Consider the following 56,923-nt stretch of genomic DNA (forward strand, 5'->3'; position numbering starts at 1 on the left):
TACGACAACCTGTCGCGACTGCGTGGCAGACTGACCGGCGTGACTACGGAATCCGTGCGCAAGGCACCTCTGTTCGCACCCCTGGACGACGAGGCCGCCGAGGCGCTGCTCGCGTCGATGACACCCAGCAAGATCGAGCGCGGCCAAGAGCTCTTCCACGAGGGCGACCAGGGCGATCGGCTCTACGTCATCACGGAGGGCAAGATCAAGCTCGGTCGCCGCTCCCCCGACGGACGCGAGAACCTTCTGGCGATCCTCGGCCCGGGCGAGATGTTCGGCGAGCTGTCGCTGTTCGACCCGGGTCCCCGCACGGCGACCGCGACAGCCGTCGCTGAGACCGAGCTGGTGGCGCTGGGGCACAACGACCTGACCAGCTTCCTCAAGGACCGCCCCGAGGTCGCGATCACGATGCTCGGCGCGCTCGCTCGCCGCCTGCGCCGCACCAACGAGGCGCTCGGTGACCTGGTCTTCACCGACGTCCCCGGCCGCGTGGCCAAGGCGCTGCTCGACCTGTCCGCCCGCTTCGGTCGCCCGGCCGACGACGGTGTCCTGGTCGCTCACGACCTGACTCAGGAAGAGCTGGCGCAGCTGGTCGGCGCCTCCCGCGAGACCGTCAACAAGGCGCTGGCCGACTTCGCCTCACGTGGCTGGCTCAAGCTCGAGGCCCGCGCGGTCACACTGCTCGACGTCGAGCGCCTGCAACGCCGCGCCCGCTGACCCTCTTATGGGCCTGACTTAAGGTCCTGGGCGGCGCGCGCTCGACTGCGCTGTGATGTCTCAGGACATCGGTGACAGTTTGCGGTTCAGGACTTCGGTGACGCTTTGGCGATTCGTTGGTAGCCACCTTTGGCGACAGTGAGGGTGATCTCGCGTATGAGGTTGTTGCCGATGAAGATGGCCAGGTGGCGTCCGCGGTGGATCACGAGGACCTCCTGCGAGGCGACTTTCTTGCTGACGCCGACCAGGACGCCTTCGATCCCGATGGAGCCGTTCTTGGCCACGATGCGGCGGGTTACATAGACCGGTGCAGTCGTGGCTGGCCCGGGCTGGTCTTTGGGACCTAGCTCGTAGCGCTGGGCTGGTGTCAGGCCATCGAGATGTTGGTGACGCCGCCGATGGTTGTAGTGCTCGCGGTAGCGATCCAGCAGGTCTTGCAACTGTGCGAGGTCCTGGGCAGGCGGGCGTTTGCGGAGCCATTTCAAGCAGGTCTGATGGGCTCGTTCGACCTTGCCGCAGGTTTGCGGGTGTCCGACCGAGGAGGTGAAGTGGTGCACGCCGAGGACATTGGCGTTCGTTTCCAGGGTCGATGTCCAGCCTCGACGGCGACCTGAGAACGCGGTGCCGTTGTCGGTGAGCAGCTGTGCTGGCAGCCCGTACCTCTGGACTGCGCCGGCGAATGCCGCCCACACGTCCTGGGAGTTCTCGCTGCGAGCGGCGTGGCAAGCCAGGTCCATCCGTGAGCAGTCATCCACGAGGTGCAGCACGACAACGATGGCTCCGGAGGCCAGGGTGTACTCGAATCCGTCCATCTGCCAACGGGTGTTGGGGTGGGCGGCCTCGAACCGACGCCGATGCCGGCTGGGAGCCCGCCGTGGCACCAGGACCAGCAGACCGCGACGCTTAAGGACTCGGTTGATCGTCGACCGCGATGGGACACCGTGCATCGTGACCGGCCACTCAGCGGGGTGATCCAGCAGCCAGTACACGATCGAGTTCGCTCCGGCGTCCCAGCCCTGATCCTCTAAACGCTTGCGGGCCAACACAATCAGGTCCTCGACAACGGACGAGACGGCTGTCGGACAGGCGTGCGGGCGGCGCGAATCGGGGTAGAAGCCCGACACTCCTGAAGCGGCAAACCGGGCCAAGTACTTGTAGAACGACTTACGCGACAGGCCCTGCTGGGCACAAAATGCCGCCACGTTCACACAGTCGCCTCGATGCTTCGCAGCTACCGCCGCCGCTACTTCAGGACCGATCGGCTCAGCATCACTTCTACCCATAACTCATCATCCGGTCCAGGACACCGTCACCGATGTCCTGGACCGAAAGAGTGTTACCGATGTCCTGAGCCTTGACAGCGCGCTCGACTGCGCGCCGCCCAGGACCTTTGTTTGTTGTCCACAGGCGGTTCTGCACGCCGGGCCGCTCCCTGGGCACCATCACCAGGTGCCACCACTTCCGACCGGCCGCGGGCGACGTACCGCGTGCCATGCGATCGCACTCGAGCTGGCTGCTGATCAGTGCGGCGTCATCACGCGCGCCCAGCTCGGCGCGGCCGGTATCACTCGGCACGATGTCCGCAACGCGGTGGCAGCCGGTCGTTGGCACCTCCTTGGGCGCGAGACCGTTCTGGTCGACGGTTCCGTCCCCATCAGTGGCGACGCACAGCTGTGGTGGGCCGTCCTCGAGAGCGGGTCATCCGCGGCTCTGGACGGGGTCACGGCGCTGATCGCGGCCGGTATGACCGGGTTCACGCCTGTGGGCCTGCACATCAGCGTGCCCCGAGGCGCACCTCGCCGACCTCTGGACGGGACCATCACCCATCAACCGCGCGACATCGGACCGATAATTGGAGGCGGTATCCCGCGCGTTCAACCGGAGACGGCCTCCATCCGGGCCGCCCAGTGGGCGGTCAGTGATCGCCAGGCAGCGCTCATCTTGTGCATGGCGGTGCAGCAGCGACTGGTCGCGACCAAGCGTCTGCTCAAACGGTGGGAGAACGTGCAGCGCGCTGTGCGCCGGGCTCTCATCGACCAGGTCATCCGGGACCTCGTCGACGGCGCGCACTCCCTTGGCGAGCTGGATTTTGCTGCGGCGTGCCGCGCGCGCGGTCTGCCCGAGCCGACTCGTCAAGCTGTGCGGACAGGCCCGGACGGACGGGTCTACCTCGACGTCGCGTGGGAGGACATCGGGCTTGTCGTTGAGATCGACGGCAGCCATCACGCGCTAGTCGAGCACAGTCTGGGTGATGCCTTCCGGCAGAACGAAGTGGTCCTCAACGGCGAAACTGTGCTGCGAATACCGTTGGTAGCTATGCGCGTTCGAATGGAGGAGTTCATGGACCAGGTCGAGCGCGCCCACCAGAACCTGACCCGAGGTGCTGCTTAGTGTCCTGGGCGGCGCGCGGTGGAGCGCGCGCTGCCCATGACCTAGCTGCAAGCCCTAGGACGCGTGCAAATACTCCAGCTGCGCCTGGACTGTGAGCTTGGCCGCCGGCCATACGGCCCGGTCGACATCGGCGTACACCTGCTCGACGACCGCCTGCGCCACGTCATCAGCGTCGGCCGCTCCGTCGGCGAGCGCCGCGCGTACCTGCTCCAGCCGCGCGAGCCGGTGCTCGCGGTAATACGTCAGCACCGCCTCCGCATCCGGCAGCACCGGCCCGTGACCCGGAGCGATGGCGTCGACCTCGTCGCCGGCGAGGGCGATCATGCGGTCCAACGAGGTGAGGTACGACGACACGTCGCCGTCGGGGTACGCCACCACCGAGGTCCCTCGCCCCAGGACCATGTCGCCCGTCAGCAGAACCCGGTCAGACGGCAGCACGAACGAGACCGAGTCGCGCGTGTGTCCGGGCGTCAGGATCGCCCGAATATCGAGATCCCCCACCACGATTCGCTCGTCATCCGCAAACGGTTCACCGATGCCGGCGCCGCGCACCGGCGCGCCCGTGAGCTCCGCCCACCGGTCGGCCGACTCGGCGTGATCGAAGTGGTTGTGCGTCAGCAGAGTCAGGCCGACGCGCGCGTCCCGCTCCGCGACAAGCGCCAGCACGGCCGCGAGGTGCTCCTCGTCCAACGGCCCGGGGTCGACCACGACGACCTCGTCGTGTCCCGGCTCGGACAGCACCCACGTGTTGGTCCCGTCGAGCGTCATCGGCCCCGGATTGGGACAGAGCACGCACTCGGCGCGTTCACTGACCCTGCCGCCCAACCACGCCTGCTTCTCATCAGCCACACCTGAACGCTAGCAACGTCCTTGGCTTGTCATTCCTTGACCAACGGCCGGTACCTCGCTGACAGCGCTGTCCCTACCGTGGCAAACACTGTCCCCCCGCACCAAGGGAGTACCGCGATGAAGACCCGACCCATCGTCGTAGCCATCAGTGCCGCCGCCACCATCGGCCTGGCCGCCTCCACCGCCGCGCAGGCCGCGCCACAGCCCGGCCCCAACGACAGGGCTCGCGCACACGGGATCACCAAAGCCGGTGACGCCTGGATGGGCTGGGCGACGGACGACACGGCCGCCAAGAGCACACCGCCCCAGAGCATCGCCGCCACCGTCGGCGGTATCGACGTCAGCAAGTGGCAGGGCAACGTCGACTGGGCGTCCTGGTGGGGACAGGGCATGCGGTTCGCCTACGTCAAGGCCACCGAGGGTGACTACTACGTCAACCCCTACTTCAGCCAGCAGTACAACGGCTCCTACAACGTGGGCATGGTGCGAGGCGCGTACCACTTCGCGACGCCCAACGACAGCGGCGGCGCAGCGCAGGCCGACTACTTCCTGGCGCACGGCGGGGGCTGGTCCAGGGACGGCAAGACGCTGCCGGGCGTGCTCGACATCGAGTACAACCCGTACGGCGCGACCTGCTACGGGCTGTCGCAGAGCGCCATGGTCAGCTGGATCAAGGCGTTCACCGATCGCTACAAGGCCCGCACGAGCCGGGACGTCGTGATCTACACGACCACGGACTGGTGGACAAGCTGCACCGGCAACAGCGCGGCATTCAACACCACCAACCCACTCTGGGTGGCGCGCTACAACACCTCACCAGGCACGTTGCCCGGCGGATGGGGCTTCTACACGTTCTGGCAGTACACCGACTCGCCGCTGGACAAGGACTACTTCAACGGTGACCTGTCCCGCCTGACCGCGCTCGCCAACGGCTGACGGCGTCTAGCCCTGCGCGTCGGCCAGGTGGGCGCGCAGGACGACTTCGCCTGCCTCATTGCGGACGGCCTCGGGCATGACGCGTACGACGGCCGCTCGCGTCGCGACGTACGCCGCCGCTGACGTCGCGTCAGCCACGTGCTCGACATTGACAATGGTTGGCGGGAACATCCGCGCCTTGCCTGAATCGACTTGCGCCAGAAGGACTTTCGGCGTCACCCACACCGCGATGTCCGCCTCGGTTGTCGCATCGTCGGCGACCTGGCCATCGGGCATGAGCGCGGCGAAGAAGTAGGTGTCGTAGCGCTTCGGCTCGAACTCGGGCGTGAGCCAGTGGTCTCGCAGCGTCAGCAGGTCCGAACGCAGCACCAGGCTCCGCCGGACCAGCAGCTCGGCGAAGGACTGCTCCTTGGACAGCAGCGCGGCACGCTCGGCCTGCCACTGCTCTCCGGACACATCTCCGACGACGGTCGATGCGTCAGGGCCGGCGAGCAGGACGCCGCACTCCTCGAAAACCTCTCGTACTGCTGCGATCACGAGCTCTTGGGCCACAACCTCATCGGTGCCGAGCCGCTCGGCCCACGCGGACGGCGACGGACCGGCCCAGGGCAGATCAGGTGTGGCGTCCCGAGCATCGACCCCGCCGCCGGGGAAGACCCACATGGACGGCGCGAACTCCATCGTCGGTACCCGCCGAAGCATGAATACCTCGACAGGACAGTCGGATCCGTCGCGCACGAGCATGACGGTGGAGGCGAGGCGCGGCTCAGGTGGGGCGGTCGTACGACCCTCGAGCCCGGCCAGGGCCGACTCGCTGAGTCGGCCCCCGATCGCGAAGTCGCGCGGTGCGGTCGGGGGCTGACTCATCGTTGGATCAGTCCTCGACCGCGACGACGATCTCGACCTCGACCGGGACGTTCTTGGGCAGTACGGCGACGCCGACGGCCGAGCGCGCGTGAGCGCCCTTGTCTCCGAACGCTTTTCCGAGCAGGTCACTCGCTCCGTTGATCACTCCGGGCTGCCCGTCGAACGACGGGTCGGAGGCCACGAAGCCCAGCACCTTGACGACCTGGGTCACCTTGTCGAGGTCACCGACAACCGACTTCACGGCCGCGATCGCGTTGAGCACGCAGGTCTGCGCGCAGGCAGCGGCCTCCTCGGCCGACACCTCGGCGCCGACCTTGCCCACGGCCTGCAGCTCGCCGGCCACGGTCGGGATCTGGCCGGAGGTGTAGATGAGATTGCCGTTGCGCAGCGCGGGGACGTAAGACCCAGCGGGTGCGGCAACTTCGGGCACGGAAAGACCCAGGGCGGCGAGGTTGTCCTCGACGACAGACACGATTCAGCTCTCCTTCGGACGCTTCAGATAGGCCACCAGGCCGTTGCCGTCAGGGCCGGCGACGACCTGGACCAGCTCCCAGCCATCCTCGCCCCACTGGTCGAGGATCTGCTTGGTCGCGTGGATCATGAGCGGGACGGTGGCGTACTCCCACGGCGTAGTCATACGCCAGAGACTACGGCCCGCCCCGGAACCACTCAGCGGGTCGGATCGAACGGCTCGAGCTCGGCGGGTACGACGCCGCTCACCATCTGCTCCGCGAGCAGCTGACCGGTCAGTGGGCCGAGCGTGATGCCCCACATGCCGTGCCCGCCGTTGACGTAGACCCGCGGCACGTTGGTCGCGCCGACCAGCGGCAGACCGTCGACCGTGACCGGGCGGGACCCGACCCAGACGTCTTCGCGGTCGTCCCAGTCGACACCGGACAGCAACGGCCGCCCCGACCGGACGATGGCGTCGACCCGGCTCGGGTTGAGCGGCGCCTCGGTGTCGGCGAACTCCATCGTGCCGCCGACCCGCAAACGGTTGCCGTACGGCGTACACGCCACCCGCTCGTACGGGAAGTAGACCGGGCAGGGCACCGGCCCCGCGTCTCGGTCGCTGACCGCGACCGAGAAGGAGTAGCCGCGACCGGCTCGAAGCTGGGTCCGTACGCCGCAGCGCGCCGCGAGCGTCGGCAGCCAGGCTCCCGTGGCCAGGACCACGGCATCGCCGTGCACCGGCTCGCCCGACACCATCTCGACAGTCACACCGCGCGGACCGTGGCGCAGCGCGTGCACGTTGGAGCCGACGATGACCGTGCCGCCGCGCTCGCGGACCGAGTCGGCGAGCGCCTCGACGTAGGCACCGGGATCGATGTAGCGCTGGCCGTTGATGCGGATGGCGCGCTCGACCTGGTCAGACACGATCGGCAGCTCGGCCCGCAGGGTCGCGTTGTCGATGTCCTCGGTGTCGAGCTCGAGCCCGGCCTCGTGGATCAGCTTGATCTCGTGCTCCAGCCCGGCGGCGTCCTCACCCTTGAGGAAGGCCGCCATGATCGGCGCATCGTGCGAGATCGCTTTGACACCACCGGATTCCAGCGCATCGAAGGCGCCGATGGCACGGCGGTTGACCGGGACGTACGAATGCATCGTCCGCATCCACTGACCCGGCGTACAGCGGCGCGCGAACCCGAGCATGAACCGGGCGAGGTGGCGATCGGGCCGCAGCGGAACGTACAGCGGTGAATGAGGATCGAGGACGGCCTTCGCGCCGTACTTGATGATCGACGGGTCCGACAGCGGCACCGCCAGACCGGGCGAGATCCAGCCCGCGTTGCCCCAGGAGCTGCCAGCAGCGACGCCGCTGCGCTCGACGACCGTCACATCGACGTCGTGCTCCTGCAGGAACCAGGCGGTCGACAGGCCGACCATGCCGGCTCCGACGACGACGACATGCGCACGACCCGAACCCCGAACCGGGCTCAGACGCTCGACCTGCTTCATTCCGCTTGCCTCCTGACCGTGGCGATCTCCACCGATTGTCAAGGTGTCACGCTCCTCGGTTACGCGCGAGTAGCGTCAGGTCCGGTGTGAGACGCGCATCACGCGACCGCGGTGTCTAGGCTCGGTCCGTGACCGCTCCCCGACCCGACGCGCCTCCATGGCAGGGTGCCCGGCTGCACATCGTGACCGGCAAGGGCGGCACCGGCAAGACCACCGTCGCGGCGGCCCTGGCGATGGCCCTGGCCTCCGAAGGTCAGCGCGTGCTGCTCGCCGAGGTCGAGGGCCGGCAGGGCATCAGTCAGACCTTCGACGTGCCGCAGCTCGACATCAAGGAGACCCGCGTCGCCCGGGGACTGCGCGGCGGTGAGGTCGTCGGTCTGTCGATCGATGCCAAGGCCGCGCTGCTGGAGTACCTCCAGATGTTCTACAAGCTCGGCCGCGCGGGCGGCGTGCTCGAGAAGTTCGGCGTCATCGACTTCGCCACCACCATCGCGCCGGGCGTGCGCGACGTCCTGCTGATCGGCAAGGTCTACGAGGCCGTACGCCGTCGCGAGGGTGGGCGCCGCAAGGACGGGGCCTTGCTGTACGACGCCGTCGTGCTCGATGCCCCGCCCACCGGCCGTGTGGGCAGGTTCTTGAACGTCAACCACGAGGTGGCCGGTCTGGCGAAGGTAGGCCCGATCCGGCAGCAGGCCGACTCCATCACCGCGATGCTGCGGTCGTCCCAGACCGTCGTCCACCTCGTCACGCTGCTGGAGGAGATGCCGGTGCAGGAGACGATCGACGCGGCCGCCGAGCTGGACCGGATCGGCCTTCAGGTCGGCGGAGTCGTCATCAACCAGGAGCGTGAGCCGGCCCTGTCGCCCGCCGCGATCAAGGCCCTGCGCTCCGATCTCGATGCAACACCGCTCGAGAAGGACCTCGCCGAGGCTGGGCTGCGCGTCGGTCCAGTCCTGGTCGATGGCTTGATCCAGACCGGGCTCGACCTCGCGGACCGCCTCGACCTGGAGGTGCAAGAACGCGACGAGCTCACCGGGCTCAACCGGCCGACGTACCACCTGCCGTTGCTGCATGAGGGCCTGGACGCCGGCGGCCTGCGCGAGCTGGCCGGCTCACTGATCCAGCAGGGGATGGTCTGATGACCGCCGATACCGGTGCGCTGAGTGTCGATGACCTGATCGCCAACCGGGCCACGCGCACCATCGTGTGCTGCGGGTCTGGCGGCGTCGGCAAGACCACGACGGCTGCTGCGGTCGCGGTCCGCGCGGCCGAGGCGGGTCGTGCGGTGGCCGTGCTGACGATCGACCCGGCCAAGCGGCTCGCCCAGGCGCTCGGGCTCGAGGCGATGGGCAACGAGCCCGAACCTGTGCCCACCGTCGACACCTCCGCCGGCGGCTCGCTCGACGCGATGATGCTCGACATGAAGCGGACCTTCGATGAGGTCGTGCTCAACCACGCGGCTCCGGACAAGGCCGAGCAGATCCTGGCGAACCCGTTCTACCAAGCGGTGTCGAGCTCGTTCGCGGGCACGCAGGAGTACATGGCGATGGAGCGGCTGGGCCAGCTGATGAGCGAGGAGGTCGACGGTCGACCGCGCTGGGACCTGATCGTCGTCGACACCCCACCGTCACGGTCCGCGCTGGACTTCCTCGACGCACCGAAACGGCTCGGTTCGTTCTTGGACGGTCGTTTCATCCGGCTGCTGATGGCGCCGGCCAAGGTCGGCGGCCGCGCCTACCTCAAGGTCGTGTCCGTTGGGATGGGCGCCGTGAGCGGCGCGATCACCAAGATCCTGGGCGCACAGATGCTGTCGGACGTGCAGACGTTCGTGGCCGCGCTCGACACGATGTTCGGCGGATTCCGCGAGCGCGCGGAGGACACCTTCGCGCTGCTGCAGGACCCCGGCACGTCATTCCTCGTGGTCGCAACTCCTGAACGCGACGCACTGCGTGAGGCGTCGTACTTCGTCGACCGGCTCGCCGAGGAGGGCATGCCCCTGGCTGGACTCGTGGTCAACCGGGTGCAGATGACGTATGTCGGCTCCCTGTCCGCCGCGCGCGCCGTCGCCGCCGCCGAGGGCCTGGAGGGCGCACCGAACCGCGCGGGATGGTCAGCGGAAGACTCGGCCGCGCTGCTTCGCGTCCACGCGGATCTGGCTGAGCAGTCCGTGCGGCACGCGGCCGCGATCGGCCGATTCACGGCATCGCACCCGGACATCGCCCAGGTGCAGGTGCCGGCAGGCGCTCACGACGTCAACGACGTCGATGAGCTCAGGAGGATTGGTGACAGCCTCGCCGGTCTTTAACCGGCTCCGGCTACTCGGTGGTGGCCTCGTCAGCGCGTGCAGTCTTGAACAAGGAAGCCCAGGAACGGACCTCGGGGCGGCGACGGAGCAGAGCACGACGCTCACGCTCGGTCATTCCGCCCCACACGCCGTACTCAGTGCGGTTATCCAGTGCGTCGGCCAGGCATTCGGCGACGACAGGACAACGCTGGCAGACGATTTTGGCAGTCTGCTGCGCGGCGCCCTTGGCAAAGAGCTCATCAGGCGATCCAGTGCGACATACGGCCCTCGCGGCCCAGTTGTCGTCCCAGAGAGTAACTTCAGGAGCAATCGCTGTCATGAGGGTGCGGCCTTCCAGTAATTCTTGATTTACCCGCCCCCACGGGTGTGGAAAGGCTATGGACACCACTCGTTCGGCCGCCAGACCCCGTAAGGACTATTTGCGACTAGTCATTTAGCACTAGTCCGACCAGTTGAACCCTAGCCCGGACCCTCCTGAGGGCCCGGGGACGGCGATCTCAGAGCCGGCTCAGGCGTACGTCAGCACCCGCAACGCCCGCTGTTTTGCTGGCATGCGAGCGGTACGACGAGCGCGGGTTACCCTGGTGCCCATGCCACAAGGGACCCGCGTGACCAACGTGCTGAGCCTCCTCGGAGCACTCCTCGCCACCTCGCTGGTCATGGGTCTGCTCGCTGCCGGGCTGGTGCTGCCAGCGGTCGGCGCGACGGGCCAGGCCACCAAGAGCAGCATCAAGATGTTCAACGACCTGCCTGAGGACTTCCAGCTCAACCCGCTGAATCAGCAGTCGCGGATCCTGGCCTCCGACGGCTCGGTCATTGCCACGCCGTACGACGAGAACCGCATCGTGGTGCCGCTGAAGAAGATCGCGCCGATCATGCAGCAGGCGCAGGTGGCGATCGAGGACAAGCGTTTCTACGAGCACGGTGGCGCCGACCCCCAGGGTCTGGCCCGCGCGGTCGTCTCCAACTTCGTGAGCAGCGGCACCCAGGGTGGTTCGACGCTGACACAGCAGTACGTCAAGGTCGTCCAGCAGAGCCAGGCCCTGAAGAAGAACGACAAGAAAGCGGCCGAGGAGGCCACGTCTCGCTCTGGCACCGAGGGTTATCTGCGCAAGCTGCAGCAGCTGAAGTACGCCATCTCGCTCGAGCAGAAGATGACCAAGCCGCAGATCCTCGAGGGCTACCTCAACACCGTCTACTTCGGCGACCAGCAGTACGGCGTCGAGGCGGCGGCCAAGCACTACTTCGGCGTATCGGCGTCCAAGCTGAGCATCTCGCAGGCCGCGACCCTCGCCGGCACCGTGCAGCGCCCGGGTGCCACGGACCCGATCCACAACCCCGAGGCTTCGACCGCTCGGCGCAACACCGTGCTGGACCGGATGCTCGAGCAGAAATACATCACGCCCGAGCAGCACGCCCAGGCACGCGCCAAGCCGTTGAAGGATGACCTGCACGTCACCCACTTCGACCAGAGCTGCGCGTCCTCGAAGTACGCCTACTTCTGCTACTACGTCACGGACTGGCTGCTCCAGCAGCCGGCACTCGGTAAGACCGCCAAGGAACGTACGCAGTCGCTGCAGGCCGGCGGCCTGACCGTACAGACGTCGATGGATCCGAAGAAGATGGCCATCATCGACAGAACGCTGAAGTCGAGCGTGCCGGTCGGCAATGCGCAGGACGTCCAGACGGCCGCGGTGCAGATTCAGCCCGGCACCGGCCTGGTCGTGAGCATGGGCCAGAACACCAACTACAGCAACACGCGCACGGCGGGCAAAACCGGTTACAACTACGTGGTCCAGAAGACCACCAACGCGAACGCCGGCTTCTCGGTCGGATCGGCCGGCAAGATCTTCACGCTGATCGAAGCGATGAAGCAAGGCCACAAGGTGAATTCCAACGTCGAGGTGCCGGCGTACAACGAGTCTCGCGAGGGTGACCCGGCTCGCGCCTTCACCCACTCCGACTTTCCGGGCGCGTGCGGCCTGGGCCGTGGAGAGGTTTGGCACGTCCGCAATGACGCACCCTTCGACGCCGGCCCTCGAACACTCACCAATGTCACTGGGTACTCGATCAACACTGCGTTCGCCAAGCTGGTCAGTCAGCTCGGCGCCTGCAAGGTCGGCGATGACTACGCCACGCTCGGGGTCACCAAAGCCAACGGCAAGCCGCTGCAGCACACACCGTCGACCGTGACCCTCGGCGCATACAGCACGCCTCTCATGCTCGCCAACGCGTACGCCACCGTCGCCGCCGGCGGTAAGTACTGCGCCCCGCGCCCGGTCGTGGCCATCAAGAACGGCGCTGGCAAGGCCCTGCCGCTCAAGACCACACCGTGCAGGCAGGTCATCTCCAAGGAGGTCGCGTCCGGCGTCATCAAGCTGCTGCACGCTCCGTTGGAGATGAAGGGCGGAACGGCGACCGGCCCGCCGTCGCGACTGGCCGGCGGACGCGATGCTTTCGGCAAGACGGGCACGATGAACCAGGCCATCTCTACGTGGTTCGTCGGTTCGACGCCGCAGCTCACGACCGGCGTGTGGGTCGGTCGCGCGAATGACGGCCCCAACGGGGGTAAGGCCAATGGCCTCGCGCCGATGAAGAACATCCGTCTGCCTGGCATCGCGGGCGGTGGCACCAACAGCTACGTCTTCGGTGGCACGCTCGCCGCGCCCATGTGGAAGAAGATCATGGACGCCTCGCTCGCGGGTCAGCCCGAGCCGCGGTTCGCGCAGCCGCCGGCGAGCATCATGGGCGAGGCAGCGCCCCCGCCGACCACGCCGGTCAGCGCCACCGTGCCTCCGCCGACGGGTAAGAAGGAAACGCCGAAGCCGCCGCGCAAGCCCGACCCCACCAAGACGGTCAACCCGCCGTTCCCCTGGCCCACCAAGCCCGGCGGAGGTGGCCACAAGCCGCCGCCGACCTTCACGGTCCCGCCGCCACCGGACGAGCACTAGACGAAAAGGCCCGAGAGCGTTGCGCTCTCGGGCCTTTCGCGTTGGTCGGTCAGACGCTCAGGGCACGCTTCACAGCGGCGGCGACGCGGCCACCCTCGGCCTGGCCCGCGATCTTGGGCTGCACCACCTTCATGACCTGCCCCATCTGGCCCATCCCTGACGCACCGGTCTCGGCGACCGCGTCCGTCACGATGGCCTCGATCTCCTCGTCGCTGAGCTGCTTGGGCAGGTAGGTCTCGAGGATCTCCAGCTCGGCCCGCTCGGTGTCCGCAAGCTCCGTACGCCCGGCACCGTCGTACGCCTCCGCCGACTCGCGACGCTTCTTGGCCTCCTTGGTGATGACCTGGAGGACCTCGTCGTCGGTCAGCGTCTTGGCCTCCTTGCCGGCGACCTCCGCGTTGCCGATGGCGGCGATGGTCATGCGCAGCGTGTTGGAGCGCAGCTGGTCGCGGGCGCGGATGGCGTCAGTGAGGTTGGAGCGGAGGGTGGACTTCAGGTCGGTCATGGGCGTCAGTCTGGCACCCGGCGCAGTCGCTGCTCCATCGAAAAGGCACCGGTGCAACGATGGCCGCATGTCTGTCGTACGCCGCGCTGCCGCACTGACCGTCGGCGCCGGCGTCTCGTGCCTCGCCTGGGCGACTCTGGTCGAGCGTCATTGGTACGCCGTGCGCCGCGCCACCCTGCCTGTCCTGGCTCCCGGCAGCAAGCCGCTCCGGGTCCTCCACGTGTCCGATCTGCACCTCGTGCCACGGCAGGAGCACCGCATCCGGTGGGTGCAGGGGCTGGCCGGGCTGGAGCCGGACTACGTCGTCAACACCGGCGACAACTGCTCCGACCTCGACGCGATCCCTGCCGTGCTGCGCGCGTTCGAGCCGCTGCTGGAGACGCCCGGCTGCTTCGTGCTCGGGTCCAACGACTACTACGCGCCGAAGCTCAAGAATCCGATGCGCTACTTCAACGACTCGCACCGCCGCGGCGAGGAGCTGGGCGTGCCGACGCTGCCGGTCCGAGAGCTGGTCGATGGCTTCGAGTCGGGCGGCTGGACCAACCTCAACAACCGACGTACGAACACCGAGATCCGAGGCGTACCAGTCGAACTCGCGGGTGTCGACGATCCGCACCTCGACTACGACAGGTACGCCGACGTGGCGGCGCCCGCCGACCCGCAAGCCGGACTGACCCTGGGAGTCGTGCACGCGCCGTACACCCGCGTGCTCGACGCGATGGCCGCCGACGGCGCGCAGCTGATCCTCGCCGGGCACACGCACGGCGGACAGCTCGCGGTGCCGTTCTACGGCGCGCTGGTGACCAACTGCGACCTCGATCAGCGGCGCGCGCGGGGGGTCTCGCGGTGGTGGCCGGGGGCAGTCGGACAGCCTGACGGGATGGCTCCGCCCGGTGCGACGTGGCTCAATGTGTCGGCCGGGCTGGGCCACAGCAAGTACGCCCCGGCACGGTTCGCGTGCCGCCCTGAGGCGAGTCTGCTGACGCTCGTACCGCGACAGACAGAACCGATTTCCTGACAGGCAGGGGCACCGGGTATCGTGTGTCCTCGTGCCCGCACGGTTGTGCGGGCGCACCGGGGTGTGGCGCAGCTTGGTAGCGCGCTTCGTTCGGGACGAAGAGGTCGCAGGTTCAAATCCTGTCACCCCGACCACACGACAAGGCCCGGTCTGCACCACGCAGACCGGGCCTTGTGCTGTGCTGAGGCAGTGCAGCAGATCACCTACGAGGTCACCGACCACACCGCCCTGATCACCCTGAACCGTCCCGACGCGCGCAACGCTTACACCTCCCAGATGGCTGACGAGATCGTCGTCGCCCTGGCCGCCGCGGCGGGCGACGGCGATGTCCGGGTCGTCGTGCTCACCGGAGCCGGCGCGGACTTCTGCGTCGGCGCCGATCTCAGCGGCGGTCGCCTCAAGGTCGTCGAGAAGCAGGCCGATCAACCCTGGCTGGAGCCGGCCAGCCGGGTGACGCGACCGCTGTACGAGTTCGACAAGCCCGTGATCGCAGCCGTCACTGGCGCGGCGGTCGGCGTCGGCTCGACGATGATCTTGCCGGCCGACTTCCGAATCGCCGCTCAGGACAGCAGGTTCGGCTTCGTCTTCTCACGGCGCGGGCTGTATCCCGAAGGCGGCTCGACGTGGTTCCTTCCTCGGCTGGTCGGCCTCGGGCGTGCGTCCGACTGGATGATCAGCGGACGACTCATCCCGGCGACCGAGGCGTTGAACGCAGGTCTGGTCACCGAGCTCCGGCCCGCAGAGGACGTCCTCGACCGCGCGCTGGAGCTGGCGGAGGAGATCGCGACCACCACAGCACCCGTGTCGACGGCAGTCATCCGCAAGGCGTTGGCCCGGATGAGCACGCTGGAGTCGCCGGACGCGGTCTTCGGCCTCGACTCACGACTCATCGACAGCTGCAGCGACAGTGCCGACACCCTCGAAGGCATCACGTCCTTCCTCGAGCGCCGGCCGCCGCGATTCCCGGGACGCGTGCCGGACGACCTCCCCGACTTCCTGCCGTGGTGACTGAATGAGCGCCGCTGTCAGGTGATGTCCAGGGTCTTGATCAGCGTGTTGACCCACCACTGACGTTGCTGGCGGCTGCGGTCAGCGGCGACCTCGCTCATGCCTGCACTGCGACGGAACGACGATCCGTAGGACGGCTCGGTAGCCAGCGCTTGGTGCAGCGCCGCGACCGCCAGACGAGTCTCAGCCCGCCGTGGCTGCTGACCCTCGGTCCGGTTGCGGGCCTGATGAAGCACCTCGACGACTGGGTCGAGCATCCCGCTGCCCTCATCACGCCAACCGGCCGCATGCAGCGCGATGGCGAGCTCGCCGTAGCCCTCTTCATAGACATCAGCAATGCCGTCCACGAGCTCGGCCACCGAGGCGCGCTCATCGACCCATGTGCCGGTGACTCCTTCCACGGCCTTGCGAAGGCGGCGTCCGCCGTGGCGCAGCAGGGCGATCAACAGCCCCTCGCGACTGCGGAAATGGTGCGTCACGCCGGCGTCGGTCATCCCGACGCGCTGCGCAACAGCACGGACCTGAACGGCCGGAGGGCCGCCCTCGACGAGGAGCCGTTCTGCGGCTTCAAGGATGAGGGCCTGGGCCTCCCGAGGAGTCCGGCGGACACGGGTGGTGCTCATCGCTCCAACCTACCTTGACCAGGCAAGGTAATGGCCGTACCTTGATTGCCCAAGGTACGGCCCCCTGGAAGGCGGCTGCCCATGTCAGTCATCAGCCTGCTCTCGCCAGTCCGCGATCAGCGATGACCGAGCTCGTGCTGCGTGGGCCGGATGCCACGCTCGTCGGGACCGTCACCGGCTCTGGTCCTCCAGCCGTACTCCTGCACGCCGGCGGCGAACGCCGGCGCGTGTGGGAGCCCGTCGCGCGGACGCTGGAGGGTGCTGGGTTCGCCAGCATCGCGTACGACCAACGCGGCCATGGCGACAGCGACGGCCATGGTGCCGATGAGCTTCCGTCGTACGCCTCCGACGTCGTCCGGATCGTTGAAACCGCTGACGCCGCACCAGTTCTCGTCGGCGCTTCACTCGGTGGACTCGCAGCGATCCTTGCACTGCAGGACGCCGGCCTGGAGGCACGCGTCGCGGGTTTGGTCCTCGTGGACGTCGTGCCCGACCCACCGCCGGACAGCACTCGCCGGTTCTTGCAGGACACTGCAGGCACGCTCGCTCAACGCCGCCTCGTCCCGGACATTCTGGATCGCAGTGCGACGCTGCGTGCAATCACTGGAGGGCTGCGCCTCCCGGTCCTTCTCGTACGCGGCGGCGGCACCTCGCCGCTCACGGACGCCGATGTCGAGCGGTTCGTGGAGCTCGTGCCACACGCGCGGCTGGCCACGGTCGAGCGGAGCGGCCACCTCATCGCGCGCGACGCTCCCGTCGAGCTCGCCGGCCACCTGATCGAGCATCTCCAGGACGCGCAGGTTCGCCGTCGACGGATCCAGAGGTTTCTGGATGACGCCCACGCCGCAGACACCGCGCACCCTGGCGGCACTCTGCTCGCCCATCTTCATCGCACCGGCGACACACTCGAACGCTGGTCTGCCCCGGCCTGGGTCGTTGATGCGGCCCGCGTCCACGCCGCGTACGGCACCGATGGCTTTCCGCATCCCATGCCGGGCGCCGACCCGCAGCTCCTCACCGCGGTCGTCGGTGCGCGCAGTGAGCAGCTCGTCGCGCGCTACGGCTCGTGCAGCCGCCGGGAGAGCTATCCAACCTTCCTCACTGACGCGCCCGTGCTCGTGGACCGACGAACTGGCCGGAAGACGCCGTTGGACGCCATCGACCTACGCGCGTTCGTCGAGCTGACGGCGGCCAACGAGATCGACGTCTTCACGCATTCACCAGAGCTCGCCGCCGCGCACGGCGCCGATGTCGCAGCGCTGTTTCGCCGGTGGCTGCCGCTCTTCGGCGACTCGGCTCGCACGGCGGTCGAGAAATGGGCGCGCGCAACATGACTCGGCCCGCGCGTGCGGGCCGAGCCATGTGCTGTCGTACGACTCGCTCAGGTCAGCCGATGGTCCACTGCTGCTGAGCCGAACCGTTCGCCGGCTGCTGCGTCACCAGTGCTCCGTTGGCCGTCGAAGCGGTCGTCATCAGCAAACCGCTCTTGACCGAGGCGACCGCGTAGGAGCCGTTCGACTGACGAGTCGCCTTCCACCGCTGGTTGGTGCCACCTGTGCAGGTCCACTGGATGACCTTCGCTCCGGCCGCCGTCGAGCCACCGTTGACGTCGGCGCACAGCCCCGACTCGATGTTGGACACGGTGTACGAGCCGTCGGACTGCTGCGTGAACTTCCACTTCTGGTTGTCCCCGCTGTTGGCAGTCCAGGTGATGAGCTGGGTGCCTGCGGTGGTGCTGTGGTTGGGGTTGTCCAGCGCCTTGCCGCCCGTGACGAGAGTGCGGGTGCCGGCGAGCGAGTCGGAGGCGCCGACCGGTGTCAGTGCGATCGTCTGCTCCGCCGCCGTGCGCGAATCACCAACGCCACCAGCCGTACTCGTCCACGAACGTCCCGGAGTCGTCTCCGCGAGGCGGCCGGACGTACCCGAGAGACCCAGGACGAGTCCGCTGTAGCGGTTCACGAGCCGGTACGTGCCCGTCCCGGATCCGTTGGTCGAGGACGTACCCGGGATGACGAACCATTGCTGGCCGACCGACGGTCCGTTGCCTGCGAGCGCCGTGACCGTGGGCTTCGCACCCCAGGCCCGTGCTTTGACCGCCGACGAGTCGACGCCGAGGAGCTTGCCGGTCGCCGTGTTGGCGATGCGGTACGACCCGTCGCCGTTCGAGGTGAACTTCCACGAGTTCTGGCCGGACTCAGTGCTGGCCAGTGACGTGGTCGCCGAGCTTCCGGACACCTGGGCTAGGGCCCGGCCTCCGCCGTTCGCGATCTTGTACGTCTTCGCCTGGTCGACCGGCGCCGCCGGTGCGGAGGAGCCGATGGTGAGGTTGACGTACTCGCTCGACGAGTCGCCGGAGCAGCCGAACGAGCAGTACGACCGGAAGTTCTTGCCGACGATCGTCGAGCTCGTCTTGTTGGCGGAGTCGAGGAACCAGCGGTACCACGACGCGTTCGTGTGGCTGCCGGTGTCTCCGATCAGCTTCCACTTCTGCGTGGCGAGGTTGTCCGTGGCATAGATCTGCTGCGGTGCGTTGCCGCTCTGGTCAACAGCCTGGGGCTCGCCGATGTAGAGACCGAGGTAGGCGTTGTAGGTGATGTCCATGACGAACAGCGGCGACGTCGGCGGGGTCTTGCCCGCCGCGACCTGCTCGGTCACCGTGCCAGTGCTCGCCGGGCTGTACTCCTTGTCGGCGGGCGTGTAGCCGGTGTCGCCGGCTGAGGCGACCGGCGTCATGTTGCTCTCCTTGCCGCCGGTGCCGGGCTCGACCCAGGCGCCGTCGTACCACTTCTTCCACGAACCAGGCGCCATCTTGCCGGAGATGGGGGCTCGGGCCACGTGGGAGTAGAACGCCTTCCAGCTGCCGCCCTTGTCGACGATGCGCGAGCCGTAGAACGCGTAGAAGTAGCCCGATGCGGTGTCCACGTAGAGCCGCTGGTCACCGTCGCCGTAGTCGTAGGTCTTCTGCGGGAACGCTGCATTGTCACCGCGTTTCGTGCTGTACGGCGAGGTGATCACGTGGTCCTTGATCGTCCAGGTCTTGCCCTGGTCGGCGGAGACGGCGTAGTCGATCGCGTCGTAGTGCAGGCCGTCGCCGAACGGCTGCGGCGTGAACTCGTTGTGCACCAGGCCGTACCCGTTGCCGGTGTCCGGGTCGACCCAGACGCTTGACAGGTCGCAGAAGTTCTTCTGCGAATAGCCTGATCCTGCAGGCGGATTCGTCGCTTCCTTGCCCGTCGGGCTGTTGTTGCAACGCCAGGTCGTCTCGTTGTTCTTGTCGTCACTGTTGGCAGGGTTGACGGCATCGCTGATGGCGCTCGAGCGCTTTGCGGTGTCGAAGTTGGTGCCGGTGTAGAACGTCCACCGTCGCTGGTCGTTCGCGCCGTAGAGCGCGTGCGCCTGCTGGTAGTAGTACGTGCCGTCCTTGTCGATGTAGCTGTTAGCGGGGGTGTCGTCGGGGTCGGTCCACGAACCCTTCGAGTCGACCGTCACGGTGTAGGTGGCGTCGTCCGCGGCGTGAGCCGGCGCTGATGCTGCCGCACTGCCTGCGGCGGTCGCGAGAGTCGCAGCAACTGCCGCGACCAGTAGCCGTCCATGAGCTGACACGGGTACTCCTCCTGCTCTCGGGCCACGCTCGGATGCGACGGTCCACGGGGTCGGTGCGCTGAGATCCGGGGCGGGTCGCAACCAGCCGAGACCGCCCGTTGCAGCGAGATGTTATCGATAACACCGAGGAATGTGGCCCGAATCACAGATGAGCCTTGAGCCGTCTCAGCGAGCGACCCCCTTCGAGATGGCGCACTTGCGCCACCTGGGATTGCAACCGCCGCGCAGCAGGTCGGACTGCGTACGTTCCCCTGCAGCGCCCGTCAATCTTTGACTCACTTTCATCCACCAGGAGAATCCATGACTGTCCGTCGCGAGATCGTTCGCCTCCGGGGCCGCAACCGTCACCTCGCCGCAGGTGCTGCTGCCGTGGTTGCACTGGCCGTGGTCGCCACCGCACCCGCGAGCGCCACGACAGCCGAGGATCACCCTGCCACCCAGGCCAAGCTCGACGCGTACGCCAAGGCGGGCGGCCCCGGGACGACGGTCGCCGCAGGCAACGCCAGTGGCAGCTGGGTCCTGACGAAGGGCACCGGCGTCACCGGTGCGAACAAGCCGATCCAGCCGAACGAGCACTTCCGGGCCGGCAGCCAGACCAAAACCTTCACGGTGGCTGTCGTCATGCAGCTCGTCGACGAAGGCAAGATCAACTTGGACAGCTCGATCGAGTCGTACCTGCCTGGTCTGGTCCAGGGCAACGGCTACGACGGCAACAAGATCACGGTCCGCCAGCTGCTCCAGCACACCAGCGGCATTCCGACCTACCCCGCGAACACGAAGCCCGGCCCGGACGGCACCTACACGAACGAGCAGCTCGTGCGGGCCGCCCTGGCTCAGACACCGTGGTTCGCACCGGGCACCGACTGGAAGTACTCCAACACCGGCCTCGTCCTTGCTTCCATGGTGATTGAGAAGATCACCGGGCAGACGGTCGGTGACGCAATCACGTCGCGCCTCATCCAGCCGCTCGGCCTGACCGGGACTCGCTTCCCGAAGCCGGGTGACAAGACGGTCGGTGCACCTGCCGTCCACGGCTACAACTGGCTCTACGTCTACTGGAAGGATGTCTCGAATTCCTCTGAGCCTTCAGGATATTCGGGTGCCGGTGCGTTGATATCAACCCTTGATGACCTCATGAAGTTCGACCAGGCGCTCGCCGACGGCAAGGTCGTCTCGGCCGCGAGTCTCGCCCAGATGCGCACGACGTACGACGCCAAGCCCACCTTCTACGACGGCTATGGCCTGGGACTGATGCGGCTGAAGCTCAGCTGTGGTGGGGAGGCATGGGGGCACGCGGGTGACGTGACCGGATACACCACTCTCACCATGGCCACCGATGACGGCCGCCATGCATCGATCGTCACCAACCGCTACGTCAGCACGGCTCCAGCGACCAGCCGTCAGCACGTCATCGACGCTGCACTCTGCGAGGCAGGGCAGTGACCGCCACAAAGGCGATCGCCGCACGCCGAGCCCTTGTGGGTGCGGCGGCGGCGCTCCTCGCCGTGAGCGTCAGTGCTGCGACCACCACGGCCGAGGCCGCCGACGACCATCCCGTCACCCGGGCCAAGCTTGATGAGTACGCCAAGTCAGGTGGCCCTGGTACGACGGTGGCCGCTGGCAGTGCGACCGATAGCTGGTTCTTGTCCAAGGGCACTGGCGTCACCGGCGCCGACAAGCCGATTCAGCCGAATGAGCACTTCCGGGCGGCGAGCCAGACCAAGACGTTCGTCGCAGCTGTCGTGATGCAGCTGGTCGACGAGGGCAAGGTCAACCTGGACGACCCCATCGAGACGTACCTGCCCGGCCTGGTGCAGGCCAAGAACTATGACGGCAACAAGATCACCGTCCGCCAGCTGCTTCAGCACACCAGCGGCATCCCGAGTCCGGCCCTGACGACCCTGCCGAACCTGGACGGCACGTACAGCCCCACCACGTTGGTCCGGAACGCCCTCTCGCAGAAGCCGCTCTTCGCGCCTGGCACGGGTTGGGGCTACTCCAATACCGGCTTCATCCTCGCGTCGATGGTCATCGAGAAGGTGACCGGCCAGACCGCTGGCGAGGCGATCACGAACCGCCTGATTCGGCCGCTCGGCCTCACCGGCACCCGATTCCCGAGCCCCGGCGACAAGAGCATCGGCGCACCGGCCGTGCACGGCTACCACCGGGTCCTCATCTGGGTCGATGACTCGAATCTCATTGAGCCGTCGTTCTATTCAGGCGCCGGCGCCCTCATCTCGACACTCGATGACCTGATGACGTTCGATCAGGCGCTGGCCGATGGCAAGGTCGTCTCCGCCGCGCGGCTCGCCGACATGCGCAAGATCTACGCCGGCAAGAGCATCTACAACGGCTACGGGCTCGGCCTGATCCACCTGAAGCTGTCCTGTGGTGGGGATGCGTGGGGCCACGCCGGCGACCTCTTCGGCTACAGCTCGTTGACGATGGCTACCGACGACGGCCGACATGCGTCGGTCATCACCAACACCTACCTCAACTCCCTTCCCGCGACCAATCGTGAGGACGTCGTCGACGCCGCCCTCTGCGAAACCGCGAAGTGACGACGGCACGCACCGCATCGGTCACCTGACCGATCTCTGTGCCAACACCCCTGAACTCCCTGGTGGCGCGGCCTTACCCCCGCTCCGCGCCACCAGGGGCTCCACTCACCTAGTCTGGCGAGCGTTCGTCGTACCGACCGTCCCAGGGGACGCATGACGCTCAAGAAGTCAGCCCAGCCGCCGGCGACCGGTGCCGACGAGGTGTGCCGCCAGGCCACCGAGCTCGTCTCTGCGACCCCTGACGAGCGTCGAGCCGTCAACGTGACGGTGCTCCGCGGCCGCGCGGACGTCCTGCACTGCATCGATATGGTGCAGAGCCGCGCCACCCGAGAGGTGCGCAGCATGGAGGGCCCGCCGTACCTCACCATGGCCGACCCCACCGACCTGTCGCCGGTGGAGCGTCAGGCCCGACGACAGCGCGAACGCACGGTGGCCGGGGTCCAGTACCGCGTGATCTACGACCGAGTCGCCTTCAGCCAGAAGGTCGCCGCCGAGCATGCGAAGAGGTCCATCAAGCACGGCGAGATGGCGCGCACGCTGGCCGGCACACCCCTGCATGTCCTGATCAGCGACGATGACGCGGCCGTCCTGCAGATCCGGACTCCGGAGCCGGACGATGTCCTCGCTCTCCTGCTCGGGCCGTGCGGGCTGATGGACACCGTCCGAGCCTGCTTCGAGACACTCTGGGAACTGGCCATCCCGCTGCCCACCGGCCTGATGACCGATCTCGACCCGCTGGACCGGGACATCTTGGAGCTGATGTCCTCCGGCGTCACCGACGACCTGATCGCACGGCGGCTGGAGATCTCGCGGCGAACGGTGGTGCGCCGCGCCGGAGCGCTGCAGCGCCGACTGAACGCGCACACCCGCTTCCAGGCCGGAGTGCAGGCCGCCCGGCGTGGCTGGCTCTGACCGGTCTCGTCGGCACCAGCGGTAGGACACCGTACGGTCATCTCGTGCACTGGCTCCTGACCGCAGCGATCTGGACGGGCGCGTCGTTGTTCGTGCTCTGGCTCGCGCTCGTCGTAGCCCTCCTCTTGCTGCGTCCACGTGACGGAAAGCTGCGCGAGGCACTGCGGCTCCTGCCCGACCTGCTGCGCCTGCTGAAGCGTCTGGCGACGGATTCGACGATGCCCCGCAGCAGCCGGGTACGACTGGCCCTGCTGCTCGCCTATCTCGCCCTGCCGATCGATCTGGTGCCCGACTTCGTCCCGGTGCTCGGCTATGCCGACGACGCGATCCTGGTGGCGGCCGTGCTGCGCTCGATCGCCCAGGCGAGCGGCATCGAGACGCTGCGTCGCCGCTGGCCCGGTACGCCCGACGGTTTCGTCGCGTTGTGCCGTCTGGTCGGGATCCCGGTCTCGGTCGGCACGTCCGCCGCGGGTCGCGCCTGGAACTTTGTTTCCGGAAGTAGTCAGTCTTTGGCAAAATTTGTCGGTCGGTCGCTCAGCCGCCGCTAACGTCGCGCGAGGGGCCGCCTCTTCGAAGGGATCTCGCCATGTCGCGCAAGCTCAACCGGTGGGTCGTCAGTGCGTGTGCCGTTGCCGCCGCAACCAGTCTGAGTGTCGTCGGTACGCCCGGTGGCGCGCCCCGCGCGGATGCGCTCGGCACGGTGACGCTCACCGGCTACGGCGCGGACTCGTGCACGGCGCCGAGTGAGTCGCAGATGAGCGCGTTCTGGAACAACACGCGCTTCTCGTACTGGGGCATCTACATCGGCGGCTCGGTGCGCGGCTGCGACCAGCCCAACCTCACCGCCTCATGGGTCACGAACGTCACCAACCAGGGCTGGGACCTGCTGCCGATCTGGGTCGGCCCGCAGAGCCCGTGCTGGTCCGGCTCGGGCAACAAGTTCAGCCTCGACCCGGGCACGGCGTACAGCCAGGGCAAGTCGGAGGCGATCGCGGCGTACCAGGCGTGGAAGCCCCTCTCTAGCGAGTCCAACGTGCCGATCGTCTACGACATCGAGGGCGCCTCCAACAACACCGATGCCTGCCGTGCGGCGTCCAAGTCGTTCATCAACGGCTGGACCGAGCAGCTGCACTCTGCTCCGGCCCAGCCGTCCGGCGTCTACTCCTCGGCGTGCGGTGGCGCGCTGGACGACTACTTCGGGATCCCCAACCGGCCAGACTTCATCGACGCCGCCGACTGGGACGACAACCCGGACACCGGCGCGATCGACTGCATCGCCGGCGACCACTGGGCGAGCCGACAGCGACACAAGCAGTACCAAGGCGATCACAACGAGACGTTCAACGGCGTCACCCTCAACATCGACAGCCGCTGCGCGAACGGCGCCGTCTTCGGTTCCGCGGACCACGTCACACCCGGTCATGCGTGCGCGCCGAATGCCCTTGCACCGCAGGCAAAGACCGCCGCTGACCGACCTCTCAGCTGGCACGGTCGTCAGTGGCGCAGCGGCGGCCCGCTCGGTTCGCAGCTGCAGAGCTCTCCGCTCGGAACGCCCACTGCGGACAGCACATTCGCGGCCAACGGCTGGCGCGCGACTCCGGTCGGGACGATTCCCATCCGCAACGCCAACGTGCCGGTGACCGCGCCGACGATCGGACAGCCGTCGGTCCTCAAGGACGGCTCGCTGCTGGTTCCGGTCACCACGCATGATGCCGGCCGCTCGACCGTGCGGCTCTACACGTCGACCGATGGCGCGACCTTCACCCTGCGGTCGACTCACCCGCTCTCGAACTCGCTGGCTCCCGGCGTCGCCGCACCTGCCTCCGCGGCCGGTGACACCGCGGTCGTCGTCGACCCGGCGGACCTGAGCACGCGCACCTGGTCAGCCAGTCGGCGTACGACGATGGCCGCGTCCGCGCGGACGTCCGGTCTCCCGACCGCACCGCAGTCGATCTCGTTCACCGACGCCAGTCACGGCCAGGCGCTGGTCCAGCAGACGGCCTGCGCAGGCAAGTCGAAGGCGACCTGCGAGCCGCAGACCACCGTGCTGAAGACCGCCGACGGCGGCCACACCTGGCACTGACCACCCAACCGCCGGTCGAGTAGCCGGAGCGCCAGCGGAGGCGTATCGAGACCAGGTGCACGCGCGCACCTGGTCTCGATACGACTCGCCCTTGGGGCTCGCCTACTCGACCGGCGAGATGTGACTAGCGGGTGGCGAGCTGGGCTACCTCCGCATCGCTGAGCGCCCGGTCGAAGACGCGCACGTCGTCAGCCGCGCCGTGCAGGTAGTCGACCTTGTTGCCGCCGAACTGACCGCGGCCGATCACCGTGTGACCGGTCGATGCCGGTGCGGTGCAGGCCGACTCGCTCGCGACCTTCTTGCCGTCGACGTACAGAGCGAGCGTTCCGGCCTTGGCGTCCCGGACGCCGGTCAGGTGGTACCACCGACCGACCTCGGGCTTCTCCGGCGACAGCGCGCGCAGGCCGACGAAGCTCATCGCCCAGCGCTGGTCCTGCCCGCTGTACTGCAGGAAGAACGCACTGTGGTCGCCGCCGTCCTGGCTGACGACGGTCTGGAAGCCGCCGCCCGCCTCGTCCAGCTTGGCCCACGCCGACACGCTGTAGCTGCCCTCGGTCTTCACCAAGGACGCACCGGTGTCGCCCTCGCCCGCGCCAGCGAAGTGCACCGCTGAGGCGTGGACGCCCGGTGCCCAATCGACCCCAGTGAGAGTCGCATTCGCGTTCCCGACACCGTCGGCAGCGGTGCTACCAGCGTTCTCATCGAAGGTGTACGCGTGCACTCCGGCGAGCCCCGGCGTACCCGGTCCGGTGTCAGGCGGTGGCTCACCCGAGCCGTCGGCTCCGCGGATGATCGAGTCGTTGACCGCCTTCACCTGACCGAAGTCGAGCTTCTTGATCTGTCGGTCGTAGGTATAGAAGCCGTTGACCTCGTGCTCGACGTCGGTGGTCTGCGTGTAGACCGAACCGCTGATGCCACAGCGTTGCGCCGAGGTGAGGACGTCCTTCTGGTTGCCGACGTAGAGGCTCGTGAGCTCGGCCGGGTCCTTGGCCATCTGGTACGCGTGGCCTTCGCCGAACCACATGTGGTCGTCGACCTCGAGGCCGTATCCACCGTGCTCGCCGTCGATGGCCACGCGCTTCGCGTCCGGCGAGTTCTGCGCTGGACCGGTGTAGGCATGCCAGTCGAGCACATCGCCTTGTCCCGAATCACCATGTGACGCACAGCAGTTCACGCCACTGTGCGCGTTGACGAGGCGGCTCGGATCCCAGCTCTTGACCTCGTTCGCGATGCGGCCGGTGTCCGACTTGTTCCACTCGCCCCAGCCCTCGTTGAACGGGATCCAGCCGATGACTGACGTCCAGCTGTGGTGCTGGTCGACCATCTCGCGGAGCTCGGACTCGAACTGGGTACGCGCATCCGGTGGCGGCTCACCGCCGGTCTTCATCGCCGGCATGTCCTGCCAGACCATCATCCCGAGCTTGTCGGCGTGGTAGTACCAGCGGTCCGGCTCGACCTTGATGTGCTTGCGAATCGTGTTGAATCCCAACGCTTTTGTCTGTGCGATGTCGAATTTGAGCGCCTCATCCGTCGGCGCTGTGTAGATGCCGTCCGGCCAGTAGCCCTGGTCGAGTGTGGACAGCAGGAACGTGATCTTGTGGTTGAGCGTGATCCGGAGCTTCCCGTCCTTGCCCTTGGCCGTGCCGATCTCGCGCATGCCCACGTACGAGCCGATCTGGTCGACCTTCTTCTTGCCGGAGAGCACGGTGACTTGTACGTCGTACAGGAATGGCTTGTCCGGCGACCACAGCTTGGCGTTCGGGATCTTGACCGTCACCTTCTTGTTCGCCACCCCGAGGGTGTGCGAGACGACCTTCTTGCCGTCCCGTACGACGACCTGGACCGCCTGCCCGCCGGCGCCGGCGGTACGTGCGGTCAGGGCAAGCGTGTTGGTGTCGATGTCGGGAGTCATGTCGAGCCCGGTGACGTGCTGGGCGGAGACGGGCTCCATCCAGACGCTCTGCCAGATGCCGGAGGCTCCGGTGTAGAAGATGCCGCGGTCGGGCACCTGACGCTGCTTGCCGACGGGCTGCCAGGTGGCGTCGGCCCGGTCTTCGACGCCGACGATGATCTCCTGCGGCCCGCTCTTGGTGAGTGCGTCGGTCGCATCGACCGAGAACGCGCCGTAGCCGCCGGTGTGCTGCCCGACCTGGTGACCGTTGACCCACACGGTCGTCTTGTAGTCGACCGCGCCGAAGTTGAGCACGAGCCGCTGGCCCTTGTCGACGTGCCAGGAGCGTGGCACCTGAACGGTGCGGCGATACCACATGTAGTCCTCGTGGCGTTTGATCCCGGAGAGCGACGACTCGGTGGGGTAGGGCACGAGAATCTGCTCGGCGAGGTTGGTGCCGACCGGCGGCGCCTCGCCGGCCGATGCACCGGCGAACTGCCAGAGGCCATTGAGGCTCTGCCAGGCGCTGCGCGTCAGCTGCGGTCGGGGGTACTCAGGCAGCGCGTTGGTCGGTGACACCTGGTCGGTCCAGGGTGTCGGCAACGTGGTGGGCGCTTGATGCCAACCGTCAGTGGGGGCTGATGCGGAACCAGCCAGCTGGCCGGGCGCAGAGGCGCCGGCGATGGCCGGAGGGGCGAGGAGGAGGGCGGCGACCGCCAGCACGATGCTGAGCAGTCTCCATCGGTGAGGTGGGGGCGAGACCTGGGGGCGGGGCACGTCGTACACGAGGGGCTCCTTCGTCGATGCCGGCGACTCGCGTTGCGGGCGGGCTCACCGGACGCGTTTTACAACGATGCATCGCACACTTTACAACGATGTATGTGAGCCACGTCACGTCATTGCCCACAAATCAGCAGCAGCCAGTCGCACCCTGCACACATTGACGTGGGCAACACGCATGCGTGTTGCCCACGTCAATGTGTGGGGGGAGAGGACGTCAGACGGCGACGGCGGGGCAGGCGGGGCGAGTGCGGCGTACGAGCAGGAACGCCGCCACTCCGAACGCCACGGCGACGCTGGACCACATGAGGTTCTCGTGCAGCAGCACGGCGAACGTCGCGGCGAGTCCGGCGATCCCCTGGGCGACGAACCCGCAGAGGGCGACGGCGTACGCGCCCCTCCCCCGGACGGCGCCGACGGCCACGGCCATGCTGCTCGGGAACAGCGCCGCCTGCCCGAAGGTCGTCAGGCAGTAGAGCCCGATGAAGACGGCCAGGGCCACGCCGAGACGGACGTCGGGCACCAGCCAGAGCGTCACCATCAGCGCACTCGACACCGTCATGATCACCGCGCCGATGCGCATCAGACGACGCGAACCCACTGACAGCGCAAGGCGATTCACCGTCAACGCACCACCGAAGTAGGCGAGTCCGAAGAGCAGCCCGAGCGCGCCGTACGTCTCGACGCCCAACCCGAAGTACTCCTGGAAGACGAACGGGGCGACCTCCTGCAGGAGGACGATCGTGCCAAACCCGAGCCCACCCGCAATGGACGGCAGGAGGAACGCCCGGGTGCGCGCGATGTCGAGATAGATGCCCAGCGCACTCCCCTCGACGCGACCGTCGCCCGCCTCTAGCCGCAAGGTGAGGACGCCGCCGATACCGATGACTCCTAGGGCGGCCAGGATGACGAATCCCCAGTGCCACGAGGCGTATCGGCCGACCAGTCCCCCAACGAACTGTCCACCGCCGAGGGCGGTCACGAAGGCGATCGAGAGCACCGAGAGCCGTTTGGCAAGCGCATCGCCGGCGCCTAGGTCACGCACAATGATGCGCGCGATGATAGCGGCGCCACCCGCACCGGCGCCTTGGAGGGCGCGCAGGGTCAGCAGCTGGGCACCCGTCGAGGCCACGGCCAGCAGCATGCTCGACGTGACGAACAGGATGAGCGCGGACAGCACTGCGTGACGACGCCCGTAGCGATCGGCCGCCCTCCCCCACAGCACCACGGGCGCGGCTGCAGTGACCACGAACAATGAGACCGAAAGGGCGGTCGTCCCGCGCGTGATCCCGAGCTCGTCCTGGACCGCCGGCAAGGACGGTAGGTAGATCGTGGTCGCCATCTGCGTCATGAAGACGAGCAGGCAGGCGACCGCCATGGTGCGGCGTTCGGACGTCATCGCAGACCCTTCGCAGATTTCCCCGTCTGCCAGACCAGCCTTGCCGGTCCCGTCGCTATTCCCCCAGGTCTCCGCGTTTGGACAAGTTCTGCCGTCCGGCCGCGGCCGGATGAGACCCTCATCACATGAAGAGCACGATGCAGACCACGCCGTTGCTGATCTCGTCCCTGCTGCGATTCGGTACGACGGCCCACGCCGACAGCGAAGTCGTCACCTGGACGGACGGTGAGCCTCGGCGTACGACGTACGGCGAGGTCGGCACGAAGGCCGCCCAGCTGGCCAACGCCCTGCGCGGGCTCGGCATCACGGGCGACCAACGCGTCGGCACCTTCATGTGGAACAACGCGGAGCACATGATCGCCTACCTCGCGGTGCCGTCCATGGGCGCCGTGCTGCACGCGATCAACATCCGGCTGTTCCCAGAGCAGATGGTCTACGTCGCACGGCACGGCGGGTCCGAGGTCATGGTCGTCGACAACTCGCTCGCCGAGCCGTTCGCACGCATCCTCCCTGCGCTGCCTTCCGTCAAGCACGTGATCGTGAACGGCCCTGTGCCACAAGAGGTTCGGGTCGCGCTCGAAGCGCCCGAGCAGGTCGAGAAGGTGCACGACTTCGACGAGCTGATCGCGGACCAGCCGACATCGTTCGACTGGCCGATCGATCTGGACGAGAACGACGCGTCCTCGATGTGCTACACCTCCGGGACCACCGGCAACCCCAAGGGCGTGGCCTACTCGCACCGGAGCAACTACCTGCACGCGGTGGGCGTCGCGGCGACGCTGGGCTTCACGCAGGCCGATCGGCTGCTGATCGTCGTCCCGCTCTTCCACGCCAACGCGTGGGGCTACCCGTACGCCGCCATGGTCACCGGCGCGACGCTGATCATGCCGGACCGCTTCCTGCAGCCCGCCCCACTGGCCCAGATGATCGGTGCCGAGAAGATCACCGGGGGCGCCGGCGTACCCACGATCTGGAACGGCCTGCTGCAGTACCTCGACGCGGAGAAGCCGGACGTGTCCAGCTGTCGGATGCTGATGGTCGGCGGCGCCGCCGCTCCGCCGTCGCTGATGAAGGCGTTCCACGACCGCTACGACATCGACATCGTGCAGGGCTGGGGCATGACCGAGACGTCACCGGTGGGAAGCCTGGCGCTCCCTCCGGCACGGGTCGAGAAGGGCTCCGACGAGTACTGGCGCTACAAGGCGGCGCAGGGACGGCTGCTGTGCGGTGTCGACGGGCGGCTGATCGGACCGGATGGTACTGAGCAGCCCTGGGACGGCGAGGCCGTCGGCGAGCTCGAGGTTCGCGGGCCGTGGATCACCGGCACGTACTTCTCCAACGGCACCGAGTCCGCCGCCGAGATGGACGACATCGCCGGCAAGTTCCACGATGGCTGGCTGCGCACGGGTGACGTCGGCGCGCTCACGGCCGACTCGTTCCTGCTGCTGACCGACCGCGCCAAGGACGTCATCAAGTCCGGCGGCGAGTGGATCAGCTCGGTCGACCTCGAGAACCACCTGATGGGCCACCCGGACGTGGTCGAGGCGTCCGTCGTCGGCATCCCGGACGAGAAGTGGGACGAGCGTCCACTGGCCACGGTCGTGCTCAAGGAGGGCGCGACGGCGACCGTGGCCGACCTGCGAAAGTACTTGGAGGACAAGGTCGCTCGCTGGCAGCTGCCCGAGCGATGGGCGCTGATCGATGAGGTGCCCAAGACGAGTGTGGGCAAGTTCGACAAGAAGGTGCTGCGCCAGCGGTACGCCGACGGCGAGCTCGAGGTGCAGGAGGCGCATTAGAGCGGCGTCACCCCGCGGCCGAGGTGACGCCGCCCCGATCCAGGGCTACGGGTTGCAGGTGGTCCCGCCGTCTCCCGCGGCGACGTCGTCCATCCGGACCCAGCCGCCGCCCCAGTTCGCAGTGAGGTGGTAGCGGCCGTTGTTGTTCTCGTAGACCTCGAAGGTGTTGCATGCGGCCTTCCACCCGTGGGAGTTCGAGGAGCCGGACGAGCCGTCGTACCAGGGAGTGGTCGGCACGTTGCTCTTGACGTGCTTCACGTACGTCGCGGCGTCCGCGTGCGCGGCGTCGGGCGCCGACATCCCCAGGGCGGCCGCACCTGCGGCACAGACGAGCAGGATCGACAGTGTCTTGGACCGTGTCATGGTCATTCTCCTTGCGGACGGAGCGGATGTCGCACGCCCGGGGTCGGGCAACGAGATCCTTTCTCCCGCAACGGATGTAGCGCCACGGACAGAACCCGGACAATCTGCTGTACGGGTTCAGCCCCTCGAGCGGCGGTTGCTCACCGCGACGCCGACGATGCAGATCGCGCCACCGACGAGCGTGATCGTCGTGGGCACCTCGTCCAGGAACAGCCACGACATGAACACCGTGCACACCGTCGTGAGGTAGCCGACCAACGGGCCGATCCGCCCGGCCGACATGTGCCGCAGCGCGTAGGCGTACGTCGTGAAGGCGATCGCGGTCGAGAACGCGCCCAGGTAGACCATGCCCACGATGGCCGATGTCGGCGCACTGCCCAGTTCGCCCGCCAGCTGACCACTGAACGGCAGCATCGCGATCACCCCGACCACGCTGCCGAGCCAGATGGCTCGCAGACCGTCGATGTCGCGAAGGGTGACCTTCTGGACCAGGACGGAGACGGCGTACAGGACGGCCGCGACCAGCCCGAGCACGACGCCGACCGTGTCCGCGTGGCTGTCCGCACCACCAGCGCCGAGGGTCATGACGCCGACCCCGATGAAGCCGATGACACAGCCCACGATGACCGGACGCGGGAAGCCCTCGGCCAGGAACATGCCCGCGCCGAGAGCCATCAGGATCGGCGCGGCGTTGACGAGCAGTGCGGCGGTGCCGGCGTCCACGTGACGCTCGGCGGTGTTGAGGACGTAGTTGTAGCCGGCGAACCACATCACGCCGTACGCCACCACGCGGCCGAGCGCGGCCCCGCGAGGGATCAGCGGCCGGGTGCCGCCTCGCAGCACGAACGGTGTCAGCACGAGCGCCGCGACGGCCACCCGCAGGAGCGCCATCGGCCCGGCCGACAGACCGGTGCCGGAGTGGCGGATCACCACGAAGGATGACGCCCAGAGCAGGATCGTCACGCCGGCAGCCAGGGCCGCCTTGGCCGAGATCGTCTGAGGTACAACGGTTTTGGTCTCTGAGGGCGCTGTGGTCGCCGCGGTGCCCGTGCTCATGTCCTCCATCGTCGCGTCGTACGACACCTCAGGACAAGCGAACTTTCCTACGTATCTGTTAAGCGATTCTGCATGGTCGGGCGTCGGCCCCCCGCAGCGCCGACGCCCGACATCGTGTCCGCCGCCTCAGCGTCGGGGGATCTGAAACGTCGTGGTCGGAGCGCGGTGGTCGCTGCCGGCGATCTCCACGACGTCGACGCCCACCGGAGTGAGCCCACGGCTGAGGATGTGATCGGGCCTGGTGAGGGGAAAGCCGGCCGGCCAGGTGAACCCGAACCCGTCGCGCGCCTCGTGCAGCGAGCGGGTGAGGAGAGAAAAGCGTCGGTCGGTCGACGCGGTGTTGAGGTCGCCGAGGACAAGCACTCGCCCTGAGCGGTCCCCATCGATGTGCTGGGCCAGGGCTCGTAGGGCCCCATCTCGACCCGCCGTCCGCCCGAGGCGGATCGAGGCGAGATGCACGGCGTACAGAGCGATCTCGCCACGCGGGGTCGACACTCGAGCGCGGAGCGCACGCGGCCAGCCCTGAGCGAGATCGAGAGGCTGACAGTCCGTCATCGGGTACCTGCTCCACACCGCAACGGTTCCCACCGACCGGCTGTACGGATGGTCCTGTCCGAGCGCTCGGCGGAGCACCGACCTGGTGCGCTGGGTGACCTCTTGGACCACAACGATGTCCGCCTCTGACCGCGCGAGCTGATGGGCGGCGCGGTCGACCTCCTGGTTGCCGGCGCCGATGTTGACGCTCAGCACCCGAAGGCTTCCTCCACCGTCAACTGCGGATGCCGTACGCCGGAACTCGGGTCCGAACATCGCAGCACAGACGACGGCTGGGACCAGTGCGGCGACCAGGCCCGCCCGGGACCGTAGGCCGACCGCACACACCAGGAGCAAGGCGACAGGTACGACGAGCCACGGCAGCACGCTGTCGAGCGCCGTTCCGAACCCGCCCACGTCCGGGATCAACCGATGACCGAGCAGCACACCAACAAGGCTGACTGCGAGCGCAGTCACGGCCAGGTCGCGACCTCGGGAGAACACCTTCATGCCGGCACACTGACCAAGCACGATGAGAGGTAGATGAGAAGGCGGCTGCGATCATCGCCTCTATGGCTGACCACGACCGTCCTACTGCGGTCCTCGTCGTCGATGACGAGCCCGCGGTGCGCGAGGCGATCACCGATGCGCTCACGGTGCATGGGTACGACGTGACGTCCGCGATGGACGGCGGGGAAGCACTTGCCGTGCTGGCCAGCCGCGACGTGGACCTGGTCCTGCTGGACGTCGTGATGCCCGGCCTCGACGGGCTAGGGGTCTGCCGCGCCCTTCGAGCCGCAGGTGACCGTACGCCCATCCTCATGCTGACGGCCCGCTCCGAGACACCTGACCGAGTGGCAGGGCTGGACGCCGGGGCCGACGACTATCTCGTCAAGCCGTTCGACCTCGGCGAGCTGCTCGCCCGAGTCCGCGCGCTTCTCCGTCGCAGCGCCCCGACACTGGACGAGGCTCCGCTGGTCTTCGACGACCTCGAGCTCGACGCGGCCGCTCGGCAGGGTCGCCGTGGCGAACGCGTCATCCAGTTCAGCCAGACCGAGTTCGCCCTGCTGGAGCTGCTCGTACGCCACCCCGGTCAGGTGCTGACCCGGGACGTCATCGTCGAGCGGGTCTGGGGCTATGACCTCGGGCCGACGAGCAACTCGATCGAGGTCTACATCCGCTACCTGCGCCAGAAGCTGGAGGCGGACGGTGAGCCGCGTCTCGTTCACACGGTGCGCGGCGCTGGGTACCAGCTGAGGCTTTCGTGAGGCGCGACTGGTGGCCGCTGCGTACGCGGCTTGCCGTCGTCGCCGCCGTCTCTGTCGCGCTCGCGATTGCGTTGGTGGCATCGGCCGGCTACATCCTGTTCGCTCGGGAGCTGCATCACCAGGTCGACCTCAACCTGACCCGCGACGCCAACCGAATTCGCTTGCAGGTCAAGCAGAACGGTTGGGACCCGTCGCTGGCAGCGGACTGTCGTTGGCAAGGCACGCCGGCGTGCGCGAGGGTCGTTCGGGCTGCTCCATCCGCCGGTGGTGCAGCGGCGATGCCCGTGCCGACACAAGCCCGTGAGGTAGCCACAGGTCAACGGCCTCGCTATCTGGCAGACGTGCGATCTGAGCACGGTCAGCTGCGAATGCTGGTGCTACCACTACGAGCCGGCGAGGCCGTCCAGGTCGCCGTCCCGATCGATCCGGTCGAGGACAGCCTGGCCCGGATCAGGCGACTGCTGGCGATCATCGGACTTGGCGGTGTCGGACTGGCCTGCGCCCTGGGCTATCTCGTGTCCCGGATCAGCCTCCGTCCTGTCGCCCGCATCGCCGCGGTCAGCAAAGAGGTGGCGACGACACGAGATCCGGGACACCGCATCCCGGTACGTGGCCGGGATGCGCTGGCGCAGCTGTCCGAGAACTTCAACACGATGCTCGCCGCTCTTCAGGAATCCCTTGCCGCGCAACGCAATCTGGTCGCGGACGCCTCCCACGAGCTGCGTACGCCGTTGACGGCCCTGCGCTCGGACATCAGTCTCCTCACCCTGGCCGAACCACTCGCAGCGGCCCAGCAGGAGCGAGTCCTCCGCCGTATCGACAGCCAGCTGGTCGAGCTGACCGACCTGATCACCGATCTCATCGAGCTGGCTCGCGGAGACCTGTCGTCAAGTGACCTCCATGACGTACGCCTCGATGAGGTCGTCGAGCACAGCCTTGCCAGTGCCCGACGGCGTTGGCCCTCACTGATCTTCGAGGCGGAGCTGAGCCCGACCGTGATCAGCGGCGCACCCGACCGGCTTGGTCGCGCGGTCACCAACCTGCTCGACAACGCCGCGAAGTTCAGTCCGGCCGCCGGCACAGTGACGATCCGGCTCACGGAGAACGACCTCCGAGTTCGAGACCGCGGACCCGGGATACCCGCGGAGGACCTCCCCCGCGTCTTCGACCGGTTCTATCGCTCGGACACGGCGCGCCAGACTCCGGGATCCGGCCTGGGGCTCGCCATCGTCGCGCAGGTCGTCCACGCCCACGGCACCCAGATCGAGATCCGGTCACCCGAGGATGGTGGCGTCGAGGTCATCTGGCGCCTCTGATCTCATCTGCCTCTCATGTGCCGCCAGCAGGGTCACGGCATGAACACGTTGACTCAGCTCCCCCGACCGGGTCGCGCGGCACTCGTCGCCGGTCTAGCCATCAGCATCGCGGCACCTGGAGCCGCCTTGGCCGCGCCGGCTGCCCGACCGAGCGGGATCGCGATCCCTATCAACGGCGGCACAGCGCACATCAATCCGGCGACGCTCGAGGTGTGGGCGACCAGTCGAGACGGTCAGCGAATCACCTTGTCCGGCAGGGCGACTGAGCGACTCGGTAAGCCCGGTCGAGTGTCGAGAGCACGTGGCGGCGCGACCTGGGCGTATCCCGACCGGCACCTCACCGTCACCGCGTCCGCACGTGAAGGTCGTCTCGTGCTCGACATCCGCGCCGACTCGGACAGCACCCTCACCTGGCCGGTGACTGGAACCGACCGCGCGGCCACCGAGCTGCAGCTCCCGCGGGGCGAGGGCATCGGCGTACCCCTCAGCGACCCGTTCTGGAACTCATCGACAGCAGGCCTCACGAACCCCGAAGGCACCAACCTGAACGACCTCAGCATGCCGTTCTGGGGTCAGTCGATGGGCCAGCACGGCGTCAGCTACATCGTTCCCACCGACATCGGCACCAACCTGGGGTTCGTCTCCGAGAAGGGCCGTCTGCAGACTCGTGCGAGCCACGACTTCAGGCGGTCGGAGGACACCAGCACCTACACCGTCGCGTTCTCACTCACTGACGGTGCTCCGGTCGCCGCCGCCAAGGACTACCGCCGCTGGCTGTCCGCTCGGCACCAGCTGGGCAGCCTCAAGGACAAGATCCGCGCAAACCCGGAGGTCGGTCGGCTGGTCGGCGCACTGCACGCGTACGCCTGGGGTGATGGGCGTACGACGGCGGCGGTTCAGGACCTACGCCGGTTGGGGATCTCACGGATGTGGCTTGGGTACGACGCCGGGGGCTCGGTCATGTCGACGGATACCGTTCGTACGGCTCATGACTCGGGCTATCTCGTCGGGCCGTATGACAGCTGGAGCAACGCTCAGGACCCGGCCACAGCTGACTCACCCGCGTCGGCCTGGGCGGACGGTGTGTGGCCCGCAGCGTGCGTACACGACGCCAAGGGGAAGCCGGTGGAAGGATTCGGCGGCCGGGGCTGCTACCTCAGCTCTCAGGCGATGCGCAACGCCGAGCCCACCAAGCATCACCTCGAGAACCGCACCCGTTCGGTGATCAAGAATGGCGCGACCAGCTATTTCCTCGACGTCGATGCGACCGGCGAACTGTTCCAGGACTTCAGCCCGACCCACCGGATGACCAAGGCGGGTGACCGCACCAACCGCCTGGCCCGCATGCAAGGGCTCTCACGGGACAAGCACCTCGTGCTGGGCTCCGAGACGGCGGGTGGCTGGGCGAACCAGGTTCTGGCCTTCAGTCACGGCTCCAGCACGCCCGTCGCGCCGGGGCTGTGGCCCGCCGAGCGCAACAAGGAGGCATGGGGCGCGTACTGGCCCGCCGACCGCCCCGGGTTCTTCTTCAAGCCCGCCACCCTCCCCGCGAACGTCGCGCGCGCGATGTTCGAACCGCGCTACCGCGTGCCGCTGTACGAGACCGTCCTGCACGACTCCGTGGTCAGCGTGGACCGATGGGAGCTGTCGCTGTACAAGCTGCCGGCACAGCAGAAGTCCCGAATCCTCCTCGCCATGCTGTACAACACCCCGCTCAACCTCGTGCTCGACCGAGCGGCCATCAAGGAGCACGGCACCCAGATCGCGCAGCTGCAGAAGTTCTTCGCCCAGATCCAGAAGGCCGCCGGCACCGAACCCATGACCGACTTCCGCCGACTGACCAAGGACGGCAGCGTGCAGCAGACCTCCTTCGGCCCCGCGCTCACGATGACCGCCAACTTCGGCAGCACGACGTACGACGGTGTCGCACCCGGGTGCGTACGCGCGCAGACCGGTGGCTCACATGGCGAGTCGCAGACGCTGTGCCCGTGAGTCCTGACACCGTGAATGGATGACGCTGACCGTTAAGAGGCTCTGTACGATCGGAGCATGCTTGATGTGCACCGCCTTCGTGTCCTGCGAGCCGTCGTCGCCAGTGGTTCGGTCGGAGCCGCGGCCACCACACTCGGCTACACGCCATCCGCGGTCAGCCAACAGCTCACGACGCTCCAGCGGGAGACCGGCCTGCGGCTGGTCGAGCGGAAGGGCCGCGGCATCGAGCCGACCGCGGCCGGTCACACTCTCGCGGCCGAGGCCGGACGGGTGCTCGAGTCGTTGTCCGGCGTCGAGGGTCTCGTCAGTGACCTGCGGGCGGGACGCGCAGGGAGCCTGTCGATCTCGTACTTCGCCTCCGCCGGGTCGGCGTGGATCCCACCGATCGTGTCCGTGCTCATCCAGGAGTTCCCGGATCTGCGCCTTGACCTGCGACTGGCCGAGCTGCGCGGCGACGAGCACAGCCATCCCGACCTCGACATCTTCGTCGCACGACCGTCGGACGCGCCCGAGCGTGACGGCTACGTCATGCACTGCTTGCTCGAAGACCCTTATGTAGCAGCGCTTCCCATCGATCACCCGCTCGCCAGCAGGAGTCATGTGAGCCTGACCGAGCTCGCCGACGACCACTGGGTCGACAACGACTTCAACCGTGGGCCGTGCCGCCAGGTGTTCATCGACGCGTGCGCCAAGGTGGGGCTCGCTCCCGACTTCCGGATCGAGACGCACGACTACCCGACCGCGCTGTCGTTCGTCGCGGCCGGCATCGGCATCACCGTGCTCCCCGAGCTCGGCGTCGGGTCGCAGCCTGGCGTGGCGATCGTGCCGATCACCGAGCCGACCCCCGTGCGGTACGTCTACGTCGCCGTGCGAGCCGCCGTCGCCTCCAACCCGGCCGTCGTCCGCGCCCTTGAGCTCCTGCACGAGCGCGTCGACACGTCGAGCGCCGTGTCCGCCTGAGGCTTGCCGTACGACCTCTGCGCCTGCCACTCTTCGGTCAGGATCTGGGGAGGTCACATGTCAACACCTGCGCTCGCGCGGCCCATGGCACGACTCGACGTCCGCTCGCGTCTGGAGTGGTGGAAGAGTCGCCGTCACGTGTCCGGCGTGATCATCCTGACGCTGTTCGCTGCGTTCATCGCGATGGCGGCATGGGCCGGTCCACGGCAGTCGCGGTACGACAACACAGACTTCGTGGAACCGCACCACTTCAGCCTCACGAGCGAACAACCGAAGTCCCTGCACGAGCTCAGCTGGTGGAGCGAAGACCTTGCCGAGCAGCTCTACACGCCGCTCGCCACGGAGCTCGGCCCCGGCGACGCGGTGCCCATGTACGTCGTGTCGGACAACGGTGACGGTCAGGTCCAGTGGACCCAGAAGTTGTCGAACTCACCGGAGATCGCCGAGCTCCGCAAGCACGACTCGGGGGCGGAGTCGCGACCAGTGACGACCATGCGGTGGGTGACGAACACCGCCCGCCTTCTGTCGATCTTCACGTTCATCATCATCGTCGTCGCCGATCCGCCCCGACGCGGCAACCGGTGGTACTGGTTCTGGATGATGGGGATCCCACTCGGGCTGGGCGTCGCGTGGTTCGCGTGGACAGAGAAGATTCGCGACCCCGAGCAGCAGAAGTACCGCAAGCATGGAACGGACGGGTTCTTCACCCTGATCGGGCTCTACATCGCTGTCCAGGTCGGCTTCGGCCTGCTCGGCGGGCTCTAGATGGGCTCGAGGATGCGCTTGAGGAAGGTCTGGGTCCGCGGCTCCTGAGGATCCGTGATGACTTCAGACCCGCCGCGCTCCACGATCAGGCCGCCGTCCACGAACAGCACCTGGTTAGAGACCTGCTGAGCAAAACGCACCTCGTGCGTCACGATCACCATCGTCCAGCCCTCGGCTGCGAGGTCCTTGATGACCCCGAGCACGTCCCCGACCAGCTCAGGGTCGAGTGCTGACGTCGGCTCGTCGAACAGCACCAGACTCGGCTTCAGCGCGAGCGCCCGAGCGATACCCACGCGCTGCTGCTGACCACCCGAGAGCTGGTACGGGTACTTGTCGGCGTGCTCCGACAAGCCGACCTGCTCGAGCAGTGCGGCAGCAGCCGTACGGGCCTCCTCCTTCGAAATCCCTTGTGTCACAACGGGACCCTCGGTGACGTTCTCGATCGTCGTCTTGTGCGGGAACAGGTTGTGCGACTGGAAGACCATGCCGCTCTTGGCGCGGTAGGTCGCCAACAGCTGCCGGTCCGCCTTGGGCAACCGGCCGCGATGGCCCGGTTTGATCGTGGAGAAGTCGACGGTGCAGTCGCCGATGCGGACGACGCCCGCGTCCGGGATCTCCAGCGCGTTGAGTGAGCGCAGCACCGTCGTCTTACCGGACCCGGACGGCCCGATGATCGTCGTCACCGTCCCCTCGGCGACATCGAAGGAGATGTCCCGGAGCACCACATGGTCACCGAACGCCTTGGCCAGGCTCTCAACCGCCACCAGATCTGTCATGAGGCTACGAACCTGTTCAGTCGGGTCTCAGTTCGAGACTGGAGGGTGGAGAGGACCAGGCAGATCACCCAGTAGTAGAAGGCGGCCATGCCGTACAGCGCCAGGAACTTCCCGGACGGTGCCGCGACGACCTGCGCCGAACGCAACAGCTCAGGCACCGTGATCACCGAGGCCAGTGCGGTGTCCTTGACCAGCGAGATCAGCGTGTTGGACAAGGGGGGTACGGCGGTGCGCGCGGCCTGCGGCAGGATGATCCGTCGCAAGGTCGTCGCGTAGTTCATGCCCACCGTCGATCCCGCCTCCCACTGGCCCTTGGGCAGACTCTGGATAGCCGATCTGATGATCTCGGCGGCATAACCGCCGACGTTGAGGCTGAACGCGATGGCGGCCGCGGGGAACGCATTGATCTTGAAACCGAGCTCTGGCAGCGCGAAGAAGATGATGAAGAGCTGCACCAGCAACGGCGTACCGCGGATGATCGAGATGTAGACCCGGGCCGCACCACTCGCGATCGGGTTGCTGGACATCCGCGCCAGCGCGACGAAGAGCGCGATCACCAAGCCGACGCAGAAGCCGATGGCGGTCAGCGGGATCGTGAACTTCAGCGTCGCCTTGAGCATCGGCCACGCGTTGTCCTTGATCAGCTCCCAGCTGTTCGGCGTCTTCGGCGTCGCGGTGAAGTACTTGTCGTACGTCTTCTTGATCGTGCCGTCCGCGGTCAGGTCGACCAGGGCCTGGTTGACGTCCTGGATGTAGCCCGAGCCCTTGCGGGCCACGAGGACGGACTTGGTCTTCTCCGGAGTCTCACCGGACACCTTGACCGTGTCGTCCTTCGTCGTCGCGAGATAGCTCCTGACAGCAAGCTTGTCGTTGACCACGACGTCCACGCGACCGTCGCGCAGCAAGGACATCGCCTGGCTCAGGTCATCCACGCCGGTGACCTTGGCGCCATTCTGCTTGGCCAGGTCGCCGAACGAGCTCGTCAGGCTCTCGCCCGCCTTCTTGCCCTTGATGTCCTTCAGGGACTTGATGGAGTTCTCGCTCTTACGCGTGACGATGACGACCGTCGTGTCGACGTAGGGCACCGACAGGTCGTAGAGCGCATTGCGCTCCGGTGTGAAGGTGACCTGGTTGGCCACCATGTCGATGCGCTTGGCCGTCAGCGCCGCAAAGATCGAGTCGAACGGGATCTCGACGTACTCGATCTTGGCGCCGAGCTTCTTGCCGACCGCGTTCATGACCTCGATGTCGTACCCGGTCAGTTTCCCCTTGTCGTTCGGGTCGTGAAAGCTGAACGGCGGGTAGACACCCTCAGTGCCGACGCGCAGGACTTTGGGTACGGCGGCCGGTCCCGCCTTGGTGCCGGAGTTGTCTGCTGCGCCGGCCGGAGTGGCCAGTCCGACCGTCGCCAGCACGGCGACCAGGATCGCGAGCAGCGCGGACGAGGCCCGCGCTGCTGCGGTTGAGTGATACATCGAGCCAGGCTATCGACGCGGGACCTTCCATGGTCCGCGCAGCAGATACCGACGAAACGCGGCGCCGACCGAGTGGTCAGTTCGGCAGGGTCCCGTTCGGACCGGACCCTGCCGAACTGACCAGTGAGCGGCGACTCAGCCGCCGGTCGGGAACGTCGGGGCGAAGCCCGCCGCCGGTCAGAGCTCGGCGGCCACCAGCTCGGCGACCTGCACCATGTTGAGGGCCGAACCCTTGCGCAGGTTGTCGCTGCAGACGAACATGTCGAGCGACTTGGGGAAGTCCGGGGACTGCCGGATACGCCCCACGAAGGTCGGGTCGGACCCCACCACATCGGCCGGGTTGGGCCACTCGCCGGACGCCGGATCATCAAGCACCACAACGTAGTTGGGGCCCTCGATCAAAGCCCGCCGCGCGTCGCGCACATTGATCGGCATCTCGAACGTCGCATGCACGGAGAACGAGTGGGCCGTCACCACCGGCACCCGCACACAGGTCGCCGAGACCTTCAGCTTGGAGAGTCCGAGCACCTTGCGGGACTCGTCGCGCAGGCGTATCTCCTCCGACGTCCAGCCCTCGTCCATCAGCCGACCCGCGAACGGCACCACGTTGTAGGCGATCGGCCCGGGGAAGGGCGACGTCTCAGGGAGATCGGACACCGCTCGTCGTACGTCACCGGGCACCTGCCCGACGCGACGGTTGCCCGCCAGGGCGCCCACCTCGTCGTACAACCGCTGGACGCCGGCCGAGCCGACACCCGAGACGGCCTGGAACGTGGTGACGACCAGCTCGGACAGTCCCCAGCCCTGGTGCAGCGGGGAGAGTGCGGTGAGTACGGACGCCGTGGTGCCGTTGGGGCTGCAGACGATGCCGCGCGGTCGCTTGCTGGTCTGGGCCGGGTTGACCTCGGCCAGCACGAGCGGCACATCGGTGTCGCGGCGGAAGGCGCCGGAGCAGTCGATGACCACCGCGCCCTGCTCGACCGCCTTGGGCGCCCAGGTCTCGGACAGCACGTCCGGCAGTGCGAAGAGCGCCACATCGACGTCGGCGAACAGCTGCTCGGAGAGGGGTTCGATCGTCACTTCCTCACCGCGCGCGGTGCGGGTCTGACCGATCTCCTTGTCGGAACCGACGATTCGGACATCCCCCCAGATGTCCTCGCGGGTGGACAGCATCTTGAGCGCGACGGATCCGACCGCGCCGGTGGCGCCAATGATGGCGAGCGTGGGCTTCTTGGTGGCCATAAGAAGTCAGCGCGAGGCTGCGATCACCTCGGCTATCTGAACGGTGTTGAGTGCTGCGCCCTTGCGCAGGTTGTCATTGCTGATGAACAGCACCAGGCCGCGGTTGTCCTCGACCGAGTGGTCCTGCCGGATCCGGCCGACGTACGACGGGTCCTGGCCGGCCGCCGCCAATGGCGTTGGTACGTCAGCGAGTTCGACGCCTGGCGCCTTGGCGAGCACGTCGTGCGCCTCGTCGGCCGTGATGGCCTGCGCGAACTCGGCGTTGATCGACAGTGAGTGGCCGGTGAAGACCGGGACGCGTACGCAGGTGCCCGAGACTCGGAGGTCTGGCAGGCCGAGGATCTTGCGCGACTCGTTGCGCAGCTTTTGCTCCTCGTCCGTCTCACCGAGTCCGTCGTCGACGATCGAACCGGCCATCGGCAGCACATTGAAGGCGATGGGCGCGACGTACTTGTTGGGCTCGCCCAGGTCGACCGCGGAGCCGTCGTGGGTCAGCTGCTCCATCGTGTCGGCGCCCTTGCGAACCTGACCGGCAAGCTCGTCGACGCCGGCGAGACCGGAGCCGGAGACCGCCTGATAGGTCGAGATGACCAGCCGCTGCAGACCTGCGGTGTCGGCCAGCGCCTTGAGCGCGGGCATCGCGGCCATCGTGGTGCAGTTGGGGTTGGCGATGATGCCCTTCTTGGCGTCCTTGATCGCCTCGGGGTTGACCTCCGAGACCACCAGGGGGACCTCGGGGTCGAGCCGCCAGGCCGAGGAGTTGTCGATCACGGTCACGCCGGCAGCTGCGAACTTCGGCGCCAGCGCCTTCGAGGTCGCGCCGCCCGCGGAAAAGATCGCGATGTCGAGCCCAGCAGGGTCGGCCGTCGAAGCATCCTCGATGCTAACCGAATCGCCCTGCCACTCAAGGGTTTTCCCGGCTGAACGGGCGGATGCGAACAGTCGCAGGGACGCGACCGGGAAATTGCGCTCGGCAAGGAGCCGCAGGACAACCCCGCCGACCTGACCCGTCGCGCCGACGACGCCGACGTGGAGACCCGTGCTCATCGCCCAGACCCCCCGTAGACCACAGCCTCACCATCGCTGGAGTCGAGGCCGAACGCGGTGTGCACGGCGCGTACGGCATCGTCCAGCTGGTCATCGCGCGTCACGACCGAGACGCGGATCTCCGAGCTGGAGATCATCTCGATGTTGATACCAGCGTCGGCCAGCGCCTGGAACAGCGTCGCGCTCACACCCGGGTGGCTGCGCATGCCCGAACCGATCAGGGACAGCTTGCCGACCTGGTCGTCGTACTGCAGGTGGTCGTAGCCGAGCTTTTCCTTGAGCGCCTTGAGCTTCTTGACCGCGGTCTGCCCGTCGGACTTCGGCAGCGTGAAGGAGACGTCGGTCTTGCCGGTGTCGGCGGCCGAGACGTTCTGCACGATCATGTCGATGTTGATCTCCGCCGCGGCGACCGCGTTGAAGATCTCGGCGGCCTGGCCGGGGCTGTCCTTGACGCCCACGACGGTGAGCTTGGCCTCGCTGCGGTCGTGCGCGACGCCGGCGATGATCGGGGCTTCCACGGTCTCTCCTTCAGTGGGGTCGAGGACCCACGTTCCTTCGCGGTGGCTGAACGACGACCGCACATGGATCGGCAGGTTGAAGCGGCGGGCGTACTCGACGCAGCGAAGCATCAGCACCTTGGCCCCAGAGGCCGCCATCTCCTGCATCTCTTCATTGGTGATGCGGTCGATCTTGCGGGCCGTCGGCACGATGCGCGGGTCCGCGGTGAAGATGCCGTCGACATCGGTGTAGATCTCGCACACGTCGGCCTTGAGGGCGGCGGCGAGCGCGACGGCGGTGGTGTCGGAGCCGCCACGGCCGAGCGTGGTGATCTCCTTGGTGTTCTGGCTGACGCCCTGGAACCCGGCCACGATGACGATGTGGCCCTTGTCGAGCGCCGCCTGGATGCGGCCAGGTGTGACGTCGATGATGCGGGCCTTGCCGTGGCTGTCATCGGTGATGACGCCGGCCTGCGAACCCGTGTAGGAGCGGGCTGAGTCGCCGAGGTTGGCGATCGCCATGCTGACCAGAGCCATCGACATCCGCTCGCCCGCGGTGAGCAGCATGTCGAGCTCACGCTCGGGGGGTGCTGGGGAGACCGCATCGGCCAGGTCGAGCAGCTCGTCGGTCGTGTCACCCATCGCCGAGACGACCACGCAGACGCGGTTGCCGGCCTTGCGGGTGTCGACGATGCGGCGGGCGACACGCTTGATGCTGTCGGCGTCGGACAACGACGAACCGCCGTACTTCTGGACTACCAGGCTCACTACACATGCCTCCGGACGAAAGAGTCAGACGGAGGTGCTCAGTCTAGAGGCGGCCCGGATTGCGAGACCGACGGCCCATATAGCGGGATCGGCCCCAAGGTCGTCCCGACACTCCGGGCACGGACGTACGCGTTCTGTCAGGTTGATCGTCAGGGGTGGAGCGCGTCGAACTCGGCGTCGGCGACGGTGTCCTCGTCAGCGTCCATGCGCAGGTGGGACAGGATCGTCAGCACGACCCGGAGGACGGCGGCGGCGCGTACGCCCCACTCGGACAGATAGCTGAACTGCCACCACCACATCGCCTCGACCGGGCGACCGCGGTCGAAGTGCGCCAGCCCGTGGTCGAGCGCCGCGACGATGCCGGCCAGGTCATCGCTGAGCGCGCCGCGGCCGAGCTCGACGGAGGTCAGCGGGTCCACGATGTCGGCGTAGTCGTCGATGCCTTCGAAGACGTTGGCCAGCGAGACGCGCAGGGCGTCGTGGTCCTTGTCCGGGCCGGGGTCGGGCTCGAACCGCTCATCGGGGAGTACGTCCTGGATCGCACCGAGGCGGGCTCCCGTGACCTGCAGCTGGCTGATCACCAGCAGCAGCAACGGGATCGCGGCGTCGGTCGCCACACCCGCCGCGATGTCGCGGATGGCGCCGGTGAAGTCACGGGCGTCGTTGGCGGTGTCGACCGCGAGCTGCGCCAGGTCGCTGTGTGGCGGCGGACCCGGGGCGGCGCGGGTTTCGGTGGTGGTGTCAGGCATCGAGCAGTCTCCGTCCCTCGAAGGCGCGGCCGAGAGTGACCTCGTCGGCGTACTCCAGGTCGCCGCCGACGGGCAGTCCGGAGGCGAGCCGGGTGACTCTGAGTCCTAGGGTCTTGAGCAGTCGAGCGAGGTAGGACGCGGTGGCCTCGCCCGTGAGATTGGGGTTGGTCGCAAGGATGATCTCGGTGACCTCACCGTCGGCCAGCCGCCGCATCAGCTCGGTGATCCGCAGGTCGTCCGGTCCGACACCGTCGATCGGGCTGATCGCCCCGCCCAGCACGTGGTAGCGACCGCGGAACTCGCGGGTGCGCTCCAACGCAATGACGTCCTTGGGGTCCTCGACCACGCAGATCTGGCTGAGGTCGCGGCGCGGATCGAGGCAGATCTTGCACTGCTCGGACTCGGCGACGTTGAAGCAGGTGTCACAGAAACGGACCTTCTCGCGGACGACGGTCAGCACCTCGGTCAGCCGCTGGACGTCGACCGGGTCGGCCTGGAGCAGGTGGAAGGCGATGCGCTGCGCAGACTTCGGCCCGATGCCGGGTAGCCGGCCGAGCTCGTCGATCAGGTCTTGGACCACGCCTTCGTACACCCTGCGAGCGTAGTGCCCCGACCGCCCGCAGCCGACCGGCATGGCACCTTGGCATGGCTCGGGTACGTCGACCCGCGTCACGCTCGGCGTATGACCAGACGCCGCCTCCTCGCCCCGACCCTCGCCGCGTGCGCCCTCGTGGCGAGCGCTGCCACAGCAGCCGCCGCCCAGCCGACCGACTCGACGCCCGGGCCACCAGCCGCAGGGCCCACCGACAGCCGTACCCCTTCGTACTACGACGTCACTCTGGACGCGACCCACACCTCGGCCGGGCTCATCGCGCAGGGAGCCGACGTCTCCGAGGGCTCCCGACCGGGACAGGCTGTCGTGGTCGCGACGCCCGAGCAGGCCGGCCGGCTGCGTACGGCCGGTTATCGGCTCACGTACACCGCGTCGCTGTACGCCCAGCAGCCACAGGCGCGTACGTCGTTGGCGGACGGCACGTACTACGGCGGCTACCACACGGTTGCCGCCCACGAGCAGCACGTCGCCGACGTCGCGGCCGCCCATCCGGACCTGGCCACGGCGACCACCGTCGGACAGTCCTGGCTGAAGCAGCAGGGTCGCGGCGGTCACGACATCAAGGCCATCTGCATCACCAAGAAGGCCGAGGGCGACTGCGACGGCAAGAGCGACGGCAAGCCGAAGTTCACGATGATGGCGCAGATCCATGCGCGTGAGCTCGCGACCGGCGAGCTCGCCTGGAAGTGGATCGACACGCTGGTCGGCGACTACGGCAAGGACGACGCCATCACCAAGCTGATGGACACCACCGAGCTGTGGGTCATCCCGATCGCCAACCCGGACGGCGTCGACGTCGTCGCCTCGAACCCGGACGAGCCGCTCTGGCAGCGCAAGAACGTCAACGACGTCGACACGGCCGACTGCTCCAAGGAGGACCAGGGCATCGACCTGAACCGCAACGCCGACGTGTCGTGGAACAACCCCGACCAGGGCGGGCCGTGCGACGAGACATTCTCGGGCAAGGCCGCTGCCTCCGAGCCCGAGCTGCAGGGTCTCCAGGGCTTCTTCAGCACGCTGTACGCCGACAAGCGCGCCAACGACTGGACCTCGCCGGCCGATCCGGACACGACCGGCACGTTCATCACGCTGCACTCCTACGGCAACTACGTGATCTATCCGTGGGGGCACACCAATGACGCCTCGCCGGACAAGGCCAAGCTGAAGGCGATCGGCGACAAGTACGCCGCCTCGAACGGCTACCAGGTCGGCACCGCCGGAGAGACGGTCGGCTACCTGGCGCCGGGCGGCACTGAGGACTGGCTCTACTACGACCGCGGCGTGCCGGGCGTGACCTTCGAGGTCGGCGGAGACGGCGGCGACTGCGGAGGGTTCTTCCCGGCGTACTCCTGCATGGACGACTTCTGGGCCAAGAACAAGCCGGCGTTCATCACGGCCGGCCAGCTGGCCGCGAAGCCGTACGCGGTGGGCTGATCGATCTGGACGATCAGGTGGCGGGTGGGTGCTCGTTGTAGGTGCCCGCCCGCTCCTGGCCCGTCAGCTCATGGATCGCGTCCATGATCTCGTCGGTCACCTGGCGACGGGCCTTGCCAGCCGGCACACCGGCGTACCGCTCGACGAACCTGAGCGGCTCACCGAACCGGATCGTCGCGTGCGCGACGCGAGGCCGGTTGGACCCGATCGGCTGGATGTCAGGCGTGCCTTCGATGCCCACGGGTACGACGGGTGCCCCGGTCTCGAGGGCGAGGTGAGCCACCCCGGTGCGGCCCCGGTAGAGCCGCCCGTCACGCGAGCGCGTGCCCTCCGGATAGATCCCAAAAGCCTTGCCCTCGTTGAGAACTCGCAATGCGATCTCGAGTGAGTTGGCGGCCGCACGGGTGTCGTCACGCTCGACCGGGATCATGCCCATCGACGTCATCCACATCCGCAGGGCCGCGCCCTTGAGGCCCGTGCCCGTGAAGTAGGACGACTTGGCGAGGAAGTGCACCTGGCGCGGCGCGACCATCGGGATCACGACGCTGTCAACGAAGGACAGGTGGTTGCTCGCGAGGATCACCGCGCCGGTGCGCGGGACGTTTTCACGCCCCTCGACCGTAGGACGGAATACCGCGCGCAGCGCAGGCGCGACGACCATCCGCGAGGTGAGGTAGAGCATCGGGACAACGATAGTGGGGCGCCGGTGCTCGTACGCCCACCGTCCAGGACCGGCCTTCACCTGCAGTATTCGAATCGGTCCTGTTCTCGAACGTTCAATTGGCCCTTAGCGTGGGACCAGTCTGCTTCTAACGTCAGTTCCATGACCACCACGACCGCACCCCCGCAGACACACCGCTCGCCGATCCTGACCCGGCCGCTGCTCGCCGTGGTCGCTGCCAACTTCTGCGCCCTGTGCGGGTTCTACCTGCTGGTCGCCGCCATCCCGTCTCAGGCCACGTCGATCGGAGCGGGTACGTCCGGGGCCGGCCTGGCCACCAGCGTTCTCCTCCTCACCACGGTGGCCGGCGAGCTGATCGCGCCGCGACTGCTCAACCGCTACACCAGCCGTCGGGTGCTCGGCGGCTCGCTGGCCGCCCTCGGCCTCGCACCGCTGCTCGTCACGAGCTCACCGACCATGGGCGCACTGCTGCTGGGCTGCACGATCTGCGGTCTCGGATTCGGTGTCCTGATGGTCACGGCGGGCACACTGATCGCCTTCCTCGCACCGGCCGACCGCCGCGGCGAGGCCCTTGGCCTCACGGGAGCGATCGCCTGCCTGCCCGGCGTCGCGGGTCTGCCGGCCGGGATCTGGCTCGTCGCGCAGTACGGCGCAGCACCGGTCTTCCTGCTCGCGGGCGGCGCGACCCTGGCCGGACTCAGCGTGCTGCGCGGAGTCCCCAGCGATGTGACCGCGACCGATGGCCCGCCCTCTGGGCTGCTGGCAACCGTCCGGCGTCCCGAGATGTGGCGTCCGTCCCTCGTCTTCTTGTCGACGACCATGGCGGCCGGCATCGTCGTCGCGTTCCTGCCGCTGGCGCTCGGAGCGGCCAGCGGTGTCGCAGCAGCCGCCCTGCTGGTCATGTCGGTCGGCGCGACGCTCGGACGTTGGCTGGCCGGACGCCACGGTGACCGGCACGGGCCGGCGCGGCTGCTCGTACCCAGCCTGATCATCAGCGCCACCGGACTGCTGATGCTCGGCCTGACGACTCAGCCAGCCGTCGTACTCCTCGGCGCGGCGGTCCTGGGCCTGGGGTTCGGCGGCACTCAGAACAGCAGCATGGCGATCATGCTGGAGCGGGCCTCCGCTGCGGAGTACCGCAGCGTCACTGCCCTCTGGAACATCGCCTACGACGCGGGCTGGGGTATCGGGGCGGCGGCCTTCGGGATGGTCGTGGGCGGCACGGGATTCGCGATCGCGTTCGGGATCACCGGCCTGCTGATGCTGTCCACGCTGGGCGCTGCGATCCGGACCAGCCGCTCTGGCTCGGTCAGCCCTGCTGCTCGTCGATGACGGTGCCGCCGAGGACGCTCTGGATCACGGGTACGCCGATCCCACCCGAGTCCTCGATGTTCTCGTCATCCCGGTCGGCTGCGCTGTCGTCGGCCGCGGGCGCGGCGGGCTCGGCTGCGCCGGCCTTGGCCGAGCTGGCCCGGGCCGCCTCCATCGCTCGTTGTCGCGGGCTCGGCGTCGACCGGTTCGCGCCGGGTGCAGCCGGAGCCGAGGTGCTCGGGGTCTCGTTCGTCGTAGCCGGCGCGCTCGCCCACGCTGGTGGCGGTGCACTCGGCGCACCCCAGCTGTCGCCAGGGGCCGCGTCCCAACCGCCGCGAGGAGTGGCCGGCGCACCCAGGCTCGCCGCGTCCGGCCCGGACTGCTGGCCGGCGGCGCCGGTGCCCGAGCCGCCGGCGCGCGGCGACTCGGCAGCGTTGCGCGGTCGGTCGCCCCGCGGCGCGGATCCGCGTGACGACTCCGGCGGCGGCGGCTCGTCCGGAGGCTCTGGTGCTGACTCCGCCGGCCATCCACCGTCGGCCGCCGGCTCGGGCGCCGGGGTTCCGTCGGGCGTCCCGGCAGGCGTGGGCGGAACCTCGGGTGGTGCGCCGCCTTCGTGCGGCTGCGCCTCGACCCGGGCGTCGACACCGATGGCCTCGTTGAGCGCCTGGCGGACGACATCGGGGTGCTGTCCGCGCCGGAAGGTCTCGGCCAACGCCGACGTGCTCGTCCCGAGCAGCAGCCGCTCACCGTCGTAGTCGAGGACCTGCGCGTGCTGGCTGATCAGCGCCCACGTCACGCGCTTGATCTTGGAGACGTTCTCCAGGACGCGCGGCCACTCCCGTCGAATCGCAGCGGTGTCGATCCCGCCCCGGGCCCCCGCCGCGGGAGCCGCAGGCTCAGATGCGGCAGGCGTGGGCGCGGGTGCCGTGGAGGCGGCCGGCGCACTCGCCGGCTCCGGGGACGTCTCACCGGCCGGCTTCGCGTGCCGATCCTGTCGGTCAGGCTTCGCGGGAGAGCCAGCGGGAGCCGGCTCAGCAGCCGCGGGCTCAGCAGGCGCGGGCTCGGCAGCGGGCGCAGACGGCGGCGGCGTGGCCGGCCTGGGCTCCGCGGCAGGTGCCGGCGCGGGAGAGGGCGGAGGTCGTACGCCATCGCCGGCCGTCGGCAGGTGCCCCATCTCGAGGCGGTGCTCGAGTCGGTCGAGGCGGGCGGCGTAGCCCTGCTCGCCTGCTGCGCCCGGCAGCAGCACCCGCGCGCAGATCAGCTCGAGCTGCAGCCGTGGACCGGTCGCACCGGTCATCTCGGTCAGGCCGGTGTTGACGACATCGGCAGCCCGCGAGAGCGCGCCGGACCCGAACGCCGACGCCTGCTGACGCATCCGCTCCAGCTGGTCCTCAGGCACCGACCGCAGCACCTGCGCGGCGCCGTCCGGCACGGCCGCCACGATGATCAGGTCGCGCAGCCGCTCGAGCAGGTCCTCCACGAATCGCCGTGGGTCGTGCCCGGACTCGATGACCTTGTCGACCTGCTTGAACGCCGACGCCGAGTCACCGGCAGCGAGCGCGTCGACCGTCGCGTCCAGCAGCTCGCCGTCAGTGAAGCCGAGCAGGGCGGCCGCTCCGGCGTAGGTCAGGCCCTCGTCGCCCGAACCGGCGATGAGCTGGTCGAGCACCGACAGCGAGTCACGCACCGAGCCACCGCCGGCTCGTGTCACGAACGACAGCACGCCCGGCTCGACCGTGACCCCCTCGGCGTCGCAGAGCTTTTGCATGTAGTCCGACAGCAACCCGGGCGGCACGAGCCGGAACGGGTAGTGATGCGTACGCGATCGGATGGTGCCGATGACCTTGTCCGGCTCGGTCGTCGCGAACACGAACTTCACGTGCTCCGGCGGCTCCTCGACGATCTTGAGCAGTGCGTTGAAGCCCTGCGGCGTCACCATGTGCGCCTCGTCGATGATGTAGATCTTGTAGCGGCTCTGGGCCGGACCGTACGACGCCCGCTCGCGCAGATCACGCGCGTCGTCGACACCACCGTGGCTGGCGGCGTCGATCTCGATCACGTCCACCGTGCCGGACCCGCCGCGAGCCAGCGCGACGCACGACTGGCACTCGCCGCACGGGGTCGGCGTCGGTCCCTGCTCGCAGTTGAGGCAGCGCGCCAGGATGCGAGCGCTCGTCGTCTTGCCACAGCCGCGCGGCCCGCTGAAGAGGTAGGCGTGGTTGACCCGGCCGGTGCGCAGCGCCTGCATCAGCGGCTCGGTCACGTGCTCCTGCCCGATGACGTCGGCGTACGTCTCGGGTCGATACCGGCGGTAGAGAGCGGTCGTCACCCTGGTGACCCTAACGGCGACCGGTGTCGCTCGCGGTGGTCGGTGTGGACGAGCGCAAGCGAGGTGTACGCCGAACCGTGCGTGGGCGTACACCGACCGCTTTGTCGGTGGTCGCTGGGAGCGTCCTGGCCATGACGAACGCTTCCGAAACCATGCGCGAGCTGGCTGCGGTGATCGACGCCCGCGACTGGGCGCGGCTGCAGGACCTACTGACTCCGGACTTCCGCGGACGCTATGTCCACACCGGCGAGACGTTCGACGGTGAGGGCTTCGTCGCACTCAACCGGGACTACCCCGGGGTGTGGAGGTTCGTGCTCGAGGACGCGGTCGGCGACGGCGATCGAGCGGCCGGTCGATCCACGGTCTTCAACGACGACGAGGAGCACCACGTCGCGACGTTCCTCACGGTGCGCGACGGGCTCGTCTCCGAGCTCGTCGAGGTGTGGGCGGAGACGGTCGACGCGCCATCCGCGGACCGCCGGCCGGAGGCATAAGGGACCCCCCACGTACCCGGAAGAGCTCTCCTACCCTTGCTGCATTCCTGCCCTGGGGGAGTTCGGAGAGGTACCGCCACATGGGGGGCCGAGGCATCACTCTAGGCCAGCACCCGCGTACGGATGAAACTGACCGGGCGTGAGCATGAGAAAGGGACCGGAGCAGCGCACCCGGTCCCTCTCAGCTGTGGCGGAGGATAGGGGATTCGAACCCCTGAGAGCTTTCACTCAACACGCTTTCCAAGCGTGCGCACTAGGCCACTATGCGAATCCTCCGCCGAGCACAGTACATGCGAAGGTGGCCAGTCTCCGAATCGGGCCACCACGTCGTACGCCGACTGCCCCCGGTCTCCCGAGCGCCCGGCGTACCGCGATGTGGGACGCCGCCTGCTCCTGCGGGGTGATGCCCGCCACAGTCAGAAGAGACGAAGGCCCGCGACAACGCGCGACACCGGCCAGACGTCTTTGAATCGTGACGGCGTGGGAGCCTGGTTCTGGTGACAAACCCGTCACAATTGGATCGTCTGGACGCGACAGTACTGGGGTTGAAGGCATGCCTGGGGATACACGACGAGGCCTCGTGATGGCCGTCGCCGGTGCATCGGTTGTCGGCGTGCTCGCGCTCTCCGGCTGCGGTGGCGACGCACGCGGCGAGGAGCCCAAAGCGTCTCCGAGCTGTCCCACCGTGATCCCCAAGCCGACGATGAAGATCGCGTCGAAGTCGATCTACGTCAACGTGATCAACGCCAGCGAGCAGAACGGCGCGGCCGGCAAGACGGCCAAGCAGCTGAGCTGGCGCGGCTTCCGCATCCTCGACACCAAGACGCAGAGCCTGATGGACGACCATGCGGTGCCCAAGGCCGCAGAGATCCGCTATGGCAAGGGCGGCCGCCAGATCGCGCTGACGCTCGCGACCCAGGTCAAGAACGCCGTGCTGACCCAGGACGACCGCACCAACCCGACCGTGGACCTGGTGATCGGCGAGGCGTTCGGGCTCATCCCCGTGCCGCCGCCGCCGGCCAAGGACGTCCGCATCAACGTCTTCAACACGACCTACCGAGCAGGGCTGTCCGGTCAGGTCGCCGCGGCGATGCGGGCTCGCGGATTCGAGATCATCGAGAACAACAACGACCCCAAGGGCCGCTTCCTGCCGAGCGACGTCGCGCTGATCGTCTACGGCGAGCGCGGTGAGCCGCAGGCCCGCCGCGTCGCGCTGCAGCTGAAGGGCTCCAAGCTGCAGCAGGACGGCCGCACGGACACGACGGTCGATGTCGTGATCGGCAACAACTACTCGGCCCTCGTGCCCGAGGCGCAAGCGGTGCCGACTCCCACGCCGACGCCGAAGAAGCCGGCCGGCTGCTGAAGCCGGCCGGCGGGCTAGCTGCCCGACCCAGCAGCGGCGACGACGAGCGACGTCACGAGCACCAGGACCAGCAACCCGGTGATGATCGACGAGATGATCCCGAGGATGCGTCCGACGACGACCAGTGATCGGTTGGAGTACGTCCCGATCGGGTAGGCGTCGATCTCCTTGAGCGCCTTGTTGCCCATGATCCACGCGGGGATCCCGAGCGGCAGGCAGCCGATCACGAAGCTCAAAGCGCCGAGAATGATGATGGTCAACCCTTGCGGGTGCTCCCGGGGCGCGGAATAGCCGGCGTACGACGACTGGTACGGATCACTCATGCGCGCAGTATGCCGTTAGCGGCGGCGCCGCGCGGTCCCGAAGATGCTCCGGGTGATCTCGCGCCCGATGACGGTGCCTGCGGAGCGCAGCGCGGACTTGAACGCGCTGGACTTCACGACCTGCTCCACCATCCCCGGCTCCTCCTTGGCGGGCTTCTCAGCCGCCTTGCCCGCGGGAGCAGGCGCCGCCGGACCACCCTCAGCGGGCGCCGCGGTCAGTCGGGCGTTGAGCTTCTCGTACGCCGACTCCCGGTCCAGCGCCTCGGCGTACTTGGCCTTGAGCGGAGAGGCGTTGACGAGCCCGTCGACCGTGGCCTCCGTTGACGGCGCCATCAGTGACTGGGGTGCGATCATCCGCGTCCACGCGACCGGAGTGGGCGCGCCCGACTCCGACAGCACGGTCACGACCGCCTCACCGGTGCCGATCTGGGTCAGCAGGTTCTCCAGGTCGTAGCCGCTCTTGGGGAACGTCTGCACGGTCGCCTTGAGCGCCTTCGCATCGTCCGGCGTGAAGGCGCGCAGCGCGTGTTGCACCCGGCTGCCGAGCTGGGCGAGCACGCCAGACGGCACGTCCTTCGGCGTCTGCGTGACGAAGAAGACACCGACTCCCTTGGAGCGGATCAGCCGGACGGTCTGCTCGATGGCGTCGAGGAACGCCTTGGAGGCGTCGTCGAACAGCAGGTGCGCCTCGTCGAAGAAGAAGACGAGCTTGGGCTTGTCGACGTCGCCGACCTCGGGCAGGTCGTGGAACAGGTCGGCCAGCAGCCACATGAGGAACGTCGAGAACAGCGCGGGCCGGTCCTGGACCGCCGGCAGCTCGAGGCAGGTGACGTAACCCTTGCCGTCGGGCGTCGTACGCAGCAGGTCGGCCGTGTCGAACTCCGGCTCGCCGAAGAACACGTCAGCACCCTGGTCGGCGAACCCGATCAGGTTGCGCAGGATCACGCCGGCCGTCGCCGCGGACAAACCACCGAGCGACTTCAGGTCCTCCTTGCCCTCATCGGAGGTGAGGTGCTGGATGACCGCGCGCAGGTCCTTGAGGTCGAGCAACGCGAGGCCCTGCTGGTCGGCGTAGTGGAAGACCAGACCGAGGCTGGACTCCTGAGTGTCGTTGAGCCCCAACACCTTTGACAGCAGCGTCGGACCGAACGACGTCACCGTCGCCCGGATCGGCACACCCTTGCCGAGACCGCCGAGGGAGAGGAACTCGGTGGCGTACGCCGTCGCCGCCCACTGCTGGCCGACCTCCGTTGCGCGTGCGGTCACCTTGTCGTTGGCCTCTCCCGGGGAGGCCATGCCGGACAGGTCGCCCTTGATGTCGGCGAGGAAGACAGGGACGCCCTGACCGACCAGCTGCTCAGCCATCAGCTGCAGCGTCTTGGTCTTACCGGTGCCGGTCGCGCCGGCCACCAGGCCGTGGCGGTTCATCATGGCCAACGGAAGGCGTACGGGGACGTCGGCGTGCGCCTGACCGTCCACCACAGCGGCGCCGAGCTCGAGGGCCCCACCCTCGAACGCATAACCGGACTTGATGGCTTCGAGGATGCTGGAGTCAGTCACGCAGCAGACGATAGCCCGCGATCTGGCTCAGGGCGCGGCACTCCGGGATGGAGCCGCGTGGCGCCCCATGAACTGCCAAAAGTCGCCAACTAGACTGCGGCGCGTGATCTTCAAGGCTGTGGGCGACGGGCGACCCTATCCGAACCACGGCCTGGAGTCTCCCCGCGACTGGAGCCCCGTCGCGCCGCGGATGGTTCGGCTGGATGAGCTGATCACCACCAAACGGACGCTCGACCTGACGATCGTGCTGTCGGAGGACTCCACGTTCTATGGCGACCTGTTCGCCCACGTCGTGCAGTGGCAGGGCGATCTCTATCTCGAGGACGGCCTGCACCGGGCCCTGCGTGCAGCTCTGCAGCAGCGGCCGGTGCTGCATGCGAGGGTGCTGGACCTGTGACCAACCAACCTCCTCACCGCTATGAGACCGGGCTGGCCCGTGCGCGTCGACGTCGTCACCGCCGCTCGGTAGCCGTCATCTCGGTCGTCACCGTGCTGGTCGTCGCCGGCTTCGCCTACGCGATCGGCTACTGGCAGAAGTGGCTGCCCGGCATGGAGGACGCGACGCCGTCGTGCACCGCCACCGCGTCGCAGACGACACTGCCTCAGGCCCAGTTCGCGCTGAACATCTACAACTCCGGCACCAAGCAGGGCGGCGCCAACGACGTGTCGCTGGCGATGAAGTCCCGCGACTTCGATGTCAGCGTCGTCGGCAACGACCCTTACAGGAAGCGGATCGACGGAGCCGGCGAGATCCGGTTCGGGCCGTCCGGTGAGGCCAACGCGGTGAAATACATCAAGCCGCTCGCACCCGACGCCCTGATGGTGCAGGACGGTCGCACCGACAACAGTGTCGAC

52 protein-coding genes, 2 tRNA genes and 1 other RNA gene (1 of these 55 running past the window's edge) are annotated in these 56,923 nt (G+C 67.8%); 27 read left to right on the top strand and 28 right to left on the bottom strand.

Going from position 1 to position 56,923, the window contains the following annotated elements; genetic code table 11:
• Positions 1-39: 39 nt before the first annotated feature.
• Positions 40-717, top strand: coding sequence for a Crp/Fnr family transcriptional regulator (locus VV02_RS23520; protein WP_052597485.1), 678 nt, complete (start codon positions 40-42; stop codon positions 715-717).
• An 86-nt stretch (positions 718-803) separates the two neighbouring features.
• Here the strand turns inward: VV02_RS23520 and VV02_RS23525 are convergent, their stop codons facing one another.
• The gene (locus tag VV02_RS23525; protein WP_169787648.1) at positions 804-1,919 is read right to left on the bottom strand and encodes an integrase core domain-containing protein; all 1,116 of its coding nucleotides are present in this window, start codon (positions 1,917-1,919) and stop codon (positions 804-806) included.
• Between the two features lie 247 nt (positions 1,920-2,166).
• Here VV02_RS23525 and VV02_RS23530 point away from each other — a divergent pair, with 247 nt between their 5' ends.
• Entirely contained in the window at positions 2,167-3,108 is a 942-nt protein-coding gene (locus VV02_RS23530; protein ID WP_052595610.1) for a type IV toxin-antitoxin system AbiEi family antitoxin domain-containing protein, read from the top strand.
• A 54-nt stretch (positions 3,109-3,162) separates the two neighbouring features.
• Here VV02_RS23530 and VV02_RS23535 read toward each other — a convergent pair whose 3' ends face one another.
• Positions 3,163-3,957: an MBL fold metallo-hydrolase gene (locus VV02_RS23535; RefSeq protein ID WP_052595612.1), complete on the bottom strand. Its 795-nt coding sequence runs from the start codon at positions 3,955-3,957 to the stop codon at positions 3,163-3,165.
• A gap of 117 nt (positions 3,958-4,074) precedes the next feature.
• Between VV02_RS23535 and VV02_RS23540 the strand changes: the two genes are divergently transcribed.
• Positions 4,075-4,893 (top strand): lysozyme, encoded by an 819-nt coding sequence (locus VV02_RS23540; RefSeq protein ID WP_052595614.1) that lies wholly within the window; start codon positions 4,075-4,077, stop codon positions 4,891-4,893.
• Positions 4,894-4,899: 6 nt separating this feature from the next.
• Here the strand turns inward: VV02_RS23540 and VV02_RS23545 are convergent, their stop codons facing one another.
• Genes VV02_RS23545 through VV02_RS23555 form a run of 4 tightly spaced genes read right to left on the bottom strand, consistent with a single transcriptional unit; the run spans position 4,900 to position 7,716 of the window.
• Complete coding sequence (locus VV02_RS23545) at positions 4,900-5,760, bottom strand: NUDIX hydrolase (RefSeq protein WP_052595616.1); 861 nt, start codon at positions 5,758-5,760, stop codon at positions 4,900-4,902.
• 7 nt (positions 5,761-5,767) lie between these two features.
• Positions 5,768-6,232 carry a RidA family protein gene (locus VV02_RS23550; RefSeq protein WP_052595618.1) on the bottom strand — a complete coding sequence of 155 codons (465 nt, stop codon included), beginning with the start codon at positions 6,230-6,232 and terminating at the stop codon, positions 5,768-5,770.
• Between the two features lie 3 nt (positions 6,233-6,235).
• The gene (sp36, locus tag VV02_RS26550; RefSeq protein WP_157063517.1) at positions 6,236-6,397 is read right to left on the bottom strand and encodes a Sp36 family protein; all 162 of its coding nucleotides are present in this window, start codon (positions 6,395-6,397) and stop codon (positions 6,236-6,238) included.
• A 32-nt stretch (positions 6,398-6,429) separates the two neighbouring features.
• Positions 6,430-7,716 carry an NAD(P)/FAD-dependent oxidoreductase gene (locus VV02_RS23555; protein WP_052595621.1) on the bottom strand — a complete coding sequence of 429 codons (1,287 nt, stop codon included), beginning with the start codon at positions 7,714-7,716 and terminating at the stop codon, positions 6,430-6,432.
• Positions 7,717-7,844: 128 nt separating this feature from the next.
• On the opposite strand from VV02_RS23555, the gene bagA reads away from it, so the two are divergent.
• Together bagA and bagB are read left to right on the top strand one after the other, a co-directional pair.
• Positions 7,845-8,855 carry an ATPase BagA gene (gene bagA, locus VV02_RS23560; protein WP_083450387.1) on the top strand — a complete coding sequence of 337 codons (1,011 nt, stop codon included), beginning with the start codon at positions 7,845-7,847 and terminating at the stop codon, positions 8,853-8,855.
• Positions 8,855-10,021: an ArsA family ATPase gene (gene bagB, locus VV02_RS23565; RefSeq protein ID WP_052595623.1), complete on the top strand. Its 1,167-nt coding sequence runs from the start codon at positions 8,855-8,857 to the stop codon at positions 10,019-10,021. Before bagA ends, bagB begins: the two co-directional genes overlap by 1 nt.
• Positions 10,022-10,031: 10 nt before the next feature.
• Here the strand turns inward: bagB and VV02_RS23570 are convergent, their stop codons facing one another.
• Entirely contained in the window at positions 10,032-10,340 is a 309-nt protein-coding gene (locus tag VV02_RS23570; protein ID WP_052595624.1) for a WhiB family transcriptional regulator, read from the bottom strand.
• A 271-nt stretch (positions 10,341-10,611) separates the two neighbouring features.
• Here VV02_RS23570 and VV02_RS23575 point away from each other — a divergent pair, with 271 nt between their 5' ends.
• Complete coding sequence (locus VV02_RS23575) at positions 10,612-12,972, top strand: transglycosylase domain-containing protein (RefSeq protein ID WP_169787744.1); 2,361 nt, start codon at positions 10,612-10,614, stop codon at positions 12,970-12,972.
• Positions 12,973-13,021: 49 nt separating this feature from the next.
• On the opposite strand, the gene VV02_RS23580 is transcribed toward VV02_RS23575, so the two are convergent.
• Positions 13,022-13,477 carry a GatB/YqeY domain-containing protein gene (locus VV02_RS23580; protein WP_052595628.1) on the bottom strand — a complete coding sequence of 152 codons (456 nt, stop codon included), beginning with the start codon at positions 13,475-13,477 and terminating at the stop codon, positions 13,022-13,024.
• Between the two features lie 67 nt (positions 13,478-13,544).
• Between VV02_RS23580 and VV02_RS23585 the strand changes: the two genes are divergently transcribed.
• From VV02_RS23585 to VV02_RS23595, 3 genes are all read left to right on the top strand, one after another.
• Positions 13,545-14,495, top strand: coding sequence for a metallophosphoesterase (locus VV02_RS23585; RefSeq protein ID WP_052595630.1), 951 nt, complete (start codon positions 13,545-13,547; stop codon positions 14,493-14,495).
• A gap of 57 nt (positions 14,496-14,552) precedes the next feature.
• Positions 14,553-14,629, top strand: a tRNA-Pro gene (locus VV02_RS23590).
• 55 nt (positions 14,630-14,684) lie between these two features.
• Complete coding sequence (locus VV02_RS23595) at positions 14,685-15,503, top strand: enoyl-CoA hydratase-related protein (RefSeq protein ID WP_169787745.1); 819 nt, start codon at positions 14,685-14,687, stop codon at positions 15,501-15,503.
• Positions 15,504-15,520: 17 nt separating this feature from the next.
• Here VV02_RS23595 and VV02_RS23600 read toward each other — a convergent pair whose 3' ends face one another.
• A complete protein-coding gene (locus tag VV02_RS23600; RefSeq protein ID WP_052595635.1) occupies positions 15,521-16,126 on the bottom strand; it encodes a TetR/AcrR family transcriptional regulator in 606 nt (201 codons plus the stop codon).
• Positions 16,127-16,248: 122 nt separating this feature from the next.
• On the opposite strand from VV02_RS23600, the gene VV02_RS23605 reads away from it, so the two are divergent.
• Positions 16,249-17,460, top strand: coding sequence for an alpha/beta fold hydrolase (locus VV02_RS23605; protein ID WP_052595636.1), 1,212 nt, complete (start codon positions 16,249-16,251; stop codon positions 17,458-17,460).
• 52 nt (positions 17,461-17,512) lie between these two features.
• Here VV02_RS23605 and VV02_RS23610 read toward each other — a convergent pair whose 3' ends face one another.
• Positions 17,513-19,729 (bottom strand): RICIN domain-containing protein, encoded by a 2,217-nt coding sequence (locus tag VV02_RS23610; protein WP_083450390.1) that lies wholly within the window; start codon positions 19,727-19,729, stop codon positions 17,513-17,515.
• Positions 19,730-20,029: 300 nt separating this feature from the next.
• Here VV02_RS23610 and VV02_RS23615 point away from each other — a divergent pair, with 300 nt between their 5' ends.
• The 5 genes from VV02_RS23615 to VV02_RS23635 all read left to right on the top strand — a co-directional run bounded on the left by VV02_RS23615 (position 20,030) and on the right by VV02_RS23635 (position 25,285).
• On the top strand, positions 20,030-21,172 hold the full coding sequence (locus VV02_RS23615; protein ID WP_052595639.1) for a serine hydrolase domain-containing protein: 1,143 nt from the start codon (positions 20,030-20,032) through the stop codon (positions 21,170-21,172).
• Positions 21,169-22,290, top strand: a complete 1,122-nt coding sequence (locus VV02_RS23620; protein WP_218917460.1) for a serine hydrolase domain-containing protein — start codon at positions 21,169-21,171, stop codon at positions 22,288-22,290. The genes VV02_RS23615 and VV02_RS23620 overlap by 4 nt, the downstream gene beginning before the upstream one ends.
• 153 nt (positions 22,291-22,443) lie before the next feature.
• On the top strand, positions 22,444-23,202 hold the full coding sequence (locus VV02_RS23625; RefSeq protein ID WP_052595642.1) for a helix-turn-helix transcriptional regulator: 759 nt from the start codon (positions 22,444-22,446) through the stop codon (positions 23,200-23,202).
• A 44-nt stretch (positions 23,203-23,246) separates the two neighbouring features.
• Positions 23,247-23,750: a YkvA family protein gene (locus tag VV02_RS23630; protein WP_083450391.1), complete on the top strand. Its 504-nt coding sequence runs from the start codon at positions 23,247-23,249 to the stop codon at positions 23,748-23,750.
• 38 nt (positions 23,751-23,788) lie between these two features.
• Positions 23,789-25,285 carry a glycoside hydrolase domain-containing protein gene (locus tag VV02_RS23635; RefSeq protein WP_052595643.1) on the top strand — a complete coding sequence of 499 codons (1,497 nt, stop codon included), beginning with the start codon at positions 23,789-23,791 and terminating at the stop codon, positions 25,283-25,285.
• Positions 25,286-25,409: 124 nt separating this feature from the next.
• Here the strand turns inward: VV02_RS23635 and VV02_RS23640 are convergent, their stop codons facing one another.
• Positions 25,410-27,962: a LamG-like jellyroll fold domain-containing protein gene (locus tag VV02_RS23640; RefSeq protein WP_245633181.1), complete on the bottom strand. Its 2,553-nt coding sequence runs from the start codon at positions 27,960-27,962 to the stop codon at positions 25,410-25,412.
• 211 nt (positions 27,963-28,173) lie between these two features.
• Positions 28,174-29,355: an MFS transporter gene (locus VV02_RS23645; RefSeq protein WP_218917461.1), complete on the bottom strand. Its 1,182-nt coding sequence runs from the start codon at positions 29,353-29,355 to the stop codon at positions 28,174-28,176.
• Positions 29,356-29,480: 125 nt separating this feature from the next.
• Between VV02_RS23645 and VV02_RS23650 the strand changes: the two genes are divergently transcribed.
• Positions 29,481-31,151, top strand: a complete 1,671-nt coding sequence (locus tag VV02_RS23650; RefSeq protein ID WP_052595647.1) for a long-chain fatty acid--CoA ligase — start codon at positions 29,481-29,483, stop codon at positions 31,149-31,151.
• A 45-nt stretch (positions 31,152-31,196) separates the two neighbouring features.
• Here VV02_RS23650 and VV02_RS23655 read toward each other — a convergent pair whose 3' ends face one another.
• The 3 genes from VV02_RS23655 to VV02_RS23665 all read right to left on the bottom strand — a co-directional run bounded on the left by VV02_RS23655 (position 31,197) and on the right by VV02_RS23665 (position 33,614).
• Positions 31,197-31,514, bottom strand: coding sequence for a hypothetical protein (locus tag VV02_RS23655; protein ID WP_157063518.1), 318 nt, complete (start codon positions 31,512-31,514; stop codon positions 31,197-31,199).
• Between the two features lie 117 nt (positions 31,515-31,631).
• Positions 31,632-32,570 carry a DMT family transporter gene (locus VV02_RS23660; RefSeq protein WP_052597495.1) on the bottom strand — a complete coding sequence of 313 codons (939 nt, stop codon included), beginning with the start codon at positions 32,568-32,570 and terminating at the stop codon, positions 31,632-31,634.
• 126 nt (positions 32,571-32,696) lie between these two features.
• Positions 32,697-33,614, bottom strand: a complete 918-nt coding sequence (locus VV02_RS23665; protein WP_052595651.1) for an endonuclease/exonuclease/phosphatase family protein — start codon at positions 33,612-33,614, stop codon at positions 32,697-32,699.
• A 62-nt stretch (positions 33,615-33,676) separates the two neighbouring features.
• On the opposite strand from VV02_RS23665, the gene VV02_RS23670 reads away from it, so the two are divergent.
• From VV02_RS23670 to VV02_RS23690, 5 genes are read left to right on the top strand one after another with little or no spacing between them, the layout of a single operon-like run.
• Positions 33,677-34,372, top strand: a complete 696-nt coding sequence (locus VV02_RS23670) for a response regulator transcription factor (protein WP_052595652.1) — start codon at positions 33,677-33,679, stop codon at positions 34,370-34,372.
• Positions 34,369-35,688: a HAMP domain-containing sensor histidine kinase gene (locus tag VV02_RS23675; protein WP_083450392.1), complete on the top strand. Its 1,320-nt coding sequence runs from the start codon at positions 34,369-34,371 to the stop codon at positions 35,686-35,688. Before VV02_RS23670 ends, VV02_RS23675 begins: the two co-directional genes overlap by 4 nt.
• A 39-nt stretch (positions 35,689-35,727) precedes the next feature.
• Complete coding sequence (locus VV02_RS23680; RefSeq protein WP_052597498.1) at positions 35,728-37,680, top strand: glycoside hydrolase; 1,953 nt, start codon at positions 35,728-35,730, stop codon at positions 37,678-37,680.
• Between the two features lie 57 nt (positions 37,681-37,737).
• On the top strand, positions 37,738-38,640 hold the full coding sequence (locus VV02_RS23685) for a LysR family transcriptional regulator (RefSeq protein WP_052595654.1): 903 nt from the start codon (positions 37,738-37,740) through the stop codon (positions 38,638-38,640).
• Positions 38,641-38,697: 57 nt separating this feature from the next.
• Complete coding sequence (locus VV02_RS23690; protein ID WP_157063519.1) at positions 38,698-39,405, top strand: hypothetical protein; 708 nt, start codon at positions 38,698-38,700, stop codon at positions 39,403-39,405.
• On the opposite strand, the gene VV02_RS23695 is transcribed toward VV02_RS23690, so the two are convergent.
• The 7 genes from VV02_RS23695 to recR all read right to left on the bottom strand — a co-directional run bounded on the left by VV02_RS23695 (position 39,402) and on the right by recR (position 46,551).
• On the bottom strand, positions 39,402-40,181 hold the full coding sequence (locus tag VV02_RS23695) for an amino acid ABC transporter ATP-binding protein (protein WP_052595659.1): 780 nt from the start codon (positions 40,179-40,181) through the stop codon (positions 39,402-39,404). The two genes, VV02_RS23690 and VV02_RS23695, sit on opposite strands and share 4 nt — an antisense overlap.
• Complete coding sequence (locus tag VV02_RS27415) at positions 40,178-41,656, bottom strand: ABC transporter permease subunit (RefSeq protein WP_083450393.1); 1,479 nt, start codon at positions 41,654-41,656, stop codon at positions 40,178-40,180. The genes VV02_RS23695 and VV02_RS27415 overlap by 4 nt, the downstream gene beginning before the upstream one ends.
• Before the next feature lie 177 nt (positions 41,657-41,833).
• Entirely contained in the window at positions 41,834-42,898 is a 1,065-nt protein-coding gene (locus VV02_RS23705) for an aspartate-semialdehyde dehydrogenase (protein WP_052595661.1), read from the bottom strand.
• Positions 42,899-42,904: 6 nt separating this feature from the next.
• Complete coding sequence (locus VV02_RS23710; protein ID WP_052595663.1) at positions 42,905-43,945, bottom strand: aspartate-semialdehyde dehydrogenase; 1,041 nt, start codon at positions 43,943-43,945, stop codon at positions 42,905-42,907.
• Positions 43,942-45,210, bottom strand: coding sequence for an aspartate kinase (locus VV02_RS23715; protein ID WP_052595665.1), 1,269 nt, complete (start codon positions 45,208-45,210; stop codon positions 43,942-43,944). Before VV02_RS23715 ends, VV02_RS23710 begins: the two co-directional genes overlap by 4 nt.
• Before the next feature lie 149 nt (positions 45,211-45,359).
• Positions 45,360-45,959 (bottom strand): DUF5063 domain-containing protein, encoded by a 600-nt coding sequence (locus VV02_RS23720; protein ID WP_052595667.1) that lies wholly within the window; start codon positions 45,957-45,959, stop codon positions 45,360-45,362.
• Positions 45,952-46,551 (bottom strand): recombination mediator RecR, encoded by a 600-nt coding sequence (gene recR, locus VV02_RS23725; RefSeq protein ID WP_052597502.1) that lies wholly within the window; start codon positions 46,549-46,551, stop codon positions 45,952-45,954. Before recR ends, VV02_RS23720 begins: the two co-directional genes overlap by 8 nt.
• A gap of 90 nt (positions 46,552-46,641) precedes the next feature.
• Here recR and VV02_RS23730 point away from each other — a divergent pair, with 90 nt between their 5' ends.
• Positions 46,642-48,006 (top strand): M14 family zinc carboxypeptidase, encoded by a 1,365-nt coding sequence (locus VV02_RS23730; RefSeq protein ID WP_052597504.1) that lies wholly within the window; start codon positions 46,642-46,644, stop codon positions 48,004-48,006.
• Between the two features lie 13 nt (positions 48,007-48,019).
• Here the strand turns inward: VV02_RS23730 and VV02_RS23735 are convergent, their stop codons facing one another.
• Positions 48,020-48,688, bottom strand: a complete 669-nt coding sequence (locus VV02_RS23735) for a lysophospholipid acyltransferase family protein (RefSeq protein WP_052595669.1) — start codon at positions 48,686-48,688, stop codon at positions 48,020-48,022.
• Positions 48,689-48,829: 141 nt separating this feature from the next.
• Between VV02_RS23735 and VV02_RS23740 the strand changes: the two genes are divergently transcribed.
• The gene (locus VV02_RS23740) at positions 48,830-50,020 is read left to right on the top strand and encodes an MFS transporter (protein ID WP_052595671.1); all 1,191 of its coding nucleotides are present in this window, start codon (positions 48,830-48,832) and stop codon (positions 50,018-50,020) included.
• On the opposite strand, the gene VV02_RS23745 is transcribed toward VV02_RS23740, so the two are convergent.
• Positions 49,998-52,328 (bottom strand): DNA polymerase III subunit gamma and tau, encoded by a 2,331-nt coding sequence (locus VV02_RS23745; protein WP_052595673.1) that lies wholly within the window; start codon positions 52,326-52,328, stop codon positions 49,998-50,000. The genes VV02_RS23740 and VV02_RS23745 overlap by 23 nt on opposite strands.
• 131 nt (positions 52,329-52,459) lie before the next feature.
• On the opposite strand from VV02_RS23745, the gene VV02_RS23750 reads away from it, so the two are divergent.
• Positions 52,460-52,822 carry a nuclear transport factor 2 family protein gene (locus tag VV02_RS23750; RefSeq protein WP_157063520.1) on the top strand — a complete coding sequence of 121 codons (363 nt, stop codon included), beginning with the start codon at positions 52,460-52,462 and terminating at the stop codon, positions 52,820-52,822.
• Here the strand turns inward: VV02_RS23750 and ffs are convergent.
• Both ffs and VV02_RS23755 read right to left on the bottom strand, forming a co-directional pair.
• Positions 52,819-52,915, bottom strand: an RNA gene (gene ffs / locus VV02_RS26185) — signal recognition particle sRNA small type. The two genes, VV02_RS23750 and ffs, sit on opposite strands and share 4 nt — an antisense overlap.
• A 95-nt stretch (positions 52,916-53,010) precedes the next feature.
• Positions 53,011-53,098 (bottom strand) — tRNA-Ser (locus tag VV02_RS23755).
• A 277-nt stretch (positions 53,099-53,375) separates the two neighbouring features.
• Here VV02_RS23755 and VV02_RS23760 point away from each other — a divergent pair.
• The gene (locus VV02_RS23760) at positions 53,376-54,185 is read left to right on the top strand and encodes a LytR C-terminal domain-containing protein (protein WP_083450394.1); all 810 of its coding nucleotides are present in this window, start codon (positions 53,376-53,378) and stop codon (positions 54,183-54,185) included.
• Between the two features lie 14 nt (positions 54,186-54,199).
• On the opposite strand, the gene VV02_RS23765 is transcribed toward VV02_RS23760, so the two are convergent.
• Both VV02_RS23765 and VV02_RS23770 read right to left on the bottom strand, forming a co-directional pair.
• A complete protein-coding gene (locus VV02_RS23765; RefSeq protein ID WP_052595679.1) occupies positions 54,200-54,508 on the bottom strand; it encodes a hypothetical protein in 309 nt (102 codons plus the stop codon).
• A 15-nt stretch (positions 54,509-54,523) separates the two neighbouring features.
• Positions 54,524-56,068: a helicase HerA-like domain-containing protein gene (locus VV02_RS23770; protein ID WP_052595681.1), complete on the bottom strand. Its 1,545-nt coding sequence runs from the start codon at positions 56,066-56,068 to the stop codon at positions 54,524-54,526.
• Positions 56,069-56,171: 103 nt separating this feature from the next.
• Here VV02_RS23770 and VV02_RS23775 point away from each other — a divergent pair, with 103 nt between their 5' ends.
• Positions 56,172-56,465, top strand: coding sequence for a type II toxin-antitoxin system VapB family antitoxin (locus tag VV02_RS23775; protein ID WP_052595683.1), 294 nt, complete (start codon positions 56,172-56,174; stop codon positions 56,463-56,465).
• On the top strand, positions 56,462-56,923 hold the 5' portion of the coding sequence (locus tag VV02_RS23780) for a LytR C-terminal domain-containing protein (RefSeq protein WP_052595685.1). Its footprint extends 72 nt past the window's final position; the window shows 462 of its 534 coding nt (coding positions 1-462); the start codon lies at positions 56,462-56,464; its stop codon lies off the right edge, out of view. The genes VV02_RS23775 and VV02_RS23780 overlap by 4 nt, the downstream gene beginning before the upstream one ends.

This window comes from Luteipulveratus mongoliensis, from assembly GCF_001190945.1.
Classification (GTDB): Bacteria; Actinomycetota; Actinomycetes; order Actinomycetales; family Dermatophilaceae; genus Luteipulveratus; species Luteipulveratus mongoliensis.

Bases quoted from the DNA above. Each gene is read 5' to 3' on its own strand.
- VV02_RS23540 (WP_052595614.1), top strand. From the start codon at position 4,075: ATGAAGACCCGACCCATCGTCGTAGCCATCAGTGCCGCCGCCACCATC.
- VV02_RS23545 (WP_052595616.1), bottom strand. From the start codon at position 5,760: ATGAGTCAGCCCCCGACCGCACCGCGCGACTTCGCGATCGGGGGCCGA.
- sp36 (WP_157063517.1), bottom strand. From the start codon at position 6,397: ATGACTACGCCGTGGGAGTACGCCACCGTCCCGCTCATGATCCACGCG.
- VV02_RS23555 (WP_052595621.1), bottom strand. From the start codon at position 7,716: ATGAAGCAGGTCGAGCGTCTGAGCCCGGTTCGGGGTTCGGGTCGTGCG.
- bagB (WP_052595623.1), top strand. From the start codon at position 8,855: ATGACCGCCGATACCGGTGCGCTGAGTGTCGATGACCTGATCGCCAAC.
- VV02_RS23570 (WP_052595624.1), bottom strand. From the start codon at position 10,340: ATGACAGCGATTGCTCCTGAAGTTACTCTCTGGGACGACAACTGGGCC.
- VV02_RS23575 (WP_169787744.1), top strand. From the start codon at position 10,612: ATGCCACAAGGGACCCGCGTGACCAACGTGCTGAGCCTCCTCGGAGCA.
- VV02_RS23580 (WP_052595628.1), bottom strand. From the start codon at position 13,477: ATGACCGACCTGAAGTCCACCCTCCGCTCCAACCTCACTGACGCCATC.
- VV02_RS23585 (WP_052595630.1), top strand. From the start codon at position 13,545: ATGTCTGTCGTACGCCGCGCTGCCGCACTGACCGTCGGCGCCGGCGTC.
- VV02_RS23600 (WP_052595635.1), bottom strand. From the start codon at position 16,126: ATGAGCACCACCCGTGTCCGCCGGACTCCTCGGGAGGCCCAGGCCCTC.
- VV02_RS23605 (WP_052595636.1), top strand. From the start codon at position 16,249: ATGACCGAGCTCGTGCTGCGTGGGCCGGATGCCACGCTCGTCGGGACC.
- VV02_RS23615 (WP_052595639.1), top strand. From the start codon at position 20,030: ATGACTGTCCGTCGCGAGATCGTTCGCCTCCGGGGCCGCAACCGTCAC.
- VV02_RS23625 (WP_052595642.1), top strand. From the start codon at position 22,444: ATGACGCTCAAGAAGTCAGCCCAGCCGCCGGCGACCGGTGCCGACGAG.
- VV02_RS23635 (WP_052595643.1), top strand. From the start codon at position 23,789: ATGTCGCGCAAGCTCAACCGGTGGGTCGTCAGTGCGTGTGCCGTTGCC.
- VV02_RS23645 (WP_218917461.1), bottom strand. From the start codon at position 29,355: ATGACGTCCGAACGCCGCACCATGGCGGTCGCCTGCCTGCTCGTCTTC.
- VV02_RS23650 (WP_052595647.1), top strand. From the start codon at position 29,481: ATGAAGAGCACGATGCAGACCACGCCGTTGCTGATCTCGTCCCTGCTG.
- VV02_RS23655 (WP_157063518.1), bottom strand. From the start codon at position 31,514: ATGACACGGTCCAAGACACTGTCGATCCTGCTCGTCTGTGCCGCAGGT.
- VV02_RS23660 (WP_052597495.1), bottom strand. From the start codon at position 32,570: ATGAGCACGGGCACCGCGGCGACCACAGCGCCCTCAGAGACCAAAACC.
- VV02_RS23665 (WP_052595651.1), bottom strand. From the start codon at position 33,614: ATGAAGGTGTTCTCCCGAGGTCGCGACCTGGCCGTGACTGCGCTCGCA.
- VV02_RS23670 (WP_052595652.1), top strand. From the start codon at position 33,677: ATGGCTGACCACGACCGTCCTACTGCGGTCCTCGTCGTCGATGACGAG.
- VV02_RS23680 (WP_052597498.1), top strand. From the start codon at position 35,728: ATGAACACGTTGACTCAGCTCCCCCGACCGGGTCGCGCGGCACTCGTC.
- VV02_RS23685 (WP_052595654.1), top strand. From the start codon at position 37,738: ATGCTTGATGTGCACCGCCTTCGTGTCCTGCGAGCCGTCGTCGCCAGT.
- VV02_RS23690 (WP_157063519.1), top strand. From the start codon at position 38,698: ATGTCAACACCTGCGCTCGCGCGGCCCATGGCACGACTCGACGTCCGC.
- VV02_RS23695 (WP_052595659.1), bottom strand. From the start codon at position 40,181: ATGACAGATCTGGTGGCGGTTGAGAGCCTGGCCAAGGCGTTCGGTGAC.
- VV02_RS27415 (WP_083450393.1), bottom strand. From the start codon at position 41,656: ATGTATCACTCAACCGCAGCAGCGCGGGCCTCGTCCGCGCTGCTCGCG.
- VV02_RS23705 (WP_052595661.1), bottom strand. From the start codon at position 42,898: ATGGCCACCAAGAAGCCCACGCTCGCCATCATTGGCGCCACCGGCGCG.
- VV02_RS23710 (WP_052595663.1), bottom strand. From the start codon at position 43,945: ATGAGCACGGGTCTCCACGTCGGCGTCGTCGGCGCGACGGGTCAGGTC.
- VV02_RS23720 (WP_052595667.1), bottom strand. From the start codon at position 45,959: ATGCCTGACACCACCACCGAAACCCGCGCCGCCCCGGGTCCGCCGCCA.
- VV02_RS23730 (WP_052597504.1), top strand. From the start codon at position 46,642: ATGACCAGACGCCGCCTCCTCGCCCCGACCCTCGCCGCGTGCGCCCTC.
- VV02_RS23735 (WP_052595669.1), bottom strand. From the start codon at position 48,688: ATGCTCTACCTCACCTCGCGGATGGTCGTCGCGCCTGCGCTGCGCGCG.
- VV02_RS23740 (WP_052595671.1), top strand. From the start codon at position 48,830: ATGACCACCACGACCGCACCCCCGCAGACACACCGCTCGCCGATCCTG.
- VV02_RS23750 (WP_157063520.1), top strand. From the start codon at position 52,460: ATGACGAACGCTTCCGAAACCATGCGCGAGCTGGCTGCGGTGATCGAC.
- VV02_RS23760 (WP_083450394.1), top strand. From the start codon at position 53,376: ATGCCTGGGGATACACGACGAGGCCTCGTGATGGCCGTCGCCGGTGCA.
- VV02_RS23765 (WP_052595679.1), bottom strand. From the start codon at position 54,508: ATGAGTGATCCGTACCAGTCGTCGTACGCCGGCTATTCCGCGCCCCGG.